This is a genomic window from Bradyrhizobium sp. SZCCHNRI20481, from assembly GCF_032485055.1.
Lineage (GTDB): Bacteria > Pseudomonadota > Alphaproteobacteria > Rhizobiales > Xanthobacteraceae > Bradyrhizobium.
The window spans coordinates 114,469-164,150 of sequence record NZ_JAUEUE010000020.1; the positions used below are offsets into that span (position 1 = coordinate 114,469).

The window sequence follows — 49,682 nt, forward strand, 5'->3', positions numbered from 1 at the left end:
AATTATCGGTTTCCGTGTACCGAGCTGAAAAAATGCGTGATTGCGCCAAAGGCACCACCCCCGAGGAAGCTGCCGGAGACCTAGACGCTCCTTTGGTCGCCTTCGAAAACCAGTTCTTGGCGTTGGTAGCTGAACTCGATCGTGACGGTGAAAACCTAAAGCAGTCCGACGAGTACCTGACGGCGCGGGATGAGGCCCTCCTGGCCCGCCTTGATCCCGTTGAACGAGCCATCATGGGGACCCCCGCCTATACGATGACGGGCTTGAGTGTGAAGGCCCGTCACTTGGCCTACGTTCTGTCGGAGTACTGGGAAGCCCCAATCGATCAAATAGGTTGGGAAGGACGAGCGGTGCGTCTGCTCGTTGAAGCGATATGCAACGTCGCAAGCACGCCCTTAAGCATCCGAAAGCCACAAGTCGGAAAGCAGCAGACGGAAGGTGGCCATAGAGATCCCAACGGGTGAGCGTGACGATTGAGCGGCACCTCACTCAGTCGAGGGTTCAATCCGCTGGAACGCTACCGCCTTTCCCCACACCAACCAAACTTGCGATATCTTATCCAGTCATTCGCCTAAATCTTGCCTGCTCAAGCATACCGCCCGCGCCTTCAGGCTTATGCGCGCTCAAACCTGGCTTTGGGATCGGGTGGTTGCGGGGACCCGCAACAAACGCCCCCACAGACTTTCCCAGATCGGGATCTCTATGAAATTGTAAAGACTTATCTGCTTCGTCCGCTCTGCTCTCTTCAGCGGACTTCGGCAAGATCTGCCAGGAGGTCGCCCTTGGGCCATGAATAAGGCCCGAGGCGACGCCTTCCGCGGGTGTACCCGCGAGCAAGTCATTGTGGGGCACTTTGGTTCACATACGGAGTATCTGATTGTCCCTACGAAATCGAAATGAACACAAGAAGATCCAATATTACGAACATTCAGTTCGCCATAGCCCTGTCCGTCTGGCGCACAATCGAACATAATAGTGTCGCCGCTCCTAATCGTCGGACGTACAATTATAGCACCGCCTATATTCATGTCTTGAACTTCGAAGGTGTCGTAATTCAAGGACGTGTCCCGATTGTACAAGCCGATGCTGATGGTATTCGTCGGCACGCATGATGGTCGGCACGCGGCGGGTAACGACGGGATTTGCCACATCTGGCGAGGCAAACCGACCGACCAGGTCGTAGTAGTCGATCTTCCAAAAGTAGCGAACGCCTTAGAAATCGACCGCGCCGAAGTCGTGCTCGCGGTGGGGATCGTTGTCGGGCGTGAGGGCCTCGAAGCTCGGCACCAGGCGAAGCAAGGCAGCCTTCGCGTCGGTGTCCAGGGCGCTTACGCCGGTAGTGAGGATGGTCTGGCCGCCAAAGACCAGGGCTGCGCTGGAAACGGTCATTGAGCCTGCGGATGGTTGTCGGCGTTGGTGATGTCGTGCATGTGAGTTCTCCCGTTGTTGTCCGGCTGCGCCATCCGCGCCGGTCGGGAGAATGCGAGGCCGGCAGAACCGAGCGCCCAGGCAAGGAGGCTCCGCCCGAGGGACCCTCCGGGAGACGGGTGGATGCCTTGCCGGGCTGCGCTGCTGGCCTATTCACCCGACCTTACCGGCCGGGTGGTGCTGAAGGTACGAGGATAAATCGCTCTTCGGAGATCAATTGTCGAGCCGATAAACGAAGGTAACAGGCTTCAAGCGCGCGCCGTCCGGTTTCCACGGACGTTGTAGCGCTATCGTTCCACCAGACGCCTTGCGCCCGCGCAAGGAGATGCTGTGTAGGACAAAAAGCGCGCAGTCATGCCGTGGATTCCGGGCGTGAAGCACTTCGTTGGCCGTCAGCACGATTTGCGCACCTGCCGTGGTCGTTCCCTTGACCTCGACGTGCAACACCTGGCTGCCCTTCCTGCATTCCAGGTCGTAGCTTCGGGTCTTGGAGACGTCCTCGACCTGATAGCTTTCCTTCCTGAAGTAGCGAATGGCCCTTTCCATGGAATGGTCTTCGATGGCCTTTCGCTCGGCCGCCGTGCGCGCGAAGCCCTGGCCGCCGGCACCGGCGAGCGCGTCCTCGGCTGCGGCTTCAACGTCGTCCGCGATGGCTGCTTCAGGAGCCGCCAGCACGTTCGGACCTGCGTAATCGTCAACGTAGTCGAGCGCGTCCTGTATCCAGCGGCCTGACTTTGGAGTGCCGTCGTCTTCTAGGAGGTAGCAGACATTTGACCGGCCGAACGCGCCTTTCACCTGGGACGGGATCTGGTGCCTGCGCTTGCCTGGCGGCAACAAAACGCAATCCCTGGCAAGAGCACTGCAGAAATGCCCGTAGCCCTTCGGCTTGCCTGGTGATGGCCGAACCCGCTCCCGCCAGACTTTAGCGTTCTTGTACCAGCCGACAATCACCAAGCCGGCCCCTTCGAGCGCGGTAGCCACGAACACAACCAGTACCTCTCCGAGGTTGCTTTTGTCGGCTGCTAGGGAGTCGATTCGTTCCAGTGTCAGGGCCTCGCTTCTCATGTTCGGCTGGAAGTAGCCGTAGAGTCTGCCGCCCGTGGCGTGGAAGTTATAAGCTTCGTGGCCGATATCGCTCTTGTTGTAACCGCCGCCGCCGATTGGCCGCTCGTCGCCTTCACGCAGCCCGTCGTAGGCCCGCATCCAACCTATGCGGCCGAACACGACGCGCCGCGTTTCATTCCCCTGTGCCACAGATCCCCCAGCTTTGTTGTTTCAGCCCGGAGCCAAGCTATCACAGGCCTGACGGCGTAAAACAGCGGCTGCATGAATTTCGCCAAGCGATGTCGCGGGCGTCGACTGGCGATCAACGTAAGCGAGGAGACGATCAAATGCGTCCGAAATCGCTTCTCAACCATCAATTGTAGCGATAGCATCAGGCGCTTGTCAGCCGGGGGGCCAATGTCAAAGCCAAGGCCAAGGTGGGCGCCGCGTTATGGGAAGTGGGGACCGGTCAAACCGGGATTCTGGGCCGTTTGGCACGCGAATAAGCAGTCGCTACAAGATAATGGCTATGCCGTTCGCAAGAACGAGAACGGCCAATGGGAGGTCCGGTTTGACGGGGATATCCGAAAGGGCTGGCCGCCGGTCAAAAAGCCGGAGCCGATTGTTGTGCCGGCAGGCATGAAGGCCTCGATCTGTCCAAACTGCGGACAGACCAGAGTGATCCCACGTACCGAGCCGCACAAAGACTGCGGCATCTGTGGCGATCGGATTCCCCCAGAAGGCCAATAATTTCCGGCAGCGGCCAGTCGCTTCAGCACCGTTGCATGGTATCCGGCGTCAAGCTCGACGCCGATAAAGCGGCGTTGAGTGAGCTTGGTGGCGAGCAAGGTAACCGGTTAATTCCGGTTCAAGCCGTATTCGCTGCGCGTCAGCAGTATCTCTTTCCAGAATCCTTCGCGCGCAATGATCTCCCCGTCAGAGGCTCGAATTGGGCAATGTTCCAGTAATGCAAAGCGAAAGTTGGCGCGACAATAGTCGAGAGTAGGATCGGTGGCCAAACGGCGTAATTCAATGTTGCCCCCGTGCCCGGTCTCTACATACGACGACCAACGTGACCAAATGCCCTGCTCGCCGTAGGCCGAACCGACGTAGCGGCGTCCTGTCTTGGTGTCGGTTATCAGATAAATGCCGCTCACACTCCCCAGCGCGGCCTTCCAGTCGGGCCGGTCGTTGCGCACCAAGGCCTCAAGCTCGTCAAACGATATGTTGATGCCGTCGTAGCCAGGAAAAGCACGCCCGGAATACGGCTCGCGCAAAATCTCCTGCACCTCAAAAGCCGAGTATTGGTTTTCAAGGTACACCCTGGTGGTGCGGCCACGGTAAGGCGATCGAAGCTTCAGGCGGCCAATGAAGTCTTTGCCTGTCTCGGCTAACTCGACTTCGTAGCGATCTTCGTGACGAGTGATAATCCTGAAGATCCCGCCAAACAGCCAGATGTCGGTCTCATGGTAAAACTGAACAAGAGAGAAAATATAAGGCCGGTTGAAGTCATCGCGAGCGGGCCGATATTCCTGCCAACCCTGCCACTCCTGCCTGTCCCTCGCCCAGACTTCCAACGGCTGATCGACTCCGTTCGATCGGGCGAAATGGAGCTTGAAATCTTCAACATTCGATAAAGGCCAGATGTCCCGGAGGAAAATTGTCATCGGAGCTTCCTAGTCCAGGCTCATCCGCAAAAATTCGCGGGGATCGACGTCCCAAGCTTCGCCCCGATAAACATTGTCGGCTGAATCCACGCAAACAGGCGTGAGTTTGGTTTTTCCCGACTGGCCGTTGCCGAACAAAGCCTCCGCGATATCCGAATAGGGCAGCAACATGTGGGCGCTCTGACCATCTGACAGCGACACTGGCAGCCGGGTATCGGGCATTCCCGGAAAGCGATCGACCTGCATGGGTGCCAGGCGGGCGCCACTTGGCGTCTCGAAAGTCAGGGTTTTGACCGTTACCACCCGGTGGCCAGTATTCACCGCTTCCAGTTTGGCATAAGGCGCCCCAAGCTGATTGCCGCAGGTGGGTATTGCCGTTGATGCGCTGACGGTAATCTCGCGCCGATCTTTCCTCGCAGCCTGCCGCCAGTTGAACGTCGAAAGCGCGGCGCCATAGATGGCGATCACGAACAGCGCCACGTCCCTGACAACAGGAAACCACGTCTCCACTGGCACCCCCCGATTCTCGGCTTGAGCATAGCACAAACCGCAAGGCGGCTTAGCTGATGCCAGCCCCTCGCCGCGCCAAGCCGGACCGGTCAAGGCCGCGCAGCGCCCGTAAGGCTTGGCCTTGAGCGGCCAGGAGAATGCGAGGCCGGCAGAACCGAGCGGCCAGGCAAGGACGCTCCGCTCGAGGGACCCTCCGGAAGACGGGTGGACGCCTTGACGGGCTGCGCTGCTGGCCTATTCACCCGAACCTGACGGCCGGGTGGGCGCTGCTTTAACGGAAGACAGATGATGGCTGGCCGCGTCGAACCGGAACGTCACTGCCGAACGCTGCGCTGGCAGTGCCATTGGCCGCCGATATCGGGCTCTAGGATACTTTGCCATCCCTGGCGCCCTTGTTCGCTGCGCTGAGCGCTTTGAAGTCGTCACTGAGAGTGAAGAGTGTCTCGCCGGTCTCGGTACCGCCAACCGCATCATTGATCGCTACAGCAACCCCCAGCATGACGCTGCAAGCCAACTCTAAGGTTTCGTCGACCTCGTCAGGATCATCAACGGGGGATGCCGAGATCGTCCATTCAGCATCTTCGCCGGTACCTTCCCAGGAAATGTGGCGGCTCAACGATGTCGCCGATGGGTGTGCTGCGTCGTTCGAGAGCACGTTATAAAAAATGTAACCGTCAGCGATCGTTCCATCTTCCGCAGCTTTCTTCTGATTCAGGAACGACGCCTTTGGGTGCTGCTTCTCTATGGCTTCAGCAAACTCTGTCAGCTTATCTTTAAATTCGAGTTCTTGGTTCTGCCTGCCGGCCCAATCCAGCAAACCCTTGGCTTGTTTCTTACGGCTCGCCGCATCATCAAGCTCCATGGTCTTGATGAAAGCATCGCCGATCTTAACCAAAGCAGCGGCGCAAAAAAAGTTCTCGTAGCAGCAGCGGACCAACGTCCGCGCTTCCACCACATGCCCGCTATCCAACAACACTAGCGCGCCTTCAACGTTGCCGATGGTGCGGGCCAACAGCGCAAGCGCCCAAACCTTGGGATCCTTGGTACCTTTGGGGTCTTCCAATACGGTAGAGTTATCGAATACCGTCTTACCCTTCTCCAAAAGCCGCGCGAGTAAAGCGCGCCAACCTGAAGTATCAGCCATCACTTGCCTCCTGTAGCGACTACATGGGGACGGCGTCCGGCGGTCGTCCACACAATCTTGAAGGGGCGCACCAAATAGCGCTTAAAACGGCTCAGTTGCATCCGACGGTTGAGTATTCTCCCTATCTGGCGCAGACTTTGCCGCGAGAGGAGATTCGCGGCTTGTCGTATTTCTCGGAAAATTATTCCTGTCTTACATTTCCCCTGGCATATGGTGAAAAGCCCGGCTTTCGTGAGGCTCAACGCGGTGCGTTGTTCGCGATCGGCTCTCATTTCAGTGGACGCAACGACCCTGCGATTATCACGATGCCGACCGGCACTGGCAAAACGGCCGTTCTGCAGGCCAGCGCCTTTTTGCTCCAGGCCAACCGGGTTCTCGTGCTGACGCCTAGCCGTTTAGTGCGCGAACAAATAGCTGATGATTTTAAGCAGCTCGGCGTATTAAAGCGGCTCGGCGCTATCCCCGCGGGCATTGCTGACCCCAAGGTGATGGCGACCACCGGCAGGATTACGGACCCTGCCCAATGGGAGGGACTGAGAGAGTTCGACGTCGTGGTTGCGACGGTGCCCAGCGTCAGCCCGCATATTGAGCAAATTCCTGTTCCTCCACCTGACCTGTTTGATCTGATCCTGGTCGACGAGGCCCATCACAGCCCGGCCGCTTCTTGGACGGAGACGCTGGACATATTCAAGGAGGCGCGTCGCGTGCTGTTTACGGCAACACCGTTCCGCCGCGATGACCGCGAGATTTTGGGGCGATTTGCCTACACGTATGACCTTAAGCGCGCTTACCAAGACGGTGTGTTTGGCCACATCCAGTTTCAGCTGGTCGACCAAATACCGGCTGGCGACAATCGCCAGCACATGGAGGATATCGCCACCGCTAAGGCGGCCGAGGGCAAGTTGGCCGCCGACCGCGCAGCCGGCTTCGACCATCTCCTGATGGTGCGCACGGACAGCAAGAAACGAGCGGCGGAGCTGGTGAAGCTGTACGACGAGCATACTGCGTTGCGCTTGAAGCTCATCCAGGGCAACCACTCGCTAGGCTATGTAAAGAGGGCGCTTGCGGCATTGGCTGCAAACGAGTTGGACGGCATCATTTGCGTGAACATGCTCGGCGAAGGCTTTGACATGCCGCGGCTCAAGATCGCAGCGGTACATTCACCACATCGTTCTCTCGCCGTTACCCTGCAATTTATTGGGCGCTTTGCCAGAACGGCCGGAGAGCGGCTGGGTGACGCAACCTTTCTTGCCACGGCCTCAGGCGTCAAGGTCGAAGCAGAGAAGTTGTACTCGGCCGGCGCGGTGTGGGCCGACATCATTCCGAACCTCAGCGCGGCCCGTGTACAGCGCGAGGTCGAAGCCAGGGAGTTTATCGAGACTTTCGGACACGACATGGGCACGATCCCCGATCTCTCCGATATGTCACTGTACTCGCTATCACCCTACGCGCATGTCAAAATCTATCGGCTGCGCGAGCCGTTTGATATCAACACCGTGCCGAACTTCGGAGCCGCCCGGGAGCAAATATTCGGTCGGGTGAGCGAGGATACGACTTCAAGTGTTTACGTTACACGTATGCGGTCACCCGTGCCTTGGTCGACTGATGAAGTACTGATAGATGTCGAATACGATCTCTTCATTTTCTACTTCGAACCCCAGTCCTCGCTGTTGTTCATCTGTGCTTCCTCCCGCGGTGACGGCCTTTACCGCCGCGTCGTCCGCGACCTTGTTGGATACGACCCCAAAATTCTCGGCCTGTCGGAACTAAACCGCGCGCTGAAGGATTTGGAGCAGGCCCGCTTCTACAATGTGGGCATGCGGAACCGCCAGCAATCCAGTCTGACGGAATCGTACCGCATGTTGACCGGCTCTCACGTAGACGAGGCAATACGCGCTGAAGACGCACGCCTATTCCACCGTGGTCACTGTTTCGGCAGCGCCATCGAAAACGGTAACGAGGTGACCATTGGCCTGAGCAGCGCTTCTAAGATATGGAGCAACACATCGTTTTCGCTTCCGGAACTGCTCGGTTGGTGCAAGAATTTGGCGCGGAAGATCCTCGACGAGAGGGCCGCGGTTACCGGCAGCAACCTCGACCTCCTGCAGATGGGCGAAACTGTCGATGCGATCCCCGCCCGGGTGTTGTGGGCGGAGTGGGACAAAGACGTCTACCTTGATCCGCCTTCGGCCAGATTTGAAGTTGGCGGCCGATTGTTCGAGGACTCGCTGACGCAGTTCAGCCTTGAAGTTGAGCGGTCGGATGCCAACGGCGCCCAGCTTTTGCTTGAAGGCCCGGGCCTCGAGACGCGAATACAATTCAGGATCGCGGAAAGCCCGCAGTTTTCTTATCTGTCCGACGAACAGACGCCAGTAGAGGTGGTTTTCGGCCGAAGCGACGAGGATATCGTTGATTACCTCAATGACAACCCGCTGAACTTGATGTTGGACGATTGGTCGAGAGTGTGCGGTGATGAGCATTTTCCGGCGCCCGTAGAACCGTACAATCCCTTCGATACCGAAAGTATCAGGGCAGTCGATTGGCGAGGCGGAGGGGTCGATATCACGGTGGAATACGCCGACAATCGCGGGCGCGTTATCGACTCTTCTATTCAACTGTTTCTTGAGCGCGAGCTAGACATTGATGGCAACGCTGTCGTGTTCTGGGACCACGGCAGCGGTGAAGCTGCTGACTTCATTGTTTTACGCCCTGCCGCCGACGACGGCGTGGACGTAACCTTGTATCACTGCAAGGGCGCTGGCGGACCCGAACCGGGCAATCGTGTCGGAGACGTCTATGAGGTCTGCGCCCAGGCCGTAAAATCGATGATCTGGTGCGACCTTCCGAGACTTGTTGACCGATCAATCGACCGGATGCAGCGCCGCAAGGGCGTGGGCAAATTGGTGCGTGGGGACGTTACCATGATGCGCGAGCTCGCGACGCGCAGGCCGGTTGAGTTTGGAATGGTCGTCGTGCAACCCGGCATCACCAAGGCCAACGTGGAGCCACGGCTCGCCGAAGTGTTGGCGGCAGCCAACTATTACTTGATACGCGGTGGGCACCACCAGCTCGAAGTCTGGGGAAGCGCCTAGCTGCCGAACCGAGGGGCTTCAATGCTCTTGATAAAGCGCAGGACGGCAGTCACCGATGTCGAAGATGAAGCGCGGTTCAGCCGTGGTCCGACAATTCGTTGTCATGGGGCCAGCGACTTGTTGTTACGAACGACTTTTAACTTTTCAAACACGCCGATCGCATTTTTGATGATCTGCTTGGTCATGTCGCTGAGCTTGTGATTTTGCTCCAGAACTGAGAGGGCGGCGGTCGCCCCCCCAGAACCTAGGGGTGTACTGGTTGCGGGGACTTGCAACCATCTCAAATTACTGTTCGAAACGGCTGCTTGAGCATGCGGCCCAATGAGCAGTTTTGAAACCCGAAACCGCCTTAGGGGTGAGGGCGATTGGTCATCAATTGCATTCAGAATTCTGGTGCCAGGATCGGAACGAAGTCCGTTCTATCCATTTAATTTTTGATAGCGCAATTACCCGTGCGGTGATTACCGACACCTCCCAACAGGCGTCCGACCTGACCTTGCCCCTCGGGCTTAATCTAGCTTGAAGTTCGTTCTGGCCCCAACGAGGACCAGAGCATGAAGCGCAGCCGCTTTACGGAAGAGCAGATCATCGGGATTTTGAAGGAGCACGAGGCCGGCGTTTCGGTCGCCGATCTGTGCCGCAAGCATGGCGTGAGCGACGCCAGCATTTACAAGTGGAAGGCAAAGTTCGGCGGAATGGACGTCTCGGAGGCCAAGCGGCTGAAGACGCTGGAGGACGAGAACACGCGGCTCAAGCGGCTGCTGGCGGACGCCATGCTGGACAATGCCGCCCTGAAGGATCTCCTGGGAAAGAAGTGGTGACGCCTGCGGCGAAGCGGAGAGCTGTCGCACATCTCGTGCGCGTTCACGGGATGAGCGAACGGCGGGCGTGTAAAGCCATCGGATGTTGCCGCATGACGGTCAGATATCAGACGAGCCGGGCCGATGATGCCGGGCTGCGGCAGCGCATGAGGGCGATCGCCCATGAGCGCCGCCGCTTCGGCTATCGTCGCCTGCACGTCCTGCTCGAGCGGGAGGGCTATGCGGTCAATCACAAGAAGCTGTTCCGGCTGTACCGGGAGGAACGGCTCACGGTGCGCCGCAGAGGTGGCCACAAGCGGGCCCTCGGCACACGAGCACCGATGACGGTGCCGCTGCTCCCGAATGATCGCTGGTCGCTCGACTTCGTGTCGGATCAGATGACCGACGGCCGGCGCTTCCGCGTCCTGACCGTGGTCGACGACTGCACCCGCGAGTGCCTGGCGCTGGTGGCCGACACCTCACTCTCGGGCGCCCGGGTCGCTCGAGAGTTGGACCGGCTGGTCGCCGAGCGCGGCAAGCCCAAGATGGTGGTGAGCGACAACGGCAGCGAGCTCACCAGCAATGCCATCCTGGCATGGGCCGATCAGAGCCGCATCGCCTGGCACTACATCGCGCCGGGGAAACCCATGCAGAACGCCTTCATCGAGAGCTTCAACGGTCGCCTGCGGGACGAACTGCTGAACGAGACGCTGTTCACATCGCTCGCCCAGGCCCGCGTCGCGCTCCGATGCTGGCAGGCCGATTATAACGACGCTCGACCGCACTCCCAGCTCGGATGGAAGACGCCATCCGAGTTCGCCGCCACCTGCAATCCGCGTCGGGATCTGGCGCTGCGCTATGCCGAGAGCTCCGCGCCAGCTCCCGTCGCTACCACCGCCCGGATGGGCACATCCAACCGCCCGAACAAACTCAGGTCTGGATAAGACCTGGGGGCAAGGTCAGGCCTGGTTCTCTCGCGAGGAATACCGGCAGCTCTACCAGGCGACCGGGCGGAGGGCCCTTCGTTGACTCAAAGCTACAGACCTAAGTTGAAGCTAGGAATAACATTGAAAGGATCGACGTATGAGCGGGGATCGGTAGCTTTGGATGCGGCACCGGTGACTACCCTTTCTGCGGCTCTTGCGGCCCTTTCTGCGGCAGCTCCGACATTCTCTCCCACATTGTTCAGCAGGTGCCCGCCCTCATTGGAGATGGCTTCAGCCAGCGCGTAGTGCAACTGAACGCCGTCAAGCTCATGGTTGATCGCCTGAGCGACTACGCTGTTCTGTCCAATATCCTGACCCAGAACATTTTTGGCTAATTTCCGGAAGACATTCTCTTGGCCGAAGCACGGTTCCTCGCCAAATTTCTTGCCCTTGCAGTTCACCAATTCCTTTGCTGTGAGCTGGCCAGCCGCGCACCCTACAAAGGTCGTCGCGTCAGGGGCGGACTCCGCACATTGCAAGATGATCTTTCCTTCGGCATTCAAATTGCCTCCCGCCAGGCAAATTGCGGTTGAAGCATAAGATCCACCAGACTGTGCGTAGCACTGGACAATTAAGCCTAAGTCGCCACTCACCTGGATCTTTGAGGCGAGGACGCATCCGGCCATAGCTTTGTAGTCGCCCGAATAACGCGACGAGCACGACAGCGCCAGCTCGGCGTCAGCTAACGTTTCAGGCGGAATGTTCGACCCTGTAATACAGACTGCCGCAGCAAGCTGACCTTTGCTGGTAGAGGTGTCAAAATCCAGGCATTTGGTGAGACGGAACAATTCGCCGCTTCCCAGGGCTTTGAACTCCAAGCATTGGCTGAACCCCCGACTTCGAACAGGGTATTTCTGCGCGCATTCGATGATTCGCGTAGCTTCTTTTGGGACGGCCCTCTTAAGGCCCGACTGCAGTGTACAATCAGCAGGATTGCGGCCGCTCGCACACACACGAAGAATGTCTGCCGTAGGGCCTTCGGGCAGATTAGATGCCAAGCATTGTGCTTTGGGTGACCGTTTCTCCAGAAGGCAGTTCGTGGCTTTTTCCGCCCAGCCTATGCCCTTTACAGCCGGAATCATCTTGGATGCGATGCAACGGCTGGGGTCTTTAGAACTTGCGCACTCGTTGCTCGTAGCTACCAGTGATTTTAAGTCAGTCGTGACTCGAGGCATCAACGACGAATCGCGAAGGTTCGAGAAGTTGACAGGTTCAGAGAGCAGAAGAACATCTGCCCTGGATTTCCCTGCCGTGAACTTCGGAATACAACGGTCTCCTCTTAGGCACGCCATGATCTCGGCTCTGGTTGCAGAGTATCCTGAGCATTTCTCAAACGCAGCCTGCGAGCTGGATATACTCAGACCCCGATATCGCTCGCACTCCCGTAAACGAGAACGAGCGATTTCATCGGAAAGATTGCCTAGCTGGTCGAGATTGGGGACCCTCACATCAGTGGACTTCTTCACAAGACGTCCGACCCAAGCCGGATGGTCAGCAACATCGACGATGCGTATAGCCGCCGAGTCATCCAGTCCTACAGATAAGAATGCGTGTGCGGGCAACGTTGTACTTTTACCTTCCTTCCTGAGTGCGCGAACCTTCTCTACAGCGGCACGAAATTCCTCCAGCTCTCTGCGAAAGCTCGTGGGAAAAAGTGCTCGTATTATTGTAGTGGCACCTTTGCTGACACTCACTTTCTTGTCGGTCGATAATTTGACGATGTCGTCATACTCACTGCCCTGTCTAGCCCTCGAATGTATCCATTCCCCAATCTGAGCATGGGCCGATGTAATTGTCGGAGTGATACTTAGGCCTGCTGGACACCGGGCATCGCTACGGCCGCAGTGGCGCCTCGCTATCCCCAAGGAGATACCATCTTTAGCCTCGCAAAGAGCAATCTCTGACTGAAATGAGGCTGCCAAATCTGCGAAAGCAGCGTCTAACCGTAGCAAGTTTCTCTCTGTAGGATCCGGCGGTATAGGCGGCGGTGTTAAGTCCGGAAGGTCGATCCCGAAAGGCCCAGGAAGGCTTTTCACCTGAAAACCCGCGTTTCCAATCGCCTTAAGCCACTGCCTCGCCTCGACAGGCGACAATACACGTTGGAGAGTTAAATCCTCACGACGAAGGGTTGTCACCGCTGTTACGAGCGACGGAAGCCCTTGCGCCGCCTTGATGGCACACGATTTTTTTCTGTCACCCGACGAAGGTCCGGCAAGCAGAACGAGGAAATATCCCTCGTGTGTCCATTGCTGCCGCTGCCCGTCAAAACCAACGATGCTTTTGGTAACCTGTCGATCCCAAATCACTTTGTCGGGGTCGGCTGCTGCTGCGTTGCGGGCGAAACACAATGAAAGAATGAGCAGGGTGAGCCGAAAGAAGCACATCATTATCACCTAAGGGAAAATTAATTCTCAAGGGTTGCATACAACCACAATCGCAATCAAGGTGTGTCCACCTGGCTGACCAGAACTTTTTATGCGGTTTTGCAGTGAAAGGGCGTAGTGTCCTGCCCAAAGGATGTGCGAAAACTATTGGATTCTCTTGGCCTTAGGCTTATGCGCCGTATAGATGGGCCGATGCGGGCGTGGCGGAATTGGTAGACGCATCGGACTTAAGCCATTGAGTGCCCTGGGGGAAACCCCAGGAGCAGACCTGCTCAAAGTCGGGGACCTTCACTGGCAATCCCGAGCCAAGCCCCCGCCTGGGGGAAGGTGTAGAGACTAGCCGCCCTAACCCTTCAGGAACGTGCTCGGCGTCTCTTCCGCCCAGATCGATAATACAGCCTGGTGTCGCGAAGGATTATTACCCCGACCGGTCCCACCTGGTCTTGAGCATGGCGGCAAGTTCAATCGATTCCGAGACCGTTAGGCCTGATAGTTCATTAGCCAGTCCTGGAACATCGACCGCTTTCCGGCCTCCCGGATATTCATCCTCCGAAATGCGGGACATGATCGCGCTTCCAGCTTTGAAATAGCCGAGGTCTGTCCTTACCTTCTGAGCCCTGCCGATGTCTTCGGCAGACCAGCCGACGGTATCTATCAAGAAGAAATCTTCCGAAGAGCCTTTCACCCCTCGGGCGTCCATTGCTAGACCTACAACAAAGCGCTTCTCTGGATTAACCGCCTTCGCGGCAACGCAACGCAGCTGAAGATTCTTTGCGCGCTCAGTTCGATATGCGGCGTGATCTCCTCCCTGATCGCCTCGCCCAATATACAGCACATAGCTGACGTCACCTTGATCCGATGGCAACAGGGTGCTGATCGCTTGCTGTTTCGCAATTTCCGCCCGCTCCAATATCGCCTTGGACAAGATCCTTCTGAAAAATCGGGTCTCTCCTGCCATGGTCCGGACGATCCGCTCATGATCGGACATGCTGTATTCGTTGCCAAATTCGAGCGTTTCGTTCAGATAACGATCGGAAATATATTCAATGAGCCCGTCCCAAAAATAGCTAACCTCGTTTGCCTCACGGCCAGCTAAAAACTCTGGTGATGCCTCCACCTTCTCCCACAGCTTCGGCTCAATCCGGTAGGGTACTTCCACGATGGGAAATGTCCGGTCGTGCCAGAGGTAGCGGGCCAAAAGATCAGTTTCCGCTTCTGCAAACTTGAAGTTACCCGTTTCCATCAAAGCGACTTTGCTGTCGAGATAGTGGATAAAATCTTTGATCGTTGAGAGTTCGCTGAGCACCGTCATTAGGCTCGTATCGTCTAACACGTGTACCCAGCTAGTTGCCTTATCCGTCCGGCCCACCGTAAATCGTCCCGCATCGTTCAAGACGGCTGGTTCGATCTTCAGTGCACGCGTGCCTGTTTCGGCTTCCGCGCGGTCGAGAGCGCCCAGCGCGACGCATATCCGATGCACGCGCATATCGGTTGCGTTCGGCAATTCTATCGGGAGCTTTTCAGTGCATTTTGCGTCCAGGAATACCCTGTCGGGGCACGACCGTATCCAACGCTCCGCCTGTGCAATCTGATGTGCCGAGTCGGCGATTGACTTCCTGTACCAGCGCGACCAATCGAGATCAGCGTCGCCTGTATTCGGATAGCTGCACGATTTGTCGGAAAAAATGATGACGTCGTTCCCGAACACCACCAGGAGATCGATCAGCTCTTTGCCCGGCGGTTTCTTGAACAGGTTGGGATAGGTCCAAAGCTTCAGGAATGACCTGTCGCAGAGTTCTGCCAGTAGCTTCTCGGATGCCGACAGGCCTTCAGAGCGCTTGAAGCGCATCGCTCATCCCTCTCACCTAGTCGTCCTTACCCGCGATCAACTATTCGGTAGGATAACGAATTATCGATAGCCTACTATAGGCCGCGCCGGGGATACCGCTCTACCAACTCTGAGCGTCAGTAAATTCTGACCGGCTCTACGCGCAAGCGCGCCGGCGCCCATGTGTCTCGGCCTCCGGTGACGATCACTCGCGAAAGACAGCTAGGGGGCACTCCTGCTGGCCACCTTTGCTGCCTGCTAGCCTTGATGGTGTTGGGTATCGGTTGTCAGCTCGATGAGCATGCTCATGCCATCTGCGTTGCGGAAATGCATTGCCGCCAGCTTGAGCCAGAGCTGATGGCGACGATACGAATAGATTCGTTGGCATGTAGCACCGTTTTGTTGATACCGTTGCTGCGTATCGCGATACGACATAGCGACCGTGTTCAGGTTCTCAAGTATCTGGTGGCGCTCTGCATCAGAAATATCAGGTGCGAGTAGCTCGGCGCGCGCGCTCTCAATTTCCGCGCGCGCGCCTATCACGGTAGGGACGGAAAGCATGAAGTAATTGAGCCTGCTCAGCTCTGAAAGGAGCAAGTCCTCCGATTCGGTGCCTACTCCTCGCTTCTGGCGAGAGAGGACCTCCAAAAAATCATATAGGCTTCCAGGCGGGAAGTTCACGCCATCTGTAGCAGGATCTTCCAAGGTATCAATATGGCCCTGGACCGCGAGAAACGCCTCTTGAGAGACTTGCATCTCTCGCTCCATTGATGTGCCCTTGTAACTTTCATCTCTGTTAGCCTTTCGCCCTCGTTCGACTTCCACAAGCGGCAAGGGAATACTCGTCATTCCCGACTTGTTTTCAATGTCGGCTGGTGTCACCTGGGCGGCAATTTTCCCCGGTGCGATGGCATAGCCGGCCTCGGCATAGGCCGTTGCGACCAGTTGAGAACAGAACAGGCTGGTCGGATCGGGAGTCTTGCGGCCGCCCATCTTTGTCGACAGGGCGCCTCTCAAATCGTATTTTTTATGCGCGAGGTTTCTAGCTACGGCCGCAGCCTTCTGCGCTTTTCCTGGATCTTCCACCAGCCGGATTAGCAGCCAGCGCTTAGGATGATGCACCAGCACTCGCTGAAAGCTGATTACTCTTACTCCGTTGCCAACCGCTTCGATGAAGTCCGTATTTCCCAGCCAGAGAAGCGCGTGGCTGTAGGTCCCACGGTCCGCTAGCGCGATTGCCTTGCTGCGCAGACGTTTTCCTCTCTCCAGAACGACGTCGCCCGGTTGGAGCTTTCCCGGATCGAATATCCAATTCCTGCGCACCTGCGTGCTCTCTCTTTCGTCTTGCCTACCCGTTCTTGCTAGCATGCGGTTTGACTCCTGGCCTATCGAGCAAAACTGATCTGCGTCCGGTTTTATTGCGTCTCAAGCCCATCTCCCGTTGCGCGTCTGTCCCCAATGCACGGCCAATAGGACTGAGGAAACTGGCGCCGAGGCGCGTACGCGCAAGGCATCCAGCCGTATCCCTGAAGGGACCCTCGGCCGGACCCTCCGTTGCGCGCCCGCTATCTCCTCGTCTCCCGAAATTTCCCGTTCGGCCGCGATTGGCGCAGCCGATAACCAAAGGGAGATCCTTGAATGACTAAGATCCTCAACGTCAACGACCTTTGCGACGCGATTGCCGCGTCCACGCTCGACGACGTCACGCAGCGCGACCTGATTGATGCGCTGGAAACGCTTCTACGGAAATATGGTCTGGGTCGTAGATTGCACCCGCTTAAAGGGAGACTACCCACGGCTTCTCAAAGGGAAAGACGGGTTGAGACCCATCATCAACGGGCACATTCTCACCCCCTTTCCCGAAGAGTGCTTCCCTAAGAGAAGAGTGCTTCCCTAAGATGTGGCTGAATTGCACGGTGCCAGGGATTGATGCCCTATTCAGCGGCCTTCAAACAACGCCCTGGGACATCATTTTGCTCGTTTTAGTCGCCCATTGTGGCACCTCGTGTTTGGACGGTTTCCCTTTTGCTTGCTAGGCTTTGGGGGCATTCCGTCTGGGTGAAGCCCGTCGCCTTTCGGCGACGGGTTTTTCAGTTGCGCCAGATGGCGCACTCAATGGTACCTCAGCCATCAAGTTATAGTTGTGGCGGCAGCGATAACATTGCGTTCGGCGCGAGGGCGCCTCGGCACGAGGCCGAGACGCCGCGCGGACTAGGCCGGCAGCAGTTCATTGCGTCGCGATCATCATTGGCGATGGTTCGCCCATCCCGCGACTGGTAGCGGCACAGATAGGGCGGGTCGTGAGGATGAAGTCCGCCGAGGCAGACTGCATGCGACGCATCACCTCAACACAGTCGCCATGGGTGACCGTGTTGAGAAGAGGATTGAGCACGGTGCTCATGATGCCACCTCCTCGTCCAGGCATCGGGCGTGCCAGAGTGAGTCGCCGCTTTCAACTGCCGAGAGCTCGGCCAATCCATTGAGGTTGTAGATGGCTTTTGCCTTCTCGATGGCTTCGGGTGCGCTACTGGCGAATACCGTAGCTTCGTAGACCGTCCAGTCTTCGAACTGGACGGCGTACCGCCGCTTAGCGGCGGGGCTCATCGCCCCGCCTCCGCGCCGGCCTTCGGTTCGCGAATGACTAGGCGGCCATTCAGGGCAGGCAGCTCAGCTGGATGTTGAAGCCCTTGCCGTCCTGGTGCTCCCACGCTGCGCCTATTTTCGTCCAGAAGGCGATGTCATTTTCGCCTTCGACCACATAGACCGCGTGCGACGCCGGTTTCTTTTCATTGATTTCATCTTTCGTACTCCCGTTTGGTTTAACCGGCTGCGCCAATCGCTGCCGGACGGGAATTCCTGAAGACACGAAGGATGAGCGGCGGGGCAAGGAGGCTCCGACCGAGGGACCCTCAGGGATACGGTTGGATGCCTTGCGCTGACGCGCTTCGGGTCCAGATTCCCAGTCCCCTAGGCAGCGGAGTGGATGCAGCCTCCACACGGAAGTAGACATGAGACGCAATAGAACCGCGCCACGATGAGTTTTAGGTCTGAGGTAGAGGGGGTGACGCGCTGCGAACGATGAACATCCTGTGGACAACGATGGAAAGGCCACAGGCGAGCTTGTTGCGAGGCGCAACTAAACCGAGAATAGGCATCGCACGAACGAGGGGGCGGAAGTGCGTATTGGGGCATTGATTGCCGCAGCCATGCTTGGCGGCTGCGCAAGTACGACTGAATTGGGCAATTCGTTTTCGGTTTCGGTGACGGCATTTAGTGGCGGGATAACCTCGTCGGACCAACTGGCACTCGATCTCGAAAAGGATTTCGTCCGCAAGTCTGAGCAACTCGAGTATGTCTCCCGAGGGAGCTACTCCTGCCTCAATCCCCGCGATCCGGAAGTCATCCGCATGGAGGGAGACTATCGCACCGGGTATCGCAATAAGGTGCAGAAAGACGCTGTCAAATCCCTCAGGGAGAAGAACGCTTATATCAATGCGATCCTGGGTTACGGCGAAGTCGTCGAGGCCTACGTCAAGCAACAGGCCGACCTAGAGCAGAAGCTCGACAAGTGGACGACCGCGATCGGTACCTTCAGCGGCCTGGTCAGTTTGCCGGAAGCCAAGCTATTTTCGGCGGCCGCGACGAGCATCATTGGCGACATCAAAGCGGTAAACGGCTACTTTTACCACGAGAGCATCAAGCGGTACGCCAACAAGATTGGCCCGCACTTGGCGGCGAACGTGAACTACCTCGTCAAGAAGCGCAACTTGCGCGACCTCACCGCCGACGAGGAGCGCGCGTTTCAGCTCTGGAAGGCTTGCGCCGAAGAGCGGCTTCGTTTCATTCGCGACAACTTTCCTCCTGCGATCGGCCGGGAAGCCAAAACGTTGTACTCGGCCATGGCCCCTTCGCCGGTCTGGGATTCCATGAACGCGTACAAGGAGTACATTACGGAACGCGAGACGTTTCTAGGGCGCAAGCCGGATTTTGGTGGCCTGCTCAAGGCAATCGTCGAAGGCAACAACGCAATCATAGCGGATGAACAGGATGCCCTCGACTCCATCAATAAGATGGGGGCAGCCGCGAAAACGATTATCGATTCAGCGAGCGGGATTCGGGCCGCCGCAGCGCAGACCTGAAGTTTTCATTGCGCGGTGACGCGCGCTGACAGACTGCACTAGGAGGGGATTGTGGCCGGTGATCCGCCTGTTTCCATCGAGGAGCTGCAGAAATACCCGACGATGACGTCGTGGTTTCGGCCCGACCTGCTGGCCAAGCTCTTGTGGCGGGTCGTGGTCTCCGATCTCTTCGGCCAATACGCCGACAGGCGGCTAATCGTCGCCGCCCTCGACCCCGTTTCGCCGGACGAGTTTGCCAGGAGGGCACAGCAGTTCGTCCCGGAGACCACCTTTGAGAACGAAGACGACCGGCCGCCCACCCTGTTCGACAGGGACGAGAATGATGCGCTCTGGATTGATTTCGTGGCAGATCTCGGCGACGGGTTCGATGCGACATTTGCTATCGCATCATTGCTCAGCCAGGAGCAGCTCAAGGTCGGCGAAGAGATTTTGCCGCGCGGCAAGCTGTTGGTGATGGGCGGCGACGAGGTGTATCCCCATGCTGAAATAACGAACTACCGGAAGCGGCTCATCAACCCGTACAACTGGGCTTTTCCGGACCCCCACCGCGGCATGCTGCAAGGCCCTCCGGTCTACGCAATCCCCGGAAACCACGACTGGTACGATGGCCTCGTGCTCTTCCTGGCCTATTTCACAAGGCGTTCCCCGCACCTGCACCTTGGCGGCTGGCGGAGCTGGCAACGGCGGAGCTATTTCGCCGTTCAGCTGACGAAGACGTGGTGGATCTGGGCCATGGACGCGCAACTCGCGGACGATGTCGACCAGCCGCAGAAGGACTATTTCGACCAGATCGCCAAGCGCATGGAGCCGGATTCGAAGATCATCCTGTGCGGACCCGAACCAGGATGGCTCTACACCCTTCAGCAAGGCAACAGATCGCTCGGCGTGATCGATAACATCGCGTGGAGCGCTGTGAACGCGAAGCGGAACCTGCAAATCCCAATCGTCTTGTCGGGCGATACGCACCATTACAGCCGATATTCCGGCAATGACGGCGTAACCCAGTTTATCACCTCTGGCGGCGGTGGAGCGTTCCTCCACCCGACGCACCAGCTTGAGGACAAGGTGGTTCTCGATCCGAAAGACGGCAACAAGTCATGGCTCGGCAACCGGGTGACCGAACTCAAGCTCAAGACCAAGCCGGAATCACCTCACGAAGATTGCGAGGCGGCGGCCTGCTATCCAAGCAGGGCGGAAAGCCTGGAATTGCTGAAAGGCAACTTCGGTTTCGTGAGCCTGAACCCCGGTTTCTGTTTCCTACTAGGGGCAATCTACTGGCTGGCAGGGCTCGCAACGGTGCATCTCTGGCCTGACTCGCTGGTGCTCGTGCCGCTTCTCTTCGGCCTGGGCTTCTGGGCCTATACCAAGCGCCAGGAAGGAAACAGCAGGGCTGTCCAGTTGATCTCCGCTGCCAACGGCGCGGTACATTCTACCGTCGCGATCCTGGCGGCGCTGCTTTTCCACCATCTGAACGGGTGGCTTCCGCCGTTCGGAGGCTGGCACTTGCCAGGGATTATTGTTTTCTTTGCCGAGATGACGCTCGTCGGCGCGTTGGCCGGAGGCTACTGCTTCGGGATCTACCTGTACCTCACGTCCGCCCGCTACAAAATGAACCACAACGACGCGTTCAGCTCCATGAGGCTTGATAGTCACCGCAATTTCCTGCGGATGAGGATCACGGAACACGAGGTGAAGATCTACCCGGTCGGCCTTACGCGCGTTCCCAAGCGCAGCGAATGGCGCATCAACAACGAGAAGAAGGGTGCGCCTGCGCCGGCATATGTCCCAGTAGACCCACTCGGACCGCATTTGATCGAAGGGCCGATTGTCGTCAAAGCGCATGGAAAGCCGGTCATCGTTGCCACTTCCGACGCTTCGAGCGGGAAGTCCACGTCTTAAGGAGCTGTGGCGGCCATCTGCGGCTTACAATGCCTGGCGCCTTGCGCGAGGGATGGTGACCGGTGCGCGTGAGCCTTGGCCTCACGGCCAATCCCCGCCTTCGTCGCCTTCATCGATCACGTCCGGGCATTCCTGGCCTTCGTAGGCCGGACGGAAATTGACGCAGAGCCCACCGAAGCCGCCTTCGTATTTGGTGTGTTCGGAGATGATCCCGTAGTGGTCGGCGAGAACCTTGGCGACATGGGCCACGGAGGGTGATCTTTGATTTTCGGGGGCTCGATCACGGAGCGTCCTCCGATCCATACAAGAACACTCTGTGGTATCTGCTCCCAGGACGCGCCGAGGGAATGCGGTGGTTGTTGGGCTTTCGCCAGAGCAATTTGTGAGCGTCGCTCCAACCCGCGCTGAACTGATCTCAAAGGACACCGTCGCGAACTTTGCTCAAGTCATTCGAGAGCGAGCAGAGCAGAACGCTCGGCAGAGTTACCTCCCCCCTCGGGGGGATCACGGCTGGACCGCGACGACGAACGCAGCGTTTTTGAGTAGGTCAACACCGTGCGGCGGCCCGCAACGCCGGGTCCGCTCCTAAACCCACCGTAAAGGTGTAAAGGCTATTTCTAGCGAAGGAGCCGATTCGTCGGCTCGCGGTCCAGCTGGATGACCGCGTTTAGCACGAATTTTAGCACAAGCTAAAGATCGACCGAAAATTCCTCAATAAATTTGGTCACTTAGGGCTTGACGAGAGGACTTAAAAAAGCCCTTGCTTTATTCTTCTGACCTTCGCCTGCCCTGCACGGTCAAACAGTTTTGCTGCTCACCGATCTGGTCTAGACCTGTATCAGGCCGGAAAGCTCGCCTCCGAGGCGACGCGGCGTCGGTCAGAATGAACGTACACGCCTTGCGTGGACGCCAGCAGCGAGCAGCATCGCCACTGCCATCGGATCAAGGACGGCAACGAGAGCCAGCGTGAGCAGCCGGACCGCTCGCTCAAAGTCCGTGGCGGGTATGCCAATCAGCTCGGCGAGATACCGTATCGGTCCGACCTCGGCCTCGGCACGCCTGCGTTGCGCGTCAATCTTGGCTCTTTCGATCTGTAGATTAGCGAGAGCCTGGGACTCACGTTGGCGTTCCGCCGCGATGTCGGCACGTTCGCGACGCCTCTGGTCAGCAATCGTCATCGCTCCGACCGGCCGGCCAAGGCGCGTCGCTTCGTCGATGGCCGCGTCGATCTGAGCAATACGCCGTTCAATGTCAGCGACCACTCGGCTCTGCATCCCGAGGCGGGCCTCGACGTCTGCCGTTCTGTCGGCAAGGGCGAGATCTATGGATGCCATATGGTCGAGGTGGGCACGGGTAAGGAAGCCGAACACGCCGATGGCGTTCAAGCCCATCAGCACGCCAATCATCAGGACGAGAACGAACCGCAGGAGGGACGGCGCAGACGTCCAATGCTCAGTCAGCCAAGCCGCCGCCACGAGCTTTCCGGCCTCCAGCACGGCGCCCATGATGATGACAGGCCAGAAGGCTCCGGCAAAGATCGCGGTCAGGCCGTCGATGGAAAAGGCAGCCGATACACAAGCCAGCGCCAGAGCCACAATCAAAGCGGCGAGCTTGACGCGTGTCGGGGAACGATGGGCTTTCTCCGCTCGGGACATCCCGGTGACGCCGGCGTCTTCCGTAACGCCGGCGGTCCCCTCTGTAACGGTCGGTGTTATGATCCCCGCTACAATGATCGCTTCAGCGTTACGACTGATCAGGCCCGCGCGCTCCCAGGCTTTCAGCCGACGACTGGTCCGCATCCTATTCCAGCCCCATTGCCGTCCGAGCTCAGCGGCGCTGACCGTCACGTGTCCCTCGGGCTGGGAGCGCAGCCAAGCCAACGCCTCCATGTCATCGAGTGGATGGGGCGGAACGGACTGGGTCATGATCAGATGCTTCTCCTTGCGGCTCGGCCCCGCGCGATCGGAGCGCGCGAAAGGCCGACTACTCCAAACGACGAGGCGGGCCTCAGTGGCCGGAACGGGAACTGAGGCCCAGACCGGGATCGGTCATCCATCCTGCTCACCCCGTGGAGAGAATACGGAGAGGCCCCGCGCGTAGTAGCGCCGGATGGCGGGCGATTGATTGTGCCCACCGCTTGGCGCATACGGATCAAGCCCCGCGAGCCCTGCCCTGCGCGCAGATGTCCTTGAAAGGTGACATGTCCCTAGCAAGAGCGGAACGGCCGAATTGCGCGACGTCGCACCCTACAGCTCTCCCCTTAACGGCCACGATGGGCGCTGTTGCTGCCGACCTACCGCCGATCAACATTCGACCGGAGCCATCCGTATCGACGATCTGCGTGCGGCTTTAACACCAATTTTACGCGATGTTGGACCGGCCCATGTTGAATTGATGCTGGCGGGCAGTCCGACATTCTATCTCGGATCTGCGGACGAATAGCATCGCCGATGCAGTTCGATCACTCTGGTTCTGTCGATAGATCGCTAAGACCTTGCGCCCGGATGCCAATGGTCCGACCGAAGCTGCAGCAAAGATGCGACTGAGACACACTACTCGTGAAACTATTGCGCAGCTTCTAAGGGAAATTCAGCTTGAGATTGGAGATGAGCGAACGTCGGGCAAGTCCGACTGCCGTCCGTAATCGGCCTGACCGTCCAGTTGCTGACGCGGCAGCGGCGGCTGTGCAGAATGAGCGCTCTGACCAACACAGGAGGCGCGCCATGGAGTTCTTCTGCGGACTGGATGTCGGCATGGATCAGACCGCGATTTGCGTGGTCGACGACAAGGGCGAAGTGCTGCTGGAGGTCGCTGTGATGACCGACCCGGACGCCATCAAGGGCGCACTGTCGCCGTATCTTGGCCGGCTGCGGCGGGTCGGCCACGAGGCCGGCGCGCTGTCGCCGTGGCTGCACCCAGAATTGCTCCGTTTCGGCCTGCCGGCGATCTGTCTGGAGACCCAGCACGTGCGCGCCGCGCTGCATGCCCAGCGCAACAAGACCGACCGTGCGGACGCGCTCGGGACCGCGCACATCATGCGCACCGGCTGGTTCCGGCGCGCGCACATCAAGACCGCGCCGTGCTACCGGCTGCGCCTGCTGCTGACGCATCGACGCAATCTCAAGCGCAAATTCCTCGATCTCGAGAACGCGATCCGGCACTCCTTGAAGGCGTTCGGCATCCGTCTCAACCGCGTCGGCCGCGGCGGCTTTGCGCAGGCGGTGCGCGACGCGGTGGCCGGCGACGCGCTGGTCAGCGAGCTGATCGATGCCATGCTCAATGCCCGTGCGGCGCTGTGGAAGGAGTACTGTCGGCTGCACGGCCTGGTCGTCAAGCTGGTCGCCGGACACGAGCTGTGCCGGCGCTTCATGCAGGTTCCAGGCGTCGGGCCGATCGCCGCGCTGAGCTTCATGACGGCGATCGATGATCCGTCGCGCTTTCGGCGGTCACGCGATGTCGCGGCGTATTTTGGCCTGACGTCGCGGCGCTGGCAGTCGGGCAGCTCGATCGATGTGCAGGGGCCGATCAGCAAGGCGGGCGACGCCGATGTGCGGCGCGCGCTCTACGAGGCAGCGAGCGCGCTGCTGACGCGCTTCAAGCGTCGCGACAAGGTGAAGACCTGGGGACTGGCGGTTGCCAAGCGGTCTGGACACCGCAGGGCGGTGGTTGCGGTGGCGCGCAAACTCGCCGTGATCATGCACGCGATGTGGTGCGACGGCACGGCGTATTGCGGCGATCAGGCCGTCAGCACCGCCGATGCGGCCGCGCATGCCAAGCGCAAGGACCGCAGGTTGCTGGGCGCGCTGGCATGAATCGTAGCAACAGCCCGGCAGCAACGAACGGGCGTCGCGGACGACGCGCGACGTGATGGAGCTCCGCTGTCAGCGGATGAGGACCGGTGCAGATCCAAGACGACGGAACGCACGCTATCTTGCCTGCGAGGCGGTGTCCGAAGGGACGACGCGATCGCGCGAAATTGCCTGTGACGTGGCTCCGTCAGACCGATGGAAAATTGCGCCGCAACGGCTATGCTGCTGCCATCGTGCAGCCGCGCCACGCCGTCGCTGAGCGCGGAAAGCTGCACGGCGCACTGGGACTCCTCGCTGTCAACGAGCTGCAGATCAGGCTGCGCTGCAGACGTGTTTTTGACGATGAAGATGGAGAGCACCGATGGCGAAAGCGACGAAGACGATGGTGGCAGAGAGGCAGACCACCCGGCCGATTAAAGCGGCAAGATAAAAGCGCCTCTCCGCGGCGTAGAATCGGCGGTCGTAAGTTCTTGTGCTCACTTATCGCAGTATGGCACTGCTCTAACACCTAGAGTGTTGCTAGAAGAAGAAAGGCCTAAGAGATCAACATTCCGAATGGCACTGATCGTAGCTTAGCGAACTGGTTCGCAAAATTGGGCAGACCTAGCCATGAGCGCATGGAAGACCGCTGCCTGGCTACCGTAGCCCCAGTTAGAGCTCGCGCCTAAGCACGACGGGCGAAGCCGGCTCACCAGCCTTGACCGGACCTCGCGTGGCTCGGCTCTTTGGCTTCGACGTGCTTATGGCTTCTTGTGAGTGGGACTGTACTGATCAGAAAGGCGGAGCGAACGGCAGGTCAACTTTCCGCTGGAGACCAGAAGTGATCCTACCCGATCCGAGACGACGCGATTGACCCAAAGCGGAAGTGAGGCGGTGCCTATGCTGCCTGCAAGTCAGTTCCGCTTGAAAGCCGTTCCATCCGGGCCAACGGGATCGATCCTGTTTCGGGCGTCCTCCAGATATCCTTCTGTCAGATGTGGAACGTGGAACGCCATGAAGGCCTCCAGGTGATCAGGGCGACCTGCCGAGCGATAACCGACGAAGAGAACGGCGTATCCGGTTTGGCGCGCGAGCTCGCTCGCAATGGTCTGCCAGTCGATCTCATCCGGGAAGCTGCCGCAGAGGCTTTCGATCGCGAACACGCCCGGCAAAGGATTCTCATTTCGTATCCTGATCGACAGACCAAGTCGCTGCTCGACAACGGTCTTGATGCTGACTTCCAGACTGGCGCGATCCATGTCCAGCAAGGCACCAACCAGGCTCAGGACGGCCTCTCGCAGCCGATCAGGATCATTGAAATCGTCGATCTCGAAACGCTTGAACAGCCCAGTGCCGCGCAGATCGACTCGATCTGCGAAAATCGCGATCTCGTAGTCTCCGAACGTCAGCGTCACACAGTGCATCGGGATGATCGAGGGCCACGATATCAGCGGTCCCGCAGCGCTTCGGGCGTCAAGGCCCCTGCCGCGCGCCAGCTCCGTGACCCGCTCCCCGAGCTCGGACTGGAAGTTCGTGCCAGCTTCCCCCTTCGCGACACGAGGTATGTCTTCCAGCGGGAGCGTGCGGATCAATTGCAAATGGGTGACGAAGCCGCCGCGCTCGCCTGACGCGGCACGCTGCTCCAGACGGCCGGTCATTTTCATGATGGCGTTGGCCATCACGTCCGGCCGTAGCACCGGATCCAGGTGGGTACCATGGAGCCTTGCAAACGGCCATCCTCGTCGATCGGCTTCCGCCGTTGCATGATCATAGATCGGCGATGCCTGAATGTAGGCGGCAGGCACATGATCCCAGCCCGCGAGTTCGATGGCGTCGTCGAACCAGTCAAGCCGGAGATGTGGCAACCCCTGCTCGAAACGGCTGAATGCCGCACCATTACGCTGGAAGATGTCGATGCCGACCAGGCGCGCGCGCGCGGTGTCGTCCTCAAACCATCGCGACCAGACCGGCAGCGTTCCGCGTTCGTCGGCCAGAGCTGCGATGAACTCGAGCAGAGCGGGCCTGACCGGCCGAACAGATCCATGCGTGGGCGGGATGTCACCATCGACGAGGATCAGACCGCCCAGGTCCATCTTGCTAGCCAGCTCCGCTGCCAGCGCGCATGCGGAGCTATGCGCCACCACGATCGCGCCGCTCTGGGCGTCGATGCAGGCAAGCAGGTGCTCGGTCCATGCGCGCCAGCGCGGCGGAGGCGCGCAGTGAGCCAAGACGTCCGGCACCTGTACGGAACATCCCGCTTGTCGCAGCAGCTCGGCCGTCGGCTGCCAACTGGCTGCGCGAACCGGCGGACCGGGAACGAGTATGTAGTTCGGCATCATGCCGGCAATATTAGTGTGACGCACACATACCGCAACGCCTGGGTGCGGTTAACGGAACACTTCACTGCACCTAAAATCCCGTCGTTTTCGCGAAGCTAAAGTTACGTCCGCATCTGACTCGTCTCGGGCGTCGCCAGCTGTTCCCGGCGAAGTCCGCTTTGGCCTATCTCCGACCTCACCGCTGACCAGTTGGGTCCGACGTTGGAGGGAAAGCGGACCAACGTGATTGGCCCTGTGACGGCCGCTTCTGACCCTGGCTGGGTGAAAACGCCGCAGCTTTGCGTGCCATGAGTGTTCGCCCGACTCTGCGGGTTAGGGCGATCGCTTTCCCCGGCGATCTCAGCCCTTGCGCGTGCCCCGCAGCCTCCAGTAGCACCGACGATCAAGTGTAATCTACGCGAATCGTCTGCATCGGCGGGCATGGCGATCGGGGTCGGGGGAAAGCGGCATGGCCAAGCAGCGGAATTTATCCGACGCAGAAATCGCCATCGTGAAGGCGATGCTCCGGAAGGGCTGGCGAAACGACGTCATCCATTTTTACTTCAACAAGCCGGACCGGTTGATCAGCTCGGGGCGCATCACGCAGATCAAGAAGGGCAAGTACGGAGCATCTGTAGAGGAGGCGCTGCCCGAAGAACTCGAGGCCTTCCTGTCGGCCTATAAGGATCCGGAGGCAAAGATGCCCCCAGCGCCTTCTCCGGTCGACCTGCGCATTCTCCGCTCCATGTTCGTCCGCGAAGCCGGGGTCTGGCGCCTGGCCGGCGGCGAGACCGATCGCACCGAATGCAAGGCTGGATTCCGGCTTCAGCCGGAGGATCGTTTCTCGAAGGCACTACGCGCGATAGCCGGCTTGGCAAACAACAAAGGAGGCTACCTGCTTTTCGGGGTCACGGACGCGACGTTCCAAGCCGACGGGCTCTCGGACGACGTCTTTGCGAAGTCGGACATCTCGCTCCTAAACAGGGTCCTGGTGGGAGCCCTTGATCCCGTCCCTCACGTGACGAAGGGGCTCATCGAGCTCGGCGGCAAGCAGGTCGGCGTGCTATACGTGGAGAAGCACGACCACGGCCCCGTCATCGCCATCAAGAACGTCGGTCAGGACGTTAAGGAAGGGGGCGTATACTTCCGCTACGTCGGGGAGACCCGCTTGATCAAGCCAGGCGAGCTTAGGCAGATCATCGCCGCGCGCGAGCAGCGGGCCGTCGCCGAATTCAGCGCTCGCATGAATCGGGTCGCGATAGGCAAGGAAGCGACGATCGATCTCGACTCCGGCGAGGTCGCAGGTACCAGCGGCAAATTCCTCATCGATAAGTCACTGCTTGCTAGCATCCAGTTCGTTCGCGAAGGCGAGTTCGACGAGAAGAAGGGCGCACCGGCGCTCAGGCTGATCGGCGATGTCGAGCCGGTCTCAGAGGTCGAAAGGGAGCGAACGAAAGTCATCCGCGAGAACGTCACGCCCGACGCGGTCGTCCGCAACTTTCTACGGAATGAAAAGGTCGCCGAGCCGATGCAGTACATTCACTTCCAGGCCCACTCGCAACGAAAGTGGTTTCCGGTGTGGTTCTACATCGACCAGACCCGATCGACGGCCGCCGAGATAGCGGAGGATCTTCGCAAGCAGGTTGCCACCTATCCGTCATCGCGCAACGCGCTGGTCGACCGGCTCTCGGGGAAGGAGTCCGCCTTCCGCCAGTCGACCGGGAAGGCCGAAGCCCTGCGCGTGAAGCTAGCGCGGGGCGAGATCAAGGCGCCCGCCGACACCGATGAGGACGCCCTTTTCGCGGGAGCGGTCCAGGCTCTCCCGACTACAGTGAAGCCGAAGGACCTGGAGAGCATCCGGAAGATGCTTTTGGTCAGCCTGGATCGAGCTCAGGACTCGGACTCGCGAAGCAGCGGTCGCCGCGGAGCCATCTACCGGGCCGCATGCCGGCTCGATGAATTGCTCTACTTGAAGAAGAAGTAGTGCGGATCAGACCAACTTCCGTCGTTACCTTTCAGCCGGCCTATTTGCGGTGGCTCCTTTCGCGGGCTTCTTGCCGGCGATCGGCATCAGCATCTCCGTCTGACCGGGAGTCGCCTTGCGCGGCTTCTTGGCTCCTTTCTTAAGAAGCCTTGGTCTCGGCCGCTACCGAGCGGTCGCTCTGCGCCACGCGTCCATCAGGTCGACGACGTTCTCTCCCAACAGCAACGCTCCTTCGGATTATCCCGCGTCGTGCTTTTGGTTGATGAGGTCGACCAGAGCTATTTGGTACCAATCTTCGAACTTGTCGGGCTCGAAGTTGCCGGCCTTCTGCTCCACGATATGCCCGGCAATATCGAGCATATCCTTGATTTTCACGTAATGGATCCGTCGAAATTTTGGCCGGATCTCGGGTTGAAGTGGACGGTACGCCTTTGCGTGGCCGTTAGCCTTCTCTTCCACTATCGACGATTTCTCCAGCTTCCGAGAGCGGTCAGTACCGTGAATTACTGCATTCGTGGTCGCGTGATCGGGAGTGCGGCAATGGACAATCGAAAATACTTGACGCCGGAAGAAGTTTCGGAGCGCTACCGTGGCTCAGTGAGCGTCGGAACCCTCCGAAACTGGCGAGCGATGCGCGTCGGCCCGGCCTTCGTCAAAATCGGGAAAGCAGTCCTATATCCGATTGGTGAACTCGACGCGTGGGACAAAAGAAACATGGTGACTTGCAGTGCGCCAGGACGACAACCGGTCACGGGGCGTGATCAGGCGTGATGATCACGATTTGTCGCCCACTACCGTCCCCACTTTCCGTCCCCATTTATTGGCCGACGTCCAAATATTGACGATTTTTCAACTCCATAGCTGTCGCGCTACTCTCATGCACAATCACCCTTCGGGCGATCCGACGCCGTCGCAGGCCGACATCCGGATGACCAAGACGATCGTGGAGATCGCCAAGCCGCTCGGCATCACGGTTCACGATCACATCATCGTCGGCAAGAACGGCCACACCAGCCTGAAGAGCATCGGGGTGATGTGAAGGCGCGACGCCGACGAGACGACGCATGCAGCGTGCCGCGGTCGGAGCCGCCAAAAGATCGCCGCGGGATAGACGAAACGTCGGGCCGCGTTGAACCGGCCGTCTTCCCACGTCGGCTAATGCTGGCGAAGCGTGGAGAGGAATGACGGATGCGCGCGGCCTTCATCGGACTGATCCTTGGCGTCCTGACCGTCACGGCGGCGGCTGCCTACGACGCCAACGATCCCGCCAATTGCAGTGGCATCGGCTGGGACGATGCGCGGCCGCTCGTCGTCGCCAAAGTGAGCGGCCAGCCGCGCGTGAATTTCGTCAAGAGCCCCTATGACGATGACTTCAAGGCCGCAGGCTGTCCCGCTGCGACCGACGCCTGCCGGAAGAAGGCGTACCTCGTCGGCGACGACCTCGTGCTGGTCGGCAGGACCCACGGCGATTTCGTCTGCGTCAGCTACCAGGCGCCGCGTGCGAAGGCCCAGATCTGGACCACCGGCTGGCTGCCGCGCGCAGCCCTCACCACCGTCGCGCCGATGGCCGCGCCGGCAATGTCCGACTGGGCCGGAAGCTGGGAGCATCCGGGAGGGGGATTGACGATCAGGAAAGCGGCCGGCAACCGGCTCAGGATCGAAGGCGATCAGGTGTTGCCGGCCGGGCGCGAGTTGCGCAACGGATCGCTCGGCGCGACGGCAGAGCCCAAGGGCGGCCTGATCGCCTTTGTCGACGACGGCAGCACGCCGTTCGATCGGCCGAATGCCGGCGACGAGTGCCGCGTGCGTCTGCAGCGCATCGGCGCGCTTTTGCTGGTCGAGGACAACAATGATTGCGGCGGTGCCGGCGTCAGCTTCACCGGACTCTATCACCGCAAATAGCCGCTGACGGCTTACGCCCAGCGACGCGCCATCGCCACACAGACGACGACGATTCCGGCTGCGGCGATCATCGTGGCCGACACCGGCTCATGCAGCAGCAGGCTCGCGAAACCGAGGCCGAGGAAGGGCTGCAGCAATTGCAGTTGGCCCACCGTCGCAGTGCCGCCGCGCGCGAGCCCGCGGTACCAGAAGGCGAAGCCGATGAACATGCTGAAGACGGAGACATAGGCGAGGCCCAGCCACGCCGCGGCCGTGATGTCATGTGACGCGCCGGGTAGCGTCAGCACCGCCATCGACAGCATCAGCGGTGCGGACAACAGCAGCGCCCACGAGATCACCTGCCAGCCGCCGAGCCGGCGCGTGAGCATGGCGCCCTCGGCATAGCCCAGGCCGCAGACGATGATCGCGGCGATCATGGCGAGATCGCCGATCGGCGCCGCGACGCCGTCCTGCGACAGGGCGAAGCCCGAGACCGCCGCAGCGCCAAGGGCTGCGAACAGCCAGAACAACGGCCGCGGCCGCTCGCCGCCGCGCAGCACGCCGAACAAGGCGGTCGACAGCGGCAGCAGACCGACGAACACGATCGCATGGGCCGAGGTGATGTGCTGGAGCGCGAGCGCCGTGAGCAGCGGAAAGCCGATGACCACACCGAGCGATACGATCCCGAGCGACACCAGATCACGCCGGCCGGGCAGCGGCTGCCGCAACAGCAAAAGACAAAGCGCAGCCAGCACGGCCGCGAGCGTCGCGCGTGCGCCCGTCAGGAACAGCGGCGCAAAACCCTCCAGCGCCGCCCGTGTGGCCGGCAGCGAGCCGCTGAAGATCGTCATGCCGACGATGCCGCTCCCCCAACCTTCGATCGATCCCTTCATGCACGGCTCCTCCTCGCAGATCCCTTAGCCGGATCGGGCTTGTTGCGGCAGTCACAGACCGATACAATTTCGACATTCTGTACTGATGCCGAAGGCAATACACTTTGGAATCAAGGACGCTCGAGTCCCGCCGAGACGGCACGCGGACCACCGCCGTGGTCGATGCGATCCGGCAGCGTCTGGCGACGCGCGCGCTCGACGTCGGCCAGCGCCTGCCGTCGATCCGCGCCTTCGCCGCGGCGATGGGCGTCTCGCCGGCCACCGTCGTCGAGGCCTATGACCGGCTCGCCGCCGAGGGTGTGATCCGGGCCCGGCGCGGCTCCGGCTTCTATGTCGCCGACACCGCGCTGCCGCCGTTGGCCCTCGCCGATCGCGAGCCGCACCGTCCGCGGGCGGTCGATCCGTTCTGGGTGTCGCGGCAGTCGCTCGACGCCGGGCCGGGAACGCTGATGCCCGGCTGCGGCTGGCTGCCGGCCGAGTGGATGCCGCAGGACGCGCTGCGGCGCGCGGTCCGCACGCTGGCGCGCGGCGGCGGCCCAGTGCTGAGCGACTACGGCGCGGCGCGAGGATCGGCGGCGCTACGACGGCTGCTGCAGGGCCGCCTTGCCGGCCTCGGCATCGACGCGTTCAGCGAGCAGCTGGTGCTGACCTCGTCCGGCACGCAGGCGATCGACCTGATCTGCCGCATGCTGCTGCGTCCCGGCGACGCCGTGCTCGTCGACGATCCCTGCTACTTCAATTTCCTGGCGTTGCTGCGCGCGCATCAGGCGCGGATCGTCAGCGTGCCGATGACGCCGGGCGGACCCGACGTCGCGCGGTTCGAGGCGATGCTCGCAGCCGAGCACCCGCGGCTCTACATCACCAATTCGGGCCTGCACAATCCGACCGGCGCGACGCTGTCGCTGCAGACGGCGCACCGGCTGCTCAACGCCGCCGCCGCGCACGACACGATCATCATCGAGGACGACATCTACGGCGATTTCGAGCCGGAGCCGTCGCCGCGGCTCGCGGCGCTCGACGGGCTCACGCGGGTGATCCTGGTCGGCAGCTTCTCCAAGACGCTGTCGGCCTCGGTGCGCTGCGGCTACATCGCCGCGCGCGCCGACTGGATCGAGCCGCTGATCGACCTGCAGATCGCGACCGGCTTCGGCGGCCCCGGACAGTTCGCCGCGGAGACACTGACCCAGGTGCTGACCAGCGGCAGCTACCGCAAGCACATCGAGGAGCTGCGCGCTCGGCTTGCGCGGGCGCGGCCGCGCGTGGCAGCACGGCTGCAGCGCATCGGCATCGCGCCCTGGCTGATGCCACGCGGCGGCTTTCATCTGTGGTGCAGGTTGCCGGACGGCCGTACGGCGATCGAGGTGGCCCAGGCCGCGCTCGAGGAACATGTGGTGCTCGCGCCCGGCGACGTCTTCAGCGCGGCGCAATCCGCCGCGACGATGATGCGCTTCAACGTCGCGCATTGCGAGGATCCGCGCGTCATCAACGTGCTGGAGCGCGCGACCAAGCCACCGGCCGCGCGTTCATCGCGCCGCCAGGCGGTCAATTCAGCCGACCGGTGAGACCTAGTAGCAGTAGCGCGGATGTGCGCGGACCCATGAGCCGTCGCCGCGCTGCAAATAGCAGCCATTGCGATAGGAATAATAGCCGCCACGACGGCGCTCGCCATCGGCCGCGATTGCAGCTCCGGTGCCGGCCCCGATCACGGCGCCGATCGCAGCGCCCCGGCCGCCGCCGATTGCGCCGCCCAGGATCGCTCCGCCGGCGCCGCCGAGGATCGCTCCGCCGAGCACGTCCTGCGCGACAGCCTGATGCACCGGCGCGACGACGGCGAGCGTGAGCAGCGCCGCAGCGCCAAGGCGGGTAGCAAAGGGAATCCCCAGACGTCGGATCATGAACAGGCCTCCGTTCCGGGCACGCTAGTCCGCCCGGCGTGGCCGTTCTTGATGCAGATCAAGGCGACCTCAAGGCAGGGCAATCCCCGGCCTTGCCACGTGGCGCATCATGCCGCCACGCGCTGATCCTGCGTGCGGTCCTCGATGATGCTGAGCAGATATTTCGGCTCGCCCTCGCCGATCGAGACCGGCAGCCGGCGCACGACGATGTCGCGCGGACCATTTCCGGGTGTGAGGATGCTATGGGCTCGCGGCTCATCGTCGCCGCGCCCTGCGAGCTGTTCGCGGGCGGCTTCCTCGAGGATCGCGCCGGTCGGCGCGGAGAACAGTTCGCCCGGCGTGCAGCCGATGATGTCGGTGCGAGGCACGCCGAACAGACGCTCGGCGGCGCGATTGACGAACATGTAGCGCAGCGACTGCGCGTCCTTGGCCAGCACCGCCTGCGGGATGTTCTCCAGCAATGCGGCGAGGAAATATTCGGCGCGCGCGAGCTTGCGCTCGGCACGGCGCTGCGCGGTGAAATCCTCATGCGTCGCGATCCAGCCGCCGCCGTCCATCGGACGCTCCGAGATGCGGATGATGCGGCCGTCGGCGAGCTCGACCTCGACGATCTCCGCCCTTCGCTCCTTCATGCGCTCCCGTAGCGCGGCGAGGAACTCCGACGGCTTTTCACGCAGCAGGCCGAGCTTGGCGCGGTGCGCGAGGATCTCGCGCACATGCGCACCGGGCTTCGCAACCGAGGCAGGAACGCCGTACAGCTTGCGGTACTGCTCGTTGACCATCAGCACATAGCCGAAGCTGTCGAGCATGATCAGGCCCTGGGCCATGTTGGCGACCGCGGCATCCAGACGCTGCTGGTTGCTGAGCGCGCCCTGCTCCAGCCGCTCGTGCTCGCGCAGGATGTCGGCGTGCTGGCGCTCGATCTCGACCTCGTGCTGCTCGAGCTCCTGAATCCGGAAGGCGCCGTTCTGGAAAGTCTCCACCGCATGCGCGACCCGTCCGATCTCGTCATGGCGCCGCGCATGCGGAATCTTGAGCTTGATGCGGCCGGCGGCGATGCGGTCGGTGACGCGGGCGATGTCCAGCAGCGGCATCAGCACGCCCCAGCGCAGCGCCAGCGCCGCGGCCGCGATCAGCACGATGATCACCGCCCCGAGCGCGCCCAGATAGAACGCGGCCATGCCGCGCGCGTCGGCCGCCTCGCCGAGCTCGCGGGTGCGGTCGGCATAGAGCCGCGACAATTTCTCGAGGTCCTCGTTGAGCGCGGTGCGCACCGCGCGATTCTCGTCATTGTCGCCGAGCTCGCGCGCCGCCGACGATCCGACCGAGATCGTCTGCCGCGCCATCTCCGTGCGGAATGCGACGAACTGATCGATCCGCTTCCTGAACGGGGCGAACAGCGCGGCGTCGTCATCTGTGACCCGGCTTTCCCATTCGTCGACCACCTTGCTCAGCTGCGCAATCTTCGCAAGCTGCGAGTCGGCGTAGCGCCGCGCGACGGTGCGGTCCAACGACATGTAGATGCCGCGCGATTCCATCACGACCGCGTAGATCAGCGCGTTGGTGCGCTCGATGTTGCGGGCTGCAATGGAAAGCGCTTCGAGCCGGTCGTAGAACAGGCGCTGCTCGCGCAGCGCCGACAGCGCGCCCAGTGTCGACAGCATCACCAGGACGGCGAACGTGGCCGCAGCCGCAGAGATCTTGTCGTTGAGGCTGAACGACGGCAGCGACCTGTTGAACCGGCGCAACAACTCACGCATGACGGGCCCCCTCGATGGAATGCAACCATCAGACGCAAGATGCGTAAACAACAAGTTCCAATTGGTGGAACAGGCACGTAACCGACCGTTAACCAAATCCGATGCCGGAAGAGGCTTGCCCGCCGCGCGGCAAGGCCGCTCGACGGCGCGCGTCTCGTCCTACTGCCTGAGCATGATCAGCGGATTGGCGCTGTCCGGCACCAGCCGCCACTGCGCATTGTCGTCCGCCTCGAACCGCCAGGTCTCGCCGCGGTCCGACATCAGCATCATCTGGCCGTGCTCGAGCCGCCACTGGCTCGGTGCGAACGCTGCGATGGCGGCGTCGCATTTCGGCTTCACGAACACCTGGAAATTGTCGTGGCCGGCGTCGTTGTTGGTCAGCACCAGGCTGCAGATCGTGGCGCCGTTGCCGCGGACCATCGCCCAATCGCCGATCATCTGGTCCATCGATTTGGCCAGCGACCGCGCCGCCGCGAGGTTCTGCAGGATGTAGACGCCTTCGCCCTGGCGCAGGCCCTCGAAGATGCCGGCCTCGACCTCGGTGAAGTCGATCACCGCCTCGCCATTGGCGGCCTGGAAACTGACGATGTCGAGGCCCTTCACGTTCCAGCCGGCGATGTCCTTGGTGAAGGGCAGCGCGGCGGCGCAGCCCGGCTCCAGCTCGAGCTTCTGCCCGCGCGGCGCCGCGTCCGGCTTCAAGGTCACGACGCAGGTCTTGCTGCGCTCGGTGGTCGCAAGCTCCCACTGCCCGATCATCGCCTTCTTCAGGCCGGCGGCGTCCTGCGCAACGGCGGGGACGCCCGCCACTGATGACAGCAGCGCGATCAGCATTGGGAGCGAGCGTTTCATCAGCGGCCTTTCACCGGCGTTTCCGGAACGGGCGTCAGCGGCAGCTTGCCGGCAAACCAGACCTTGAGATTGTCGACCACCAGCTGATCCATCGCGTTGCGCGTTACGATGGCAGCCGAGCCGATGTGTGGCAGCAGCACGACATTGTCCATCGCCTTGAGCTCGTCGGGCACCGCCGGCTCCTTCTCGAACACGTCGAGGCCGGCCGCGAGAATCGCGCCGGACTTCAGCGCCTCGACCAAAGCCTGTTCGTCGATCACCGAGCCGCGGGCGACGTTGACGACGACGCCGCGCGGTCCGAGCGCCTTCAGCACCTCGGCATTGACGATCCTGTTGGTGCCGGCGCCGCCGGGCACGATCACGATGAGCGTGTCGACGTCCTTCGCCATCGCGAGCAGGTCGGGGTAGTGCTTGTTGGCGACACCGGCCGCCGGATTGCGCGAGTGATAGACGACGGGGACCAGCGAGGCTTCGAGCCGGCGCGCGATCGCCTGGCCGATGCGGCCCATGCCGACCATGCCGACGGTGCGGTCGCGCAGCGAGCCGACGCTGAGCGGATAGGGCTTCGACGTCCACTCGCCGGAGCGCACGAAGCGGTCGGCCTTGATGAACTCGCGGCAGGTGGCGATCAACAGGCCCATCGCGACGTCGGCGACCTCCTCGGTCAGGACATCGGGCGTGTTGGTGACGATGATGCCGTGCTGACCGGCATGGGCGGCCGCGATGTGGTCATAGCCGACGCCGAAGCTTGCGATCATCTCCAGCTTCGGCAGCATCGCCATCACGGCGGCATCGGTCTTCACGGTGTGGAAGGTCACGGCGACGCCGCGGATCCGCCCTTTCACGTCCGCTGGCAGCGCTTCGAGATCGGCCTGTGTCGTCGCATGGTGCACGGTGAAGCTGTCCGGGAAACCCTTTTCCAGGATCGGCCGCAGCGGCCCATAGATCAGAACATCGATCTTGTCAGACGAAGTAGCCGCCATCAGTTGTCCTTTCCAAGCGCGCTCTCGTGCCAGCGCCGCAAAACGAGGTGCGAAACTAGCGCCAGCAAGGCATAGATGACAATCCCGGCGACCGACAGCAGCACCAGCGCTGCGAACATGCGGGGTATGTTGAGACGATAGCCGGATTCGGCGATGCGATAGGCGAGACCCGAGCCCGCGCCGGCGCTGCCCGCGGCGATCTCGGCGACGACGGCGCCGATCAGCGACAGGCCGCCGGCGATGCGCAGACCGCCGAGAATATAGGGCAGAGCGGCGGGCAATTTCAGATAGCGCAAGGTCTGCCAGCGCGAGGCGCCGTAGAGCTGGAACAGGCCGGCGAGATTGCGATCGACCGAGTTGAGCCCGAGCGCGGTGTTGGACAGCACCGGGAAGAAGCCGACGATCCAGGCGCATACGACCACCGCGGTCTGCTGCGGCAGATAGATCAGGAGCAGCGGCGCGACCGCGATCACGGGCGTCACCTGCAGCACCACGGCATAGGGAAACAACGCCCATTCCAGCCATCTCGACTGGTTGAACAACAGCGCCAGCGCGATGCCGCCGAGCGCGGCAGCGATGAAGCCTTCGAGCGTGGTGACCAGTGTCGTCAGCAGCGACTGCGCCAGAATGTCCCAATCGGCAACCAAGGTCTTCAGGATGAGCAGTGGCCCCGGCAGCACATAGGGCTGGATGCCGTTGACGCGCACCACCAACTCCCACGCCGTCATCGCTGCGACGAAAACCAAGGCCGGAAAGGCGAGGCTCGCCAGCCGCTCGCCCGCAACGGATGGCGCTCGCTCGGGGGCGCCGCTCACAGCGCATGCACTCCGGTGTAGGCCGGCGCCAACGCGTCGGAGACGCGACGGCAGTATGCGGCGTAGTCCGGCGAGGCGCGGAACGCATCATCGCGCGCGTCGACGTCGATCCGGATCTCGGCGCTGAGCCGGCCGGGCCGCGCCGTCATCACCAGCACGCGCTGCGACAGGTAGACCGACTCGAACACCGAATGGGTGACGAACAGGACGGTCATGTTCAGGCTGCGCCACAGCGCCAGCAGGTCGTTGTTGAGGCGGAAGCGCGTGATCTCGTCGAGGGCCGCGAACGGCTCGTCCATCAGCAGGATGTCGGGCCGTGTCACCAGCGCTCGCGCCAGCGAGGCGCGCATCTTCATGCCGCCGGACAATTCGCGCGGGAATGCATCGGCAAAATCCGACAGGCCGACCTGCGCCAAGGCGGCATCGATCCGCGGCCGTGCCTCCGTGGCCGGGACATGCGCAAGCTTCAACGGCAAGCCGACATTGTCGCGCACGCTGGTCCAGGGCATCAAGGTCGGCTCCTGGAACACGAAGCCGATGCGATGGCCCGGATGCGTCTCGGACGCGGACGCCGCGACGTCGACCGTACCGCCGCTCGGGCTCGCAAGCCCGGCGATCAGCCGCAGCGCCGTCGACTTGCCGCAGCCGGAGGGGCCGAGCAGCGAGACGAACTCGCCTTTGGAAATCGTCAGATCGATCGGCCCCAGCGCGGCGACGCCGGACTCGTACACCTTGGTGACGCCGCGCAGGCGTACCGCGGTCGCAACGGCGCGCTCGGACGAAGGGGGTGAACTCATGTGCTGAAAGCGCCGCTCAAGCGTCCTACTTCTTCGGCCGGAGATCGATGCCAACGCCCTTGTTGACGAAACGCAGCGTATAGGACTTGCGATAGTCGATCGTCGACTTGACCACGCCGGCTCGCACCATCTTGTCGAAGAAGCTGGCGATGCGCTCCTCCGTCATGGCGCCGATGCCCTTGTCCACGCTGTCGCCGGAATCGACGATGCCATACTCCTTCATCTTGGCGACCGAATAGGCCAGCAGGTCGTCGGTCATCTCCGGGTTCATCTTCTTGATCAGCGCATTGCCGGCGGAATTGTCGCCGTAGATGTAATTGTACCAGCCGACGATCGAGGCATCGACGAAACGCTGCACCAGGTCCGGCTTGCTCTCGATCAGGTCGCGCCGCGTCTCGATCAGGGTCGAATAGGTGTTGAAGCCGTTGTCTGCGAGCAGGATCACGCCGGGCTTGAAGCCGGCGGCGCGCTCGACCGCGAACGGCTCTGATGTCACGTAGCCCTGCATCGCGCTCTGCGCGGTGGCGATGAACGGCTGCGGATTGAACGTGTAGGGACGCACGTTCTTCTCCGAGAAGCCGTATTCGGACTTCAGCCACTGATAGTAGCTGGAGATGCCTTCCTTGGAGACGAACAGGGTCAGCGGCTTCAGCTCTTCGAGCTTGGTGATCCTGGACTCCGGATGCGTCAGGAACACCTGCGGGTCCTTCTGGAACATCGCGGCGATCGACACCACCGGCACGTTGTTGGCCACCGCGTCGAACGACATCAGCGTGTTCGCGGCCATGAAGAACTCGATCTTGCCGGAGATCAGCAGCATGCGGTTGTTCTCGTTCGGACCGCCCGGCACGATCGTCACGTCCAGACCGTAGCGCTTGTAGGTGCCGTCGGCGACCGCCTGGAAGAAGCCGCCATGCTCGGCCTCGGCGACCCAGTTGGTGCCGAACGAGACCTTGTCCAGGGTCTGGGCCTGGGCCGCCGGGACCAGCGCACCCGCGACGAGCAAAGCCGCCATTAACGTTCGCGACAGAAGCCCCTGCGTCATGATTGGATTCCCCGGTTAGTCTCGCCCAAGATGCCGTTCGAAGTGCTATGGTCGGGCGATAAGTACCCTGCCCGAGGCACGAAAGAAACAGCCAGCACGATGACCACCCCGCCCCGCGACTGGACCGAGCTGCACTGGCCCTTGATCGGAACGTCCGAGGCGGCGCGCTGGATCGCAGTGCTGCCGCTCGCGGCCACCGAGCAGCACGGACCGCATCTGCCGCTCGGCACAGATGTTTACATTGCGGAAGCCTATCTCGCCCGCGTGCGCGCGCTGCTGCCGCCGGCACTGCCGGTCACCTTCCTGCCGGTGCAGCCGGTCGGCATTTCCACCGAGCATATCGATTATCCGGGCACGCTGACCTTGCCGACCGAGACCGCGCTGCGGAGCTGGCGAGCGCTCGGCGACAGCGTGGCCCGCGCGGGAATCAGGAAGCTCGTGATCGTCACCAGCCATGGCGGCAACAGCGCCGCGATGACCCTGGTCGCGCAGGACCTGCGCGCCGCCTTTCGGATGCTGGTGGTGACGACATCGTGGTCGCGCTTCGGCGCGCCCGACGGCCTGTTTTCTTCCGACGAGCTGCGGCACGGCATCCATGGCGGCGCCGTCGAGACCTCGATCATGCAGGCCTGTCATCCGGAGCTGGTGCGTGGCGACGCCATCGCTGCCTTCGCGTCATCTGGCGCTGAGATCGAGAAGAACAATCGCGTGCTGTCGACGCAGCGGCCAGCGCCGATGGCCTGGCAGACGCAGGATCTCAATGCGAGCGGCGCGGTCGGCGATGCCACGCAGGCCTCCGCCGACAAGGGCGAGCGCGTCCTCGACCACGGCGCCCGCGCGTTCTGCGCGCTGCTCGAGGATATCGATAACTTCGACGTGAACGGGCTCGGCGGCGGCCCGCTGGCGAGCCGTTGGATTGGGCCCAACTAGAGCATGATCCGGAAAAGTGGAAACCGGTTTTCCGGAAAGATCATGCTCAAACAAAGAGATGAGATCATGATGCGATTCCGTGGAATCGCATCATGATCTAACTGGATTTTCAAACGAATCTCTGAACCGCCCCGGCCTTGTTCGGGCGATTCGAACCGCTTTCGAGAAGCCTCCGTCCAATTTGACAGACGGCCAGCACCGGCCGCCCAACGGAAAACAGGAGCCTTCCATGTTCATCAAGACCAAGCTTGCCGCCCTGACCCTCGCCGCCCTGACCGTGACCGGCGGCGTCGCCGCGACCTCCACGCCTGCCGAGGCCCATGGCTTCCATCACGGCTGGGGCTGGGGCGTCGGAGCCGGCCTCGTCGGCGCCGCTGTCGTCGGCAGCGCCATCGCCGCCAGCAACGACGGCTATTACTACGGCGGTTATCGGTACTGCCACTGGGTGCCCCAGTACGACGCGTTCGGACGTTACGTCGGCCGGGTCAGAGCCTGCGGCTATTGATGGCGCGACGGTCACCTTGCCCAACCGAATCCACCAGGGCTCGCCACGTCGGCTCGTGAACGCGCTGCAGCACCGGTCCCGCGTCTGATACGGGTGTCCCCATCAGCTCAGACCCGTGTCCCAACCCGCCCGGCTATCCCCCCCCCGGGCGGATTGTCGGGGTGGCAGGTCGTTCGACTCAGAACTGCGCGTGCAGCCGCGACCCGATGATCGAGACCGGCCCGCGATCGCGGCTGTAGGCCGGGTTGACGATGAACTGATAGTCAAACGTCAACTGCCAATTGAACACCGGCAGCGAGTAATACGCTTCGAGGATCTTCTCGGCCCCGGGGTGCGGCAGCTGCCCATCACCAATCAGCGCCGTATAGCCGCCCGCGGCCAAATAGGCCTGATGCGCCGGCGAGATCTGATTGACCACCCCTGCGAGGCCGAACGTGTCGTCCGGCCGTCCCCAGAATCTGCCTGACACCGAGGTGCCGGCGGCAAAGGTCGTGTCAACGTCGGTGAACGCGTAGGCCTCCAGCTTCCCGGGCGTGTAGCCGGCGCGCGCGAACACGCCGAGCCCCGGCAGGATCTGCTGCTCCCAATTGGCGGAGATGCCGGGCTTGCTCTTGTAGGTCCGGACCGCCGCGAGATCCGGAGCGGCTCCAGTCTGCGCCGCCAGGGTCACCGCATCCTGGAAATTGCCGAGGCGGGCCCGCGTCAGATAGCCGGTGACCAGGATCTTGCCCGGCTGCCCCCAAAGCTCGTAGCGGCGTTCGAGTTCGCCGACCATCTGGAATTGGCCGAGCTTGGCATCGAGATCGGTGCTGTTTGGGACGGCCGGGCCATCGAAGATACCGGCGCGGACCGTCCACGGGCCGGTGTACCACTCGGCCGCTGCGCCATAGGTGAACGCCCAGGCATCCGCGGCATAGTCGAACGTGCCGGTATTGACCAAGGTCCAGTTCAGGAAGTCGGCACGCGGGTCGTGGGCGTATTTGTTCTGGTCGAAGATATCGACGACGCCGAACTTGCCGACGGTGAAGACGAGACGATCGGATGTCTGTGATCCCGCGAACTGGTTGATGCCGGCCTCGACCTTCTGGCTCTCGCCGCCGAGATCGATGGTCTGGCGCAGGAAGGCGCGCGGAATGCGGGCATAGGGATAGCTTGAGCCGACCTTGTAGGCCTCAGCACTCGGGAAGCCGGCGACGCCGAACGTGCCGCTCAGGCCAAAGCCCTGGTCGATTTCGGGGTTGATCCAGATCTCGGCGCCGTCCCAGGGGCGGAAACCGACGTACAGGTCGAGGTCAAAGGTTTCGCGGCCGATATTGGGATCCAGGCTGTTCCGGCCGGCATAGGGGGCACGGAACGGAAAGTCGTACTGCGTCGTGATCGTGGTCTGGCCATGCACGGCGAAATTGTCGAGCTCGGGTGGCACGATGCCCTTGCCGAGCAGGTCCTTCTTGGCCGGATCCGTGCCCAGCTGGTGGTTGAGCCCGAGTTGCAGCCTTTGGATCGACAAATCGGAGTCGTAGAGCTGGCCGGCCGCGGTGAAGCGTTTCCGATGATGCCCGAACTCGGAGTCCAGGAATTCGAGCTTGGCGCTCCAGGCCGGCGCGATCGGCACTTCCACCCCGAGACCGGCGACCCAGCCGAGCCGCCAGGTCAGCGCCATATCGACGTCGCCCACCGCCGCATTGCCGGCCGTGCCCGCGAGCTGAGTCCGCTCCAGACGGTCGTAGCTCCAGGCGAGGCCGCCGGTCGCGTAGACCAGCCATGGATTGAAGTCGTAACCGATACGCCCGCGCAGCGTACCCGTCCCCAGCACCGTATCGCGATAGGCCGCCTGGCCAGTTGCCGGGGAGGTCGGGGCCCGCACGCCGGCGAGCGTGTTCGGAGCCGAGAAGTCCCCCTCCACGCCGAGCAGGAGGCGCGGCGACAGCATCCGGTTGTAGCCGGCCTGCAGGCCGAACAGATAGCTGCCGGTCCCCTTGAAGGCATCATAGGAGTTAAACAGGCCGGTCGATCCCGAGAGCATCGGGACGCCGGCGCCGGCCTCGAGGGCGGTCCAGCCGGACTTGCCTGCGGCGTAGCCGAGGTGCCCGCCGATATAGAATCCGTTCCAGTCAGGGGCCGCCGAATTGTCATACGACTGCGGCCGCGAATTTACCGACCCGAGATCGGCCGCTGTCGCGGTTTTGGACAAAGTGAGCAGGAGACCGAGCGTCGCCCGAGCCAGGAGCCGGTGGTCCATCTTGTTCAATTCACGTGAGAATTACGATCAGTGCCGTTCTGACATCATCTCGTAACGGATTTGCAACACGCGGGTCTCCCACCATGCGGCAGTTCCGTCTTCGAATCGCTCGTCAGCTCGATTGCCTTGCGACGTCATGTCACAAGCGAGCTCGATCGCGAAGGGCCGACACCCGTTCCCACAGCCGATAGGGCCATCGAAAATCACCGCTTCCGCGCGCGAGCCGTGACGTGTGACTTCAAAGTCATTGTAAGTAACTTGCAATATTCGCTAGGGTCCGCATCACCAGCGCCTCTGTTCACTCCTGCTCTTGCGGTCCATACGCTTGCCGACGGTTACGCCAATACGATCCGGACGATCGCGCGTCCGAAGCTGGACCGGGCTTGCCGCCGTCGTCGTCCTCGGCTCGGGAGCTGCGGCCCAGGCCGCGGATTTGGCGCTGAAAGCGCCGGTCGCACAGACGGAGTTCGATTGGACGGGTGTCTATGTCGGCGGCCACGCCGGCTATACGCGCGATCGGAATCACGAAGCTCGTGATTGTCACCAGCCATGGCGGCAACAGCGCCGCGATGACCCTGGTCGCGCAGGATCTGCGCGCAGATCACCGCATGCTGGTGGTGACGACGTCATGGTCGCGCTTCGGCGCGCCCGATGGCCTGTTCTCCGCCGACGAGCTGCGTCACGGCATCCATGGCGGTGCCGTCGAGACCTCGATCATGCTGGCCCGCCATCCCACGCTGGTGCGCAGCGATGCCATCGCCGCTTTCCCCTCGCGCGGCGCTGAGATGGAAACGACCTACGAGGTGCTCTCGACGCAGCGGCCGGCGCCGATGGCCTGGCAGACGCAGGACCTGAATGCGGGCGGCGCGGTCGGCGATGCCACGCAGGCCTCGGCGGAGAAGGGCGAGCGCGTGCTGGACCACGGCGCGCGGGCGTTCTGCGCGCTGCTGGAGGACGTCGATAACTTCGACGTGACCACGCTCGGCCACGGCCCGCTGCCGGGCTCCTGAGCCAAAGATAACATTCTGGATCTTCTGATGAATCTCCGGATGGCGTCGATCGCCATCAGGCGATTCGAACCGGTTTCGAAAAGGCTCCGTCCAATTTGGCAAGCGGCCGACGCCGGCCGCCGCAACATCAAACAGGAGCTGTCGATCAAAACCAAGATTGCCACCCTCGCGCTGACCGCGCTCGCCGTGACCGGCAGCATCGCCGCAACGTCGACGCCTGCGGCGGCCAACGGCTTCCATCATCATCACCATTGGGGCTGGGGCGTCGGTGCCGGCCTCGTCGGAGCCGCCGTCGTCGGCAGCGCCATCGCCGCCAGCAACGACAGCTACTCCTATGGCGGTGGCTATCGGTACTGCCGCTGGGTGCCGCAGTACAACGTCTACGGCCAGTATGTCGGCCGCGTCAGGGCCTGCGGCTATTGATGCCGGGCGTTCGTCGCGTCCCGCCCGGCCGCCCGGGCGGGCTGATTGTTGCGTGGGCGCCACACCCTCAATCGGAAACCGGATGAGACCGCCTCACGCTTGCTGTTGCGAATTAATCGCAATATAAATCATCCACAAATTACCGCGTGCCGTCCACACTTCCGATCGAACATCGACGACTCCGTAATCTTCTCGTGACTGTGCGCGGGCAATCAGTTGTGACGTTTGCCTGTGTCGTTTGCCTCGCCTTGGGAATCCGCCGCCATGATCCGTTCGAACTGCACCCGGGAGATGATCGCGGCCGGCGCCATGATCGCCGCGCTCGCTGCCCCCGCCGCTGCCGCCGACCTGCCGGTCAAGGCCCGGATGGCGCAGACGGTGTTCGACTGGACCGGCCTCTATGTCGGCGTCCATGCCGGCTATACCCGCGACCGCGCCCAGGCGACGCTGACCGACCCGAGCGGGACGGTCAGCGCCGGTAGCCCGTTCAGCGGTCTCACTGGCGGCGTGCAGGCCGGCTATAACTGGGTCACCCGCTCCGGGCTGTTGCTCGGGCTCGAGGGCGATTTCAGCTTTCCGAACTATCTCACCTCCAACCACACCGTCGCGATGCTCGGCACGCCCGGCTCGAACGTCTCGGAGCTGTGGGACTATGTCGCCACCGCCCGCGGCCGCGTCGGCTACCTCAAGGGCGACTGGCTGGTCTACGCCACCGGCGGCCTCGCCTGGACCGGCGGCCGCTTCATCAACACCAATGCGGCCGGCGACACCGAGAAACTGCTGACGACGCGGCTCGGCTGGGCCGCCGGCGCCGGCATCGAACGCAGCTTTGCGCCGCATTGGAGCTGGCGCCTCGAATATCTCTACAGCCATTTCGAGAACGGTGGCGTCCGCTTCTCCAACGGCGCCAGCTACAATTCGCAACTCGACTTCCAGACCCTGCGGGTCGGGCTCAACCGCAAGCTCGATTTCGTGGGCGGGCCCGACCTGAAGCTCAAGAGCGATCCGTCCGATCCCGAATCCGACCGCTGGGAGATCCACGGCCAGGCGACCGTGATCGGCCAGGGCTATCCGGCGTTCCGCGCCGCCTACACCGGCGCCAACAGCCTGACACCCGCGCGCCAATTCCAGGAGACCTGGAGCAACAGCCTGTACATCAACGCTCGGCTGTGGGACGGCGGCGAGGTCTACTACAATCCCGAGCTGCTGCAGGGCTTCGGCCTCAGCAACACCGTCGGAGCAGGCGGCTTCCCCAATGGCGAAGCGCAGAAGTCCGACTTCCCCTATCCGCACTACAACACCTCGCGGCTGTTCCTGCGCCAGACCTTCGGCTTCGGCGGCGAGCAGGAGCAGCTCGGCAGCGGCCAGCTGCAGCTGTCCGGCAAGCAGGACATCTCGCGTCTCACGCTTCAGATCGGAAAATTCCCCGTGCTCGACGTGTTCGACGGCAATGCCTACGCCAAGGACGCACGCAAGGACTTCATGAACTGGTCGGTCTGGGCGCCCGGCGCCTTCGACTATGCCGCCGACAAGCTCGGACTGACCTATGGCGCCACCGCCGAGTTGAACCAGAAGAACTGGGCGCTGCGCGCCGGCTATTTCCTGGTCGATGCCGAGTCAAACTCGAACAATTTCGACACGAAGGTTTTCAGACGCGGCAGCTACGTCGTCGAGCTGGAGACGCGCTATCAGCTGTTCTCGCAACCCGGGCATCTGCGCACCATCGGCTGGTTCAACAACACCTTCTCCGGCAGCTATCGCGAGACGCTGGACAATCCCGCGCTCAATCTCGACATCGGCCAGACCCGCCGCGGCCGCGGCAAATACGGCTACGTCATCAGCTTCGACCAGGCGCTGTCGGACGATGTCGGCCTGTTCGGCCGCTGGAGCTGGAACGATGGCAAAACCGAGATCATGGCGTTCACCGACATCGACAGCAGCCTGTCGTTCGGCACCTCGATCAAGGGCGCGCGCTGGGGCCGTCCCGACGACACCATCGGCCTCGCCGGCGTGACCAACGGGCTGTCGCGCGACCACCGCGCCTTCCTCGCCGCCGGTGGCCTTGGCCCCTTGATCGGCGACGGCGCGCTGAACTACCGGCGCGAGAACATCATCGAGGCCTACTACGCCTACTCGATCAACAAATACCTGACCGTCACGGCGGACTATCAGTTCATCAGCAATCCCGCCTACAACGCCGACCGCGGTCCGGTGTCGATCTTCTCGGGGCGGCTGCACGGGGATTTCTGAGGGGCGGCTGTTTTTATTTGCGCAGGCCATAGCTCCTCACTCGGTGTCGTCCGCGCAAACGCGGGGACCCATACCGCGGAAGCTATCGAGGGACGTCACTGCCGATTGCCCGCCACATGACGGCCGGTGGCGATGGGTCCCGGCTCAAGGCCGGGACGACAGCGGAGGTCCAGGCGCGGCAAGCCCCAATCTGACCGCCCACCCGTCTCCAGCCATGCCCCCACCGCAACGCGGCATTGGGCGCTTGCCATCCCCATATGCTAGGACCTGTCCCCATCCCGCCCCCTCCGGGCGCCAGACCAGGTCGAAATGCTCTCCGTCGAACTCGCCATCATCGTCGTCCTCATCGTCGTCAACGGGCTGTTGTCGATGTCCGAACTCGCGATCGTCTCGTCGCGGCCGGCACGCCTCACCATGCTGGCCGAAAAGGGCATCGCCGGCGCCCGTCGGGCGCTGGCGCTGGCGTCCGATCCGGGGAGGTTCCTGTCGACGGTGCAGATCGGCATCACCCTGGTCGGCGTGCTCTCTGGCGCGTTCTCGGGCGCCACGCTCGGCCAGCGCCTGACGCAGTGGCTGCTGGAGCTCGGCCTGTCCGCCTCCGTCGCCGACATCATCGGCGTCGGCCTGGTCGTCACCACCATCACCTATGCGACCCTGATCGTCGGCGAGCTGGTGCCGAAGCAGCTGGCGCTGCGCGACCCCGAGGCCGTGGCGGTCCGCGTCGCGCCGGCCATGCAGGTGCTCGCCAAGGTGTCGCTGCCGCTCGTGGTGCTGCTCGATCTCTCCGGCAAGTTGATCCTGACGCTGCTCGGCCGCTCCGGCGAGGCCGAGGAGAAGGTGTCGGAGGCGGAGATCCACCATCTGGTGCGCGAGGCCGAGACCGCAGGCGTGCTTGAGCCCGGCGAGAAGGAGATGATCGCCGGCGTGATGCGGCTCGGCGACCGCCCGGTCGGCGCCATCATGACGCCGCGCCCCGAGGTCGACGTCGTCGACCTCAACGACGATCCCAAGACCATTCGCGAGCTGCTCGCCAAGAGCCCGCATTCGCGCCTGCCGGTGTCGGACGGCGAGCGCGACCGTCCGATCGGCGTGCTCCAGGCCAAGGACCTGCTGGCGGCCTATCTGCGCGACGAGACGCCGGACCTGCGCAGCCTGGTGCGCGAGGTGCCGATCATTCCCTCCACCGTCGATGCGCGCGACGTGATCGCGATTCTCAAGGTGGCGCCCGTGCATATGGGGCTCGTCCACGACGAATACGGCGCGTTCGAAGGCGTCGTGACCGCGGCGGATATTCTGGAGTCGATCGTCGGCGCGTTCTCCTCGGAGGAAGGTCCGCCGGAGCCGGCCTGCCTCCGCCGCGACGACGGATCGCTGCTCGTCTCCGGCTGGATGCAACTCGACGAGTTCGCCGACGTCCTCGCCATCGAGGTGCCGCCACATCGCGGCTACCACACCGTCGCCGGCCTGGTGCTGCAGCATTTCGGCAGCGTGCCCGCGGTCGGCCAGAGCTTCGAGCTGCAAGGGTGGCGCTTCGAGATCATCGACCTCGACGGCCGCCGCATCGACAAGATCCTGGCGACCAGGCTCGCCCCGGAGGGCGGCGAGCCGAACGTGGGGTAGCGCTCGCTCAATTGCGCCAGGGCGTTTCATGATGCGTATCTCGGCCCGCATCATCGAGAGACCCGCGCAGGCGCGGCACCGGCGGTGCGCCCCCTCTCCCGCTTGCGGGGGAGGGCTGGGGTGGGGGTGCCACAGCGGCAGTCTTTCCGGAGCATTCCCCCACCCGCATCGCATCTGACGATGCGATGCGACCTCCCCCGCACGCGGGGGAGGCGCTGACCGATCGCGCCGCGCCTGCGTGCCACAAACAACTTTTGCAATCCCCGATTCGCCCGTCGGGCGGAGTGCCGATCTCCAACACGCCGGCGGACGGCCGATGCGCGACGCATGTCGCCTGCGCCAAAACACTCATTTCCCCCGCGCCCTCAATATGAAGACCCATTTCAAGAGCCTTCGCGAAAAATAAATCGTTTCCGAAAATCATAATTCCTGTCCTATGCTCCTCCCATTCCGGTCCTGATGAGGGGCGTACGCGCGTCGTCACGAACGTTGGACCGGCAATGCGATGGACGTGACGGCGGCGCTGGACGAGCGCTGTCGTCGCGGACGGCGAAATCGTGTGGTCCTGACCTCCCGACGCTGAGGTCCGCGGCAGCGCGCGTGATGCGCGCGTTGTCGCCACGGTGGCCAGAAAGCCGGTGCACCGAGGAGAGCAAGTATAAGCCGTTAAAACCGATCGCGCAGGGAGGGCCGGGTCGTTCCGGCTGAACCTTGTATGGGGAGTAAGTTGTCAAGAGGGGCGTCGTTTGTTGGGGGCGGTCTTTGGCGCCAAGGAG

General features: G+C 61.9%; 38 protein-coding genes and 2 pseudogenes. 17 read left to right on the forward strand and 23 right to left on the reverse strand.

Annotated elements, in window-relative coordinates:
• Nucleotides 1–32 precede the first annotated feature (32 nt).
• A complete protein-coding gene (locus tag QX132_RS28565; RefSeq protein ID WP_015669952.1) occupies nucleotides 33–464 on the forward strand; it encodes a hypothetical protein in 432 nt (143 codons plus the stop codon).
• Between the two features lie 523 nt (nucleotides 465–987).
• Here QX132_RS28565 and QX132_RS28570 read toward each other — a convergent pair.
• The 5 genes and pseudogenes from QX132_RS28570 to QX132_RS28590 form a co-directional block, all read right to left on the reverse strand.
• A pseudogene (locus QX132_RS28570) lies at nucleotides 988–1,389 on the reverse strand (DUF3768 domain-containing protein).
• A gap of 252 nt (nucleotides 1,390–1,641) precedes the next feature.
• The gene (locus tag QX132_RS28575; protein ID WP_316163433.1) at nucleotides 1,642–2,631 is read right to left on the reverse strand and encodes a protein NO VEIN domain-containing protein; all 990 of its coding nucleotides are present in this window, start codon (nucleotides 2,629–2,631) and stop codon (nucleotides 1,642–1,644) included.
• A 698-nt stretch (nucleotides 2,632–3,329) separates the two neighbouring features.
• A complete protein-coding gene (locus tag QX132_RS28580) occupies nucleotides 3,330–4,139 on the reverse strand; it encodes a GIY-YIG nuclease family protein (RefSeq protein WP_316163434.1) in 810 nt (269 codons plus the stop codon).
• A gap of 9 nt (nucleotides 4,140–4,148) precedes the next feature.
• Nucleotides 4,149–4,619: a hypothetical protein gene (locus tag QX132_RS28585; protein WP_316163435.1), complete on the reverse strand. Its 471-nt coding sequence runs from the start codon at nucleotides 4,617–4,619 to the stop codon at nucleotides 4,149–4,151.
• 394 nt (nucleotides 4,620–5,013) lie between these two features.
• Nucleotides 5,014–5,793, reverse strand: coding sequence for a DUF5677 domain-containing protein (locus tag QX132_RS28590; RefSeq protein WP_316163436.1), 780 nt, complete (start codon nucleotides 5,791–5,793; stop codon nucleotides 5,014–5,016).
• Nucleotides 5,794–5,954: 161 nt separating this feature from the next.
• On the opposite strand from QX132_RS28590, the gene QX132_RS28595 reads away from it, so the two are divergent.
• Nucleotides 5,955–8,885, forward strand: coding sequence for a DEAD/DEAH box helicase (locus QX132_RS28595; protein ID WP_316163437.1), 2,931 nt, complete (start codon nucleotides 5,955–5,957; stop codon nucleotides 8,883–8,885).
• Between the two features lie 554 nt (nucleotides 8,886–9,439).
• Nucleotides 9,440–10,629 (forward strand): IS3 family transposase gene (locus tag QX132_RS28600; protein ID WP_316163438.1). Its coding sequence is split into 2 segments (ribosomal slippage): nucleotides 9,440–9,689 and nucleotides 9,689–10,629, totalling 1,191 coding nucleotides; the frame shifts between segments, so codons are not numbered across the junction.
• Nucleotides 10,630–10,721: 92 nt separating this feature from the next.
• Here the strand turns inward: QX132_RS28600 and QX132_RS28605 are convergent.
• From QX132_RS28605 to QX132_RS28630, 6 genes are all read right to left on the reverse strand, one after another.
• Complete coding sequence (locus tag QX132_RS28605; protein WP_316163439.1) at nucleotides 10,722–13,055, reverse strand: hypothetical protein; 2,334 nt, start codon at nucleotides 13,053–13,055, stop codon at nucleotides 10,722–10,724.
• Between the two features lie 418 nt (nucleotides 13,056–13,473).
• Nucleotides 13,474–14,904, reverse strand: coding sequence for a hypothetical protein (locus QX132_RS28610; RefSeq protein ID WP_316163440.1), 1,431 nt, complete (start codon nucleotides 14,902–14,904; stop codon nucleotides 13,474–13,476).
• Nucleotides 14,905–15,141: 237 nt separating this feature from the next.
• Nucleotides 15,142–16,251 (reverse strand): YiiX/YebB-like N1pC/P60 family cysteine hydrolase, encoded by a 1,110-nt coding sequence (locus QX132_RS28615; protein ID WP_316163441.1) that lies wholly within the window; start codon nucleotides 16,249–16,251, stop codon nucleotides 15,142–15,144.
• Between the two features lie 859 nt (nucleotides 16,252–17,110).
• Nucleotides 17,111–17,284 carry a hypothetical protein gene (locus QX132_RS28620; RefSeq protein ID WP_316163442.1) on the reverse strand — a complete coding sequence of 58 codons (174 nt, stop codon included), beginning with the start codon at nucleotides 17,282–17,284 and terminating at the stop codon, nucleotides 17,111–17,113.
• Entirely contained in the window at nucleotides 17,281–17,487 is a 207-nt protein-coding gene (locus QX132_RS28625) for a hypothetical protein (RefSeq protein WP_316163443.1), read from the reverse strand. The genes QX132_RS28620 and QX132_RS28625 overlap by 4 nt, the downstream gene beginning before the upstream one ends.
• A 49-nt stretch (nucleotides 17,488–17,536) precedes the next feature.
• Complete coding sequence (locus QX132_RS28630) at nucleotides 17,537–17,770, reverse strand: hypothetical protein (RefSeq protein WP_316163444.1); 234 nt, start codon at nucleotides 17,768–17,770, stop codon at nucleotides 17,537–17,539.
• A gap of 289 nt (nucleotides 17,771–18,059) precedes the next feature.
• On the opposite strand from QX132_RS28630, the gene QX132_RS28635 reads away from it, so the two are divergent.
• Together QX132_RS28635 and QX132_RS28640 are read left to right on the forward strand one after the other, a co-directional pair.
• Complete coding sequence (locus QX132_RS28635) at nucleotides 18,060–19,022, forward strand: hypothetical protein (protein ID WP_316163445.1); 963 nt, start codon at nucleotides 18,060–18,062, stop codon at nucleotides 19,020–19,022.
• A 51-nt stretch (nucleotides 19,023–19,073) separates the two neighbouring features.
• Nucleotides 19,074–20,921 carry a metallophosphoesterase gene (locus tag QX132_RS28640; protein ID WP_316163446.1) on the forward strand — a complete coding sequence of 616 codons (1,848 nt, stop codon included), beginning with the start codon at nucleotides 19,074–19,076 and terminating at the stop codon, nucleotides 20,919–20,921.
• A gap of 81 nt (nucleotides 20,922–21,002) precedes the next feature.
• Here QX132_RS28640 and QX132_RS28645 read toward each other — a convergent pair whose 3' ends face one another.
• Both QX132_RS28645 and QX132_RS28650 read right to left on the reverse strand, forming a co-directional pair.
• Nucleotides 21,003–21,170, reverse strand: a complete 168-nt coding sequence (locus tag QX132_RS28645; RefSeq protein ID WP_316163447.1) for a hypothetical protein — start codon at nucleotides 21,168–21,170, stop codon at nucleotides 21,003–21,005.
• Nucleotides 21,171–21,799: 629 nt separating this feature from the next.
• Nucleotides 21,800–22,846 (reverse strand): hypothetical protein, encoded by a 1,047-nt coding sequence (locus QX132_RS28650; protein WP_316163448.1) that lies wholly within the window; start codon nucleotides 22,844–22,846, stop codon nucleotides 21,800–21,802.
• 798 nt (nucleotides 22,847–23,644) lie between these two features.
• Between QX132_RS28650 and QX132_RS28655 the strand changes: the two genes are divergently transcribed.
• Nucleotides 23,645–24,733 carry an IS110 family transposase gene (locus tag QX132_RS28655; RefSeq protein WP_316163449.1) on the forward strand — a complete coding sequence of 363 codons (1,089 nt, stop codon included), beginning with the start codon at nucleotides 23,645–23,647 and terminating at the stop codon, nucleotides 24,731–24,733.
• A gap of 890 nt (nucleotides 24,734–25,623) precedes the next feature.
• On the opposite strand, the gene QX132_RS28660 is transcribed toward QX132_RS28655, so the two are convergent.
• Nucleotides 25,624–27,048 carry an alpha/beta hydrolase gene (locus QX132_RS28660; protein WP_316163450.1) on the reverse strand — a complete coding sequence of 475 codons (1,425 nt, stop codon included), beginning with the start codon at nucleotides 27,046–27,048 and terminating at the stop codon, nucleotides 25,624–25,626.
• 448 nt (nucleotides 27,049–27,496) lie between these two features.
• Here QX132_RS28660 and QX132_RS28665 point away from each other — a divergent pair, with 448 nt between their 5' ends.
• The 4 genes from QX132_RS28665 (at nucleotide 27,497) to QX132_RS28680 (ending at nucleotide 30,913) form a co-directional block, all read left to right on the forward strand.
• A complete protein-coding gene (locus QX132_RS28665; RefSeq protein WP_316163451.1) occupies nucleotides 27,497–29,011 on the forward strand; it encodes an ATP-binding protein in 1,515 nt (504 codons plus the stop codon).
• A gap of 540 nt (nucleotides 29,012–29,551) precedes the next feature.
• Nucleotides 29,552–29,782 (forward strand): helix-turn-helix domain-containing protein, encoded by a 231-nt coding sequence (locus QX132_RS28670; protein ID WP_316163461.1) that lies wholly within the window; start codon nucleotides 29,552–29,554, stop codon nucleotides 29,780–29,782.
• A 49-nt stretch (nucleotides 29,783–29,831) separates the two neighbouring features.
• Nucleotides 29,832–30,050 carry a JAB domain-containing protein gene (locus tag QX132_RS28675; RefSeq protein ID WP_316163462.1) on the forward strand — a complete coding sequence of 73 codons (219 nt, stop codon included), beginning with the start codon at nucleotides 29,832–29,834 and terminating at the stop codon, nucleotides 30,048–30,050.
• A 149-nt stretch (nucleotides 30,051–30,199) separates the two neighbouring features.
• Entirely contained in the window at nucleotides 30,200–30,913 is a 714-nt protein-coding gene (locus QX132_RS28680; protein WP_316163452.1) for a hypothetical protein, read from the forward strand.
• 11 nt (nucleotides 30,914–30,924) lie between these two features.
• On the opposite strand, the gene QX132_RS28685 is transcribed toward QX132_RS28680, so the two are convergent.
• Nucleotides 30,925–31,785 (reverse strand): DMT family transporter, encoded by an 861-nt coding sequence (locus tag QX132_RS28685; RefSeq protein WP_315753878.1) that lies wholly within the window; start codon nucleotides 31,783–31,785, stop codon nucleotides 30,925–30,927.
• 155 nt (nucleotides 31,786–31,940) lie between these two features.
• Between QX132_RS28685 and QX132_RS28690 the strand changes: the two genes are divergently transcribed.
• The gene (locus tag QX132_RS28690; protein ID WP_316163453.1) at nucleotides 31,941–33,347 is read left to right on the forward strand and encodes a PLP-dependent aminotransferase family protein; all 1,407 of its coding nucleotides are present in this window, start codon (nucleotides 31,941–31,943) and stop codon (nucleotides 33,345–33,347) included.
• Between the two features lie 3 nt (nucleotides 33,348–33,350).
• Here QX132_RS28690 and QX132_RS28695 read toward each other — a convergent pair whose 3' ends face one another.
• From QX132_RS28695 to QX132_RS28725, 7 genes are all read right to left on the reverse strand, one after another.
• Nucleotides 33,351–33,680 (reverse strand): hypothetical protein, encoded by a 330-nt coding sequence (locus QX132_RS28695; protein ID WP_315753882.1) that lies wholly within the window; start codon nucleotides 33,678–33,680, stop codon nucleotides 33,351–33,353.
• Between the two features lie 107 nt (nucleotides 33,681–33,787).
• Nucleotides 33,788–35,440, reverse strand: coding sequence for a PAS-domain containing protein (locus QX132_RS28700; RefSeq protein WP_316163454.1), 1,653 nt, complete (start codon nucleotides 35,438–35,440; stop codon nucleotides 33,788–33,790).
• 159 nt (nucleotides 35,441–35,599) lie between these two features.
• Nucleotides 35,600–36,196, reverse strand: coding sequence for an AprI/Inh family metalloprotease inhibitor (locus QX132_RS28705; protein WP_316163463.1), 597 nt, complete (start codon nucleotides 36,194–36,196; stop codon nucleotides 35,600–35,602).
• Nucleotides 36,197–36,288: 92 nt separating this feature from the next.
• Nucleotides 36,289–37,272, reverse strand: a complete 984-nt coding sequence (locus tag QX132_RS28710; RefSeq protein WP_316163455.1) for a 2-hydroxyacid dehydrogenase — start codon at nucleotides 37,270–37,272, stop codon at nucleotides 36,289–36,291.
• Nucleotides 37,272–38,000 carry an ABC transporter permease gene (locus QX132_RS28715; protein ID WP_316163464.1) on the reverse strand — a complete coding sequence of 243 codons (729 nt, stop codon included), beginning with the start codon at nucleotides 37,998–38,000 and terminating at the stop codon, nucleotides 37,272–37,274. The genes QX132_RS28710 and QX132_RS28715 overlap by 1 nt, the downstream gene beginning before the upstream one ends.
• An 83-nt stretch (nucleotides 38,001–38,083) precedes the next feature.
• The gene (locus QX132_RS28720) at nucleotides 38,084–38,884 is read right to left on the reverse strand and encodes an ABC transporter ATP-binding protein (protein WP_315753889.1); all 801 of its coding nucleotides are present in this window, start codon (nucleotides 38,882–38,884) and stop codon (nucleotides 38,084–38,086) included.
• A gap of 25 nt (nucleotides 38,885–38,909) precedes the next feature.
• Entirely contained in the window at nucleotides 38,910–39,899 is a 990-nt protein-coding gene (locus QX132_RS28725; RefSeq protein WP_315783995.1) for an ABC transporter substrate-binding protein, read from the reverse strand.
• Nucleotides 39,900–40,028: 129 nt separating this feature from the next.
• Here QX132_RS28725 and QX132_RS28730 point away from each other — a divergent pair, with 129 nt between their 5' ends.
• Together QX132_RS28730 and QX132_RS28735 are read left to right on the forward strand one after the other, a co-directional pair.
• Nucleotides 40,029–40,859, forward strand: a complete 831-nt coding sequence (locus QX132_RS28730) for a creatininase family protein (protein ID WP_316163456.1) — start codon at nucleotides 40,029–40,031, stop codon at nucleotides 40,857–40,859.
• A gap of 229 nt (nucleotides 40,860–41,088) precedes the next feature.
• A complete protein-coding gene (locus QX132_RS28735; RefSeq protein WP_315812573.1) occupies nucleotides 41,089–41,364 on the forward strand; it encodes a hypothetical protein in 276 nt (91 codons plus the stop codon).
• Nucleotides 41,365–41,542: 178 nt separating this feature from the next.
• On the opposite strand, the gene QX132_RS28740 is transcribed toward QX132_RS28735, so the two are convergent.
• Complete coding sequence (locus tag QX132_RS28740; protein WP_316163457.1) at nucleotides 41,543–43,603, reverse strand: carbohydrate porin; 2,061 nt, start codon at nucleotides 43,601–43,603, stop codon at nucleotides 41,543–41,545.
• Between the two features lie 518 nt (nucleotides 43,604–44,121).
• Here QX132_RS28740 and QX132_RS28745 point away from each other — a divergent pair.
• The 4 genes and pseudogenes from QX132_RS28745 to QX132_RS28760 form a co-directional block, all read left to right on the forward strand.
• Nucleotides 44,122–44,613 (forward strand): annotated as a pseudogene (locus QX132_RS28745) (creatininase family protein); the annotation flags it as partial.
• A 138-nt stretch (nucleotides 44,614–44,751) separates the two neighbouring features.
• Complete coding sequence (locus tag QX132_RS28750; protein ID WP_315735045.1) at nucleotides 44,752–45,036, forward strand: hypothetical protein; 285 nt, start codon at nucleotides 44,752–44,754, stop codon at nucleotides 45,034–45,036.
• 264 nt (nucleotides 45,037–45,300) lie between these two features.
• A complete protein-coding gene (locus tag QX132_RS28755) occupies nucleotides 45,301–47,286 on the forward strand; it encodes a carbohydrate porin (RefSeq protein WP_316163458.1) in 1,986 nt (661 codons plus the stop codon).
• Between the two features lie 309 nt (nucleotides 47,287–47,595).
• Nucleotides 47,596–48,906, forward strand: coding sequence for a hemolysin family protein (locus tag QX132_RS28760; RefSeq protein ID WP_316163459.1), 1,311 nt, complete (start codon nucleotides 47,596–47,598; stop codon nucleotides 48,904–48,906).
• The last annotated feature ends 776 nt before the right edge of the window (nucleotides 48,907–49,682 follow it).

Coding starts and splice junctions, on each gene's coding strand:
- QX132_RS28615 (WP_316163441.1), bottom strand. CDS start 16,251: ATGCTAGCAAGAACGGGTAGGCAAGACGAAAGAGAGAGCACGCAGGTG.
- QX132_RS28725 (WP_315783995.1), bottom strand. CDS start 39,899: ATGGCGGCTTTGCTCGTCGCGGGTGCGCTGGTCCCGGCGGCCCAGGCC.
- QX132_RS28650 (WP_316163448.1), bottom strand. CDS start 22,846: ATGACCCAGTCCGTTCCGCCCCATCCACTCGATGACATGGAGGCGTTG.
- QX132_RS28565 (WP_015669952.1), top strand. CDS start 33: ATGCGTGATTGCGCCAAAGGCACCACCCCCGAGGAAGCTGCCGGAGAC.
- QX132_RS28705 (WP_316163463.1), bottom strand. CDS start 36,196: ATGATCGGGCAGTGGGAGCTTGCGACCACCGAGCGCAGCAAGACCTGC.
- QX132_RS28720 (WP_315753889.1), bottom strand. CDS start 38,884: ATGAGTTCACCCCCTTCGTCCGAGCGCGCCGTTGCGACCGCGGTACGC.
- QX132_RS28655 (WP_316163449.1), top strand. CDS start 23,645: ATGGAGTTCTTCTGCGGACTGGATGTCGGCATGGATCAGACCGCGATT.
- QX132_RS28695 (WP_315753882.1), bottom strand. CDS start 33,680: ATGATCCGACGTCTGGGGATTCCCTTTGCTACCCGCCTTGGCGCTGCG.
- QX132_RS28740 (WP_316163457.1), bottom strand. CDS start 43,603: ATGGACCACCGGCTCCTGGCTCGGGCGACGCTCGGTCTCCTGCTCACT.
- QX132_RS28660 (WP_316163450.1), bottom strand. CDS start 27,048: ATGATGCCGAACTACATACTCGTTCCCGGTCCGCCGGTTCGCGCAGCC.
- QX132_RS28605 (WP_316163439.1), bottom strand. CDS start 13,055: ATGTGCTTCTTTCGGCTCACCCTGCTCATTCTTTCATTGTGTTTCGCC.
- QX132_RS28590 (WP_316163436.1), bottom strand. CDS start 5,793: ATGGCTGATACTTCAGGTTGGCGCGCTTTACTCGCGCGGCTTTTGGAG.
- QX132_RS28625 (WP_316163443.1), bottom strand. CDS start 17,487: ATGAGCCCCGCCGCTAAGCGGCGGTACGCCGTCCAGTTCGAAGACTGG.
- QX132_RS28760 (WP_316163459.1), top strand. CDS start 47,596: ATGCTCTCCGTCGAACTCGCCATCATCGTCGTCCTCATCGTCGTCAAC.
- QX132_RS28665 (WP_316163451.1), top strand. CDS start 27,497: ATGGCCAAGCAGCGGAATTTATCCGACGCAGAAATCGCCATCGTGAAG.
- QX132_RS28715 (WP_316163464.1), bottom strand. CDS start 38,000: ATGACGGCGTGGGAGTTGGTGGTGCGCGTCAACGGCATCCAGCCCTAT.
- QX132_RS28755 (WP_316163458.1), top strand. CDS start 45,301: ATGATCCGTTCGAACTGCACCCGGGAGATGATCGCGGCCGGCGCCATG.
- QX132_RS28670 (WP_316163461.1), top strand. CDS start 29,552: ATGGACAATCGAAAATACTTGACGCCGGAAGAAGTTTCGGAGCGCTAC.
- QX132_RS28620 (WP_316163442.1), bottom strand. CDS start 17,284: ATGAGCACCGTGCTCAATCCTCTTCTCAACACGGTCACCCATGGCGAC.
- QX132_RS28580 (WP_316163434.1), bottom strand. CDS start 4,139: ATGACAATTTTCCTCCGGGACATCTGGCCTTTATCGAATGTTGAAGAT.
- QX132_RS28710 (WP_316163455.1), bottom strand. CDS start 37,272: ATGGCGGCTACTTCGTCTGACAAGATCGATGTTCTGATCTATGGGCCG.
- QX132_RS28700 (WP_316163454.1), bottom strand. CDS start 35,440: ATGCGTGAGTTGTTGCGCCGGTTCAACAGGTCGCTGCCGTCGTTCAGC.
- QX132_RS28735 (WP_315812573.1), top strand. CDS start 41,089: ATGTTCATCAAGACCAAGCTTGCCGCCCTGACCCTCGCCGCCCTGACC.
- QX132_RS28680 (WP_316163452.1), top strand. CDS start 30,200: ATGCGCGCGGCCTTCATCGGACTGATCCTTGGCGTCCTGACCGTCACG.
- QX132_RS28575 (WP_316163433.1), bottom strand. CDS start 2,631: ATGCGGGCCTACGACGGGCTGCGTGAAGGCGACGAGCGGCCAATCGGC.
- QX132_RS28610 (WP_316163440.1), bottom strand. CDS start 14,904: ATGCGCTTCAAGCGCTCTGAAGGCCTGTCGGCATCCGAGAAGCTACTG.
- QX132_RS28685 (WP_315753878.1), bottom strand. CDS start 31,785: ATGAAGGGATCGATCGAAGGTTGGGGGAGCGGCATCGTCGGCATGACG.
- QX132_RS28730 (WP_316163456.1), top strand. CDS start 40,029: ATGACCACCCCGCCCCGCGACTGGACCGAGCTGCACTGGCCCTTGATC.